The following is a 54,851-nucleotide window of genomic DNA, read 5'->3' as shown; positions in this document are numbered from 1 at the left end:
CGGCCGGCCGTTGCCGCCGCCGTGCCGGGTCACGCCGCCCGCACGCGAAAGCACGCCGCACTTCGAACCATTGCTCGACGCCTGGGGCATCGCGCGCCCACGGGCGCTGCCGCGTGGCCATGCCTCGTAACGCCAGCCGCGCCCGGCGCCCGCGCAGGACGTTCGCTGCCCGCCATCTGACACTCGCGCACCCGGCGGCACCCTTCGGCAGGATCTGCCCGCGCCCCGCGCCGGCGTGCCGTTCTTACAAAGGCCGGTAAAGCGCACACACGCGGCGCGAGCGCCGGACACTCCCACGCGCAGCGGGCAAGGGGGGTTTTCCCTCCGGCCCGGCAGCCTCTCCGCGTCTGCAAGTGCACCAGACGCCCCCGCCCCTTCCACAGCCGCTTCCGGTACGGAACTTGCGCGACGCTTCAGGCTGAACCTCCCTGAGGGTGCGACATGAGGCAACAGAACCCGCCCGGCACCACGGCGCGCGTTGCGCCGGACACACCGCATGAAGTCCAGGAACCGGCCAGCTTTACGCTGCAGCCGGGGCACAATTGCTGGCGCGTCGAGCCGTGCCAGCGCTTTGCCATGCTGGTCGATGGCGACGCGTACTTCCACGCGGTGCGCGCGGCGCTGCCACTGGCCGAGCACACCATCTTCATCCTGGGCTGGGACATCGACAGCCGCATGGAACTGGTGCCGCAGGGCGCCGACGACGGCCTGCCCGCCGGCCTGCGCGACTTCCTGTGCGCGCTGGCGGATCGCCGCCCCAGCCTGCGCATCTACATCCTGAGCTGGGACTACGCCATGGTGATGGCGCTCGAGCGCGAGTGGCTGCCCTCGGCCAGCGCCCACTGGCAGGCGCACCGGCACCTGTCGTTCCGGCTCGACGGCAACCATCCCCCGGGCGCCTCGCACCACCAGAAGGTGGTAGTGCTCGACAACAAGGTGGCCTTTGTCGGCGGCCTGGACCTGACACTGCGCCGCTGGGACGACAACCAGCACGCCCCCAAGGCGCCGCTGCGCATGGCCGAAGGCAAGCCCTATGCGCCCTTCCATGACGTGCAGTGCGTACTTGACGGCGGCGCCGCCGCAGCGCTGGGCGATCTGGCCGCGGCGCGCTGGCTGCGCGCCACCGGCAAGCGGTCGCGCCCGCCCGCGCCGACCTCGTCGGACCCGTGGCCGCCCTCGCTGGCGCCGGAGCTGACCGATGTCAGCGTCGGCATCGCGCGCACCATGCCCGCCTGCGAGGACGAGCCCGGCGTCAGCGAGATCCGCATGCTGCTGCGCGACGCCATTGCCTCGGCCCGAAACAGCATCTACATGGAGAACCAGTACTTCAGCTCCGGCGAGATCGCCAAGGCGCTGGGGGCGAAGCTCGGGCGCGAAGACGGCCCGGACATCGTGCTGGTGTCGCGCCGCAACGAGAGCGGCTGGCTCGAAGCGCACAGCATGGGCGTGCTGCGCGCGCGCCTGTACCGCCGGCTGCACGCGGCCGATACTTATGAGCGCTTCCGCCTGTTCTGTCCGTCGATCCCCGGGCTGATGCCGGATTGCGTCAACGTGCACAGCAAGGTGACGGTGATCGACGACGACTTCCTCACCATCGGCTCGTCCAACCTCAGCAACCGTTCGCTCGGACTGGACACCGAATGCAACGTCGTGGTGACTTCGGGCGGCGACGAGCGCGTGCGCACGGCCATTGCCGCCATGCGCGCGCGGCTGCTGGGCGAACACCTGGACGTGGCGCCCGAGGAATTCCAGGCTGAGGTCGCCGCCTCGCGCCGCCTGCTCGCGGCAATCCGGTCGCTGCAACGCCCCGACGGCCGCACCCTGGAAGACTACGAGCCGCCGCTGCCGGACGATCTCGATGCCGCCTCGCCCGGGGATCACCTGCTGGACCCGATCGAGCCGATCGACAGCGACCAGGTGCTGGCGGAATTCGTCAGCCACGAGGCCCGCCCGCGCGTGGCAGGCCGCGTGGGGGTGATGGTGGCGCTGGCGCTGGTACTGACCGGGCTGGCCTTTGCGTGGCGCTACACGCCGCTGCGCGAATGGGCCGACTTCCGCGCCTTGCTCGCCGTGGTCGAGCGGCTCGACGACATGCCGCTGGCGCCGCTGGCGATGATGGGCGTCTACCTGGCGGGTGCGGCAACGATGCTGCCAGTGACGGTGCTGATCCTGGTGACTGTGGTCGTGTTCGGACCCGTCTACGGCGCGGCGCTGGCGCTGTGCGGCACGGTGCTGAGCACCTGCGCCGGCTACCTGGCCGGGCGCGTGCTCGGGCGCAATACGGTGCGCCGTTTTGGCGGCAGGCGGCTGAACCGCGTCAGCCACCAGCTCGGCAAGCACGGCGTGCTGGCGATGGTGGTGCTGCGGCTGGTGCCGCTGGCGCCGTTCTCGCTGGTCAATCTGGTGGTGGGCGCCTCGCGCATCAGCCTGCGCGACTGCCTGGTCGGGACCGCGCTCGGCATGCTACCGGGCATCCTGATCTCGGCCGCGCTGGTCGATCGCGTTGCCGCCGCGGCACGCCACCCGGGGCTGCTTACCTTCAGCCTGCTGGCGCTGGTGCTGCTATTGCCGGCGTCCCTGCTGCTATTGTTGCGCCGCCGGCGGCGGCGCCATGCCGAAGCGCGCGGCGCGCCCCCGCACGTCGCTGCGCACGGGCCCGGAGGGCGGCTGGCGCGCCTCGCCCGCATGGCGGGCGGACGCACATAGCTAGCGCCTGCGGCGGTAGCTGGCCGACATGATCTGGGTCCACTCGCCGTTCTCGCCCTGCATATAGGACGTCAGCAAGCGCTGGTCGTCGCCCTTGAAGGTAATCACATCACGGTACTGCGCCATGTGCCCGTTGCCGGAGCAATCGGGGCCCTCGGCGCGCAACGTCAGCTGCTCGCCACTAGCATCGAGGTCGCCCTCATAGACCCACAGGTGGGTCATCATCGAGCCGATGAACGTGCCGACGAAATGCTTGCGCGCGGGATCGTAACCCAGCGTCATCACCGTGGTGGCCGGCCCGCAGCCTGGCATGTCGCCCTGCGCCACGCACTGCACCCACACGTCGCCGACGCTGCTGACGCGCTCGGGTATTTCCCACTTCTGCGTCGGCTGGTCCGGCCCCATCGACGCCTCGCCTTCGGCGATCCAGTCGCCCACCAGCCGTTGCAGCCAGCGGTGTTCCTTCTGCGCTTCGGTCTTCATTCGCGGTCTCCTTGGCATGGCAGCCCCAAATCGCAGCCACAAGCGGCAGCGGCACGATGCCGGCCCTTGGGACGTGCATTTGTGGATGCTGTACACATAGCCTAGCAAAGGAGATGGACAGCGTCCACATTTAATTGCAATTGACCAGGCCGGGCTGGCCGCAGCAGGATTGCCAGCTGAGGAGATAAAGCGAGGAGACAAGCCGCGCGGGTGGCAGCGGCCGGAGAGATTACTGCGGCAACCGGACCTTGGGCACCACGAACTGGTTACCGGGGGCGCGCAGCACGTCGCACTGCACCTTGGCCTTGCGCACGGCGCCATCCTGCGCCAGGTATTCGACATCGCCCACCACGCTGTAGGCGTCTTCGGCCACCTTGCGGGTCTTGCCGCTGACCCACTTGAAGCTGCCGGGATTGGGCAGCGCCGCCTTGACGGCCTTCATGCAGGCGACCGGCGCTTCCGGGGCCTCGTCCTTGCCGCGCGGCTTGGGCGCGCTGTCCTGCCCCGCGGCCAGCGCCGCCGACGCAGACGCTGCCGACAACATCAGCACGAGCGTGGCGGACAGGGAACGTGGCGAAAGCGGCAAAACCTGCATCTTGGGCTCCTGGGGGCGGCAGTGACTAGCGCGACATTCTAACGCCGCCGCCAAACCCTTCAGGCTGCGCCGCCGCAACAAAAGTTCCCTCGCCGCCACGGCGTCACACCTCAGTGTCGTGGCGGGAATCGCGCGAGGCCCGCGTGATACAGTCCTCAGCGTATGGCACACCGCAAACCCGCAAGCATGAAGACGCTGCTGATCGTTTACCACACGATGACCGGAGGCACCCGGCAGATGGCGGAGGCCGCCGCGGATGCGGCCCGCACGCAGACTGGCGTGAGTGTCGTGCTCAAGCGCGCATGCGAAGCCGGCCCCGACGATGTCCTCGCCGCCGACGGCTACCTGTTCGCCACGCCGGAAAACCTGGCCGCAATGGCCGGGATGATGAAGGACTTCTTCGACCGCTGCTACTACGCGGCGCTCGACCGCATCAACGGCCGACCGTACGCCACCATGATCTGTGCGGGCAGCGACGGGCAGAATGCGTTGCGGCAGATCGAACGCATTGCCACGGGGTGGCGGCTCAATTGCGTGGCACCTGGCCTGATCGTTTGCACGCATGCGCAGACGCCGGAGCGCATCCTGGCGCCCAAGCAGATCGGGGCGGAGGATCTTGCACGGTGCGCGGAACTCGGTGAGGGGTTGGCGGCCGGGTTGGGGCTTGGGGTGTTTTGACAAGCCGGTCGTCGGGTGGCGCGCTATTGCCTGGCAGCGGGGCTACACTGCCGGGAACAGGACTTGCACGGCAAGTAACGTCGCCCCCGACCGGCATCCACCATGGAAGACCCCGAAATCACTGCCTCAGAAGCCAGGCGCGATCCGCTTGCCGGCACCGCGCGCGGTTCTATGCGGCTTGTCGATGCCCTGACCCAGACGGCGCTGGTCGTGGCCACCGCCACGCTGGCGTGGGTGCTGTGGCGCCGCACCGACGCCTTTGCCTGGCTCGGCTCGCTCGAGCCAGCGGCCACCGCTGCCCTCGCGCTCCTGACCACGTTGGTAGCGCTGCTGGGAGTGTGGATGGGCGTGCGCACCTGGCGGCGCGTGGGCTGACGCGTCGCTAAACCTTACAACGCAGCGGTAAAAAGGGGCCTGCGCCGTCTCCGGCGCGGGCCGATGCGGCACAACGTCAGCTGCTGCCGGCCCGCTGAGAAGGGGATGCTCCCCGCGCGCTGGCAAATTGTGCCGCGGCACACGGGCGAGGCTGCGACTCAGATGCGGGTGGACCCGCCAGTACTGTCACGGCCCTTGCCGGGCCCGCCGCTGCCCGTTTCCATGCCTGCGCCATAGCTGCTGGCGGTGGATCCCGTGGCGCTGCCCGAGCTGCTGACGCCGCTGACACGGCCCGGGGTGGAGACACCGGCCTGGGTGCCGGTGGTGCCTTGCACGCCTTGTTGTGAGCCTTGCGTGCGTTGTAGCGTGCCCTGCGCGCCTTCTGTAATGCCAGACACGCCGAACGCGCCGGGCGAGCCCAGCCTGAGGCCATTGTGGATCTCGCGCACGCCAAACACGTCGTCGGCGATTTCCTCGATGCTGTACTTCTCGCGGCGGTCCTGCACGTTGCCGGTCAGGCGCACCACGCCGCTCTGCACTGCGACTTCCACGTCCCGTACATCGACATGCCGTGCATGCGCCAGCCGTTCGCAGATTTCTTCGCGGATGCGCTCGTCGCTGCGTTGATAGCCCTTCGGGCCGATCCGGTCGCGGCCGCGCCGCATGGAGCCAGCACGCAGTTCGCGCGCGCCGGGCGCCTGCTTGCCGGGTTCGCGGACGCGGCCACCGCCGCTCCATTGCCTGCCTTGCGCGCCTTGCCCGGCGGCCTGGCCGCCGCGCAAGGTGTCATCGTCTTCCCACGGCGTGCGGCGGCCGGCCTGCTGCCAGTCTTCGCGCCGTTGCTGCCCCCGGTCCTGGCCGCTTGCGCTCTCGCGGCTGCCGTAATATCCCCGTTCGCGCAAGTCGCTTTCATGCCGCTGGCGGCCTGCATAACGGCCTTCGCCATAATCGCTGGCCGGGCCACCGCGCTGGCCGTAGCGCCCTTCACCGTAGCCGCGCGGATCATCGCCGCGCCCCTGGCCTTGCAACGGTCCTTGCCGCTGGCCCTGGCCCTGACCTCGGCCCTGCCCTTGACCGCCGCGCTCGCTGCGGCGGGTATCGTCATCGTCGCGGTCCTCGCGCCACCAGGAGCCGCCGCCTTCATTACGGAATGGATGCATCGCTGTCTCCGCTGATTGGAACCACGGCGCCGCCATCGCGGCTACGCCACGCCAGTAGCCGCGGGCGCAAGTTCCGTACCACTGGAGCGGCACGGCCATTGGCAGGGCCTGTCATGCACGACAAAAACAACGGCGGGCGCCATGGGTAAAAAGCGCCCGCCGTTGTAAAGGCATCCCTTGCTGTCCGCGAAGGGGTGGGGAAATGCGGCAGCCGGCATGCCCAGGGCCGGCGTTCCCGGTGTTGTGTGTCGCGGTCTTGTGTCGCTTCAGGCAGCCAGGGACCGCGCAAAGCCCCGCGGGGTATCGCAGCCGCCATGTTCTTCCTGCACGATCAGCGCGACGCCGCGCCGCCTGGCCGCGGCCGTGCCGATATTGACGGCGACGTCCCGGTCTTCGCAATGGACCAGGCCCTTGCGTGCACTTTCGACCGTAAGTTCCCAGCCTAGGGGCGTCTGCCTGATGAGGAAGTTCGCAGCCATGGGTCACTCCGTAGTCGTTGGTGTACTTGCAGCGTAGCGCATGGGCCTACAGGTGAAATCGGGGTCTGTCCGAAACCGTGTGGTCGCTCCTCCTACACGAATCCGCGAAGGCCACACCCGCAAAAGGCAATTTGCACGGAGATTAATACTCCGGGGATGCGACTTTTGATGCATATCATGGCAATCACCTGATCGATTAATAGAATGCATCGCTCAACGAGAAACGCGGGAACAGCCCCGCGAATTCGATGAAGCGGGCCGCGCAACATGGCGCGGCGGGTCATGATTATTGGAGGCACGCCCGGGGATATCCCGGCTGCGCGATTTTCCGATAACTCGCAGCAGGAACACGATGGACGCACGCAACACCGAGCAGATGGCACGACGAACCGAGCAACGAAATGACGATAGCGCGGAAAGAAGCGAGACAAGAAGCGGAAGCGTGCTGCACGAGATGGAACAGACCCGGCTGGCGATCGAGATGATCGGCCTCGGCGCCCGCCTGCAGGTGCTGGAATCGGAGGTCGCCCTGCCGCGAGTACGGCTGATCCGGCTGTACAAGGAACTGTGCGGCGCTTCGCCGCCCAAGGGCATGCTGCCGTTCTCGACCGACTGGTTCGTGACCTGGCGCCCCAACGCCCATGCTTCGATGCTGCTCAACGCCTACCGCTTCATGGCCGGCAACGGCAGCCTGAAGGGCATCCGCGCAATGCTCGCCGGCTACCGCATGTACCGCGAATAGGTCTGCGTGACCGGCGAGGCCGCCCAGCTCAGCTTTACCCGCGCCTGGACGCTGGTCCGCTTCTACGAGCGCGGCATGCTGAAGCTGGCGCGCTGCACTTGCTGCGGAGGCAGATACGTCGTCCACGCCCACGATCTGCGGCGCCGCTTTGTCTGCGGGCTGTGCATGCCGCCTGCACGTGTCGGCAGGGGCCGCAAGGCCGCGCCTGCCGCTGCCGCCGGTTGAGGCGCCGGTGGAACTGTCTCCTGCCGCACAGTCCCGCCAGACGCGGGCTTTCATGATGAGTGCGTCAGCCACTACAGCCATCCGCCGCGCCGCCATCCGGCAAGGCGGCCGGCCCGCTCCCGGGAGCCCGCCATGTTCAGGATCAACATGCTTTCCAGAATACTGGGCGCCGCGACGCCCCTGCCGGACAACCCTGCCGACCAGGCGCCGGCCGTCCAGCCGGCGGGGCCGGCCATCGCGGCCGTGCACGCCCCGCCCGCCCCGCCCGCCGCGCCATCTTCGGCGCCCTCCACGCCTGAACAATTCGCGCGCAACCTCAAGACGCAGGGCGACGCCATGGTCCAGTACGGCGCCCGGCTGCTGGTCATGCGGGAACTGCTGTTCGCGATGTCGGCAGGCTTGCCGCCCTCGGCGCGCGCCAGTGTGGAGCGGCGCTTCCGCCAGCGCATCGACCAGCTGCTGGCGCTGACCGACGACCGCGCCCTGCCGGGCGAATTCCACGATACCCTGCTGGCGGAAATCAATTATTACCTTGGCGAGCTGAAAACCTGAGCGCATGGGCCGGGGGCATAATCAATGTGCACCATGATAATCACAGCAGCTTTCCATCGTCGCGCTCCGAATTCATCATCAGAAATCGCGCGATCAGAATGAGAAATTTCGCCACGATAATAAGGACCTGCCTCGCGCCGGCCTTTTTATAATCAACATCACGACAGACCACCACGCGCCCCCGGCCGAACATCACCCTATCGGCCGGCGCCCGTTTTTCGCGTGGCCACGCGCCGGCTAATCCGGCCGCCCACCGCGGCAGGCACATAGATTGACAAGAAGGCCGTCGGGCGCCCCCGCGCTGCCTGGCAAGCGCCGAAGCCAATGCGCCATGACCGACCAGCATTGCTCCACCTGCCCCATGGGGCGCTTCTGCCTCCCCGCTGACCTGGATCCCGCCGAACTCCCCGCACTGGACGCGGTGGTACGACGCCGGCTGCGCCTGAAAAAAGGCGACATGGCATATCGCATGGGCGATCCCGCCGCGGCGATCTATGCCGTGCGGCTGGGCACGCTCAAGTCCCACGTGGCGACCGAGGACGGCCGTTCGCAGGTCGTCGGCTTTCACCTGCAGGGCGAGATCCTGGGGATGGACAGCGTGTTCGCACCGGTCCACCTGTCCAGCGCCACCGCGCTGGAAGACACGCAGCTGTGCGTGCTGCCGGTGAGCGCATTGCAGGGGGTGCTGCCGCGCCTGCCCTCGCTGCGGCGCCAGCTGGTGCTGGCGCTGGCGCAGGAGGCGCAGCACGATCGCGCCATGATGACCACCATCGGCCTGATGACGGCGCAGGAGCGGCTGGTCGCCTTCCTGCTTGGCCTGTCCGAGCAGCTGTCGGCGCGAGGCTTTGCCGCCAACGAATTCGTGCTGCGCATGAGCCGGGAAGAGATCGGCAGCTACCTGGGGCTCAAGCTCGAGACCATCAGCCGGCTGTTCTCGCGGCTGGCCGAGGCCGGCATGATCGAGGTCCATCACCGGCGCATCCGGCTGCTGTAGTCCGACGCCCTGCGCAGCATCCACCGCCGTTCACGTTCGGTGCCAGCGCTGGTGCGCGCGGGCCACTGCGCCATTGCGGCAGCCCAGCCAGCGCCGCCCATCCTTGAAACGCTCTCCACGCTGGCTCCGCGCTAGGGAACGTGGCACGGGCAGCGCCATCGTGCCTGCGGCAGCCCGCTCAGCGCCGGTCGCCAGCCCGGCCGCCGGCACCGCGCAGGGCGCGATGATTCCCGCACGCAGGAATTCCGGGACCGCGAAACCAGCCGCTATCATTGCACGGCGTTTCCGGTCCAGAACCACATAAAAAGGAATCCATGCGCATCATCCCAGGGTCGATTCAACATCAACACCCCGATACAGGACAGCCAGGCCGCTCCGGCCTCGGCATCCGCATTGCGATCGGCATCGTGCAAGGCCTGCTGCTCTATGGCTTGTATCGCGAAGCCGCCGCCCATTCCGACTTCGCCCGCAACAGCCTGGTGTTCGTGCCTCTGGTGCTGTTGGCCCTGCTGGTGCCACCGCTGGCCATCGTCGGCATCACGCAGTTTCCGGGGCGCCGGCTGCTGCTATGGTGCGCGGCGCTGGCGGCCGTCGTGGCGGTGCTGGGCTACCACGACGCGTGGCGCCAGCTGGATCCGGCCGCGCTGGCGGCGAGGCAAGCCGGCGTCCTGACCAGCTATCCGTCCATGCGGGCGGTGCAGGCGGCATCGGCCATCCTGTTTATCGGCTTCGCGCTGATCCTTGCCGGCGAAACCGCGCATCGAACGTTTGCCCCGTACCCGGCCTACTTCCGGCTGAGCTGGAAGCTCGGCCTTCAACTGCACCTGGCGGGGCTGTTCGCCGCGGTGCTGTACCTGGTGCTATGGGCGGGCGCCGCGCTGTTCATGCTGCTGAAGCTCGATTTCCTGCAGCTGCTGCTGCGCGAGGCGTGGTTCAACATCCCCGTGGTGGCCATGGCGTTCGCGGCCGGCTTGCACCTGACCGATGTGCGCGACGACTTTATCCGCGGCGTGCGCACGCTGGTGCTGACGCTGCTGTCCTGGATCCTGCCGGTGCTGGTGCTGATCGTGGCCGGCTTCCTGCTGACGCTGGCGTTCCGCGGCCTGGCGCCGCTGTGGGCGACCCGGCACGCCGGCATGCTGCTGCTGGCGGTGATCGCGCTGCAGGTGGTCCTGGTCAATGCCGTGTTCAAGAGCGGGCAGGAAGACGAGGCCCTGCCGCGCGCGCTGCTCTGGTCGGCCCGCGCCGCCTGCCTGACATTGTTGCCGCTGGCGGCCATCGCCGCGCATGCGCTGGCGCTGCGCATCGGCCAGTACGGCCTGTCGGAGCGGCGCGTGCTGATGGCCGCGTGCCTGGCCGTGGCGCTGTGCTATGCCATCGGCTATGCCTGGGCCGCACTCGGGCGCGGCGCGCTGCAGCGGATGGCACCGGTCAATGTGCTGACCGCCTGGGTCATGCTGGTGGTGCTGGCCACCCTGTTCACACCGCTGGCCGATCCCGCGCGGCTGGCCGTCAACAGCCAGGTGGCGCGGCTGCTTGACGGGCGCGTGGCACCGCAGCGGTTTGATTTCAACTACCTGGGCCAGCGCGCCGGCAACTATGGCCGGCAGGCGCTGGCGCGGTTGCAGGCCGAGACCGCGTCACCGCAGGCCGCCGCCATCCGCGAACTGAGCGCGCAGGCCGCGCAGCAGCGCAGCCCCGACGGCGCGCGCGCCCCACATCCGGCGCCCGATGCCGCCACAATCGCCGCCAACCTGGACCTGCGCACGCCCGGCCGCGCCGTGCCGCCGTCATTCCTGGCCAACGACTGGCAGCAGGCTACGCCACGCTGGCGGCTGCCAGCCTGCCTGACCTCGCGCGCCATGCGCTGCGACGCCTACGTGCTGCCGCTGACCGCCCAGGACACGCCCAATGTCGTGCTCTTTCCCGGCACCAACGCCAACGGCTCGGTGTTCGGCCAGGACGCCGCGGGCGCATGGCGCCTGATCGCCACGGTCAATATCGGGCCGGATTGCGCCGCCGTGCGCGAGGCGCTGGCGCACGGCACCTTCCGGCTGGCGCCGCCGGTGCTGCCGGATATCGAAATCGGCGGCCGCCGGCTGCAACTGGAAGACGCCCGGCACCGCGGCGTGGGCTGCAAGCCGTAGCGCCGGCGAGTGGAAAGTGCGCACGGTCGTGGGCACCAGCGAGGAGCGCGGGCGTGCTACAGTATTCTATTCAGGTAAAACTTACGCAGCGACGTTTAGCGCACCTGCGCTGCCCCCGACAATATCCGCGCGCCACATGCCCGCGCGCCACGCCCGGGGCGGCCGGCAATCGCTCTTCACCGCTTTCGCGCGCACCCCGCCCGCCACGAGCCCGTGGCGCCCAACCATTGCCGCGCAGCCGCCTGTCCGGGCCGACGCCCCGCCGCCGCTGCCACTGTCCCCACAGGATCTTCATGACCCAACGGCTCCAGGCCGCACTGACCATCGCACTCTTCAAGCTGCTTGCCGCATTGCCCTATGGCGTGACCGCACGCCTTGGAGACGGGCTCGGCAAGCTGCTCTACCGCATTCCCAGCCGCCGCCGCCGCATCGTCCTCACCAACCTGAAGCTGTGCTTCCCGGACATGGACGAAGACACGCGCCAGAACCTGGCGCGCAATCACTTCGGCCACGTGCTGCGCAGCTACCTGGAGCGCGGCATCCAATGGTTTGGCAGCGCCGAGCGCCTGGGCAAGCTGGTCGAACTGGACACCCGCATCGACCTGGCCTCGTGCACGGAGCAGCCCACCATCTTCATGGGCTTTCACTTCGTCGGCATCGAGGCCGGCTGCATGTTCTATTCGATGCGCCACCCGGTGGCCTCGCTGTACACCAGGATGTCCAGCCCGATGCTCGACGAGATCTCGCGCACGCAGCGCGGGCGCTTCGGTGCGGAGATGATCCCGCGCAGCGGCAGCGGCAAGCAGGTGGTGCGCACGCTGCGCGCGGGCTGCCCGGTGATGCTGGCGGCGGACATGGACTTCGGCGTCACGGATTCCGTGTTCGTGCCGTTCTTCGGCGTGCCGGCCTGCACGCTGACTTCGGCCTCGCGCCTGGCCAGCATGACCGGCGCGCGCGTGGTGCCCTTCACCACCGAGGTCCTGCCCAACTATCGCGGCTACCGTCTGCGCGTGTTCGACGCGCTGGAGGGCTTTCCGTCGGGCAGCGTGGAGGAGGATTCGCGCCGCATGAATGCCTTCCTGGAAACCCAGATCGCGACCATGCCGGAGCAGTATTACTGGGTCCACCGGCGCTTCAAGAACCGGCCCGCCGGCATGGTGCCGGTGTACTGACGCCAGGGCTAGCCAGCACCGGCGCGCCGCCACGCCGCCTGGATATCGTCCACCAGGCGCTCCAGTTTGACGGCATAGCGGGCGTTGTCGCGCCTGCGCTCGCTCGCTGAATACGGGAAGCTGATGTTCAGCCCGTACAGCTGCTGGTCCGGGCCCCAGAACGCAGCGCCCACCGCCAACAGGTGCCCCGGCTGGTACGCAGCCGTGCAAAAGCCGCGCTGCTGCGACTGGGCAATCGCGCGCAGCACGCACGCACGCATGGCGGGCCACGCGTCGCCCTGCCGTGCCGCAATGCCGTCCAGCATGTCTTCCCGCACGCCCGGCGGCAACGCCCCCAGCCACGACAGCCCGATCGCCGTCAGCTCCATCGGCACGCGCGAGCCCGGCACCACGCGCCGCGTGCGCGATACGCTGTCGCGGCTATGGCGGATCGAGGCCAGGTACACCATCTCCAGCTGATCGCCCACGGCCAGCCCCACGTTGACCTTGTCGGCCTCGGCCACCTTGCGCATCAGCGGCAGCGCGATGTCCGCCGCGCGGTTGGCGTGGTGAAAGGCATCGGCCAGGCTCAGCACCACCGGCGCCAGCCGGTAGGCCCGTTCATTGACGTCGTAGCGCAGGAAGCCCGCGTCCACCAGCGAGCGCGTCAGCCGGCTGACGGTGGGGCGCGGCAGGCCGGTGCGCGCCGCCAGCTCGGCATTGGTCAGGCTGGTGGTGCCGATACGGAAGGCGCGCAGCAGCACCAGTCCCCGCTCCAGCGACTGGCTGCCCGCGGTGTCGCGGGTGAAACGCCCGGTCTGGTGGGTGAGCCGCCGCGTCGACGCCTGCTCCTGTGCTGTCTCAGCCATCGCCGCATAATTTCAGTTAGTGAAATTCGAGTATAGCGGCGAGGCGCCGCAGCGCGAATACTGTGTGCTCCACCGGCCCGCGCCGGACCCAATCACAGAGGAGCGCCCCGCATGTCATCCGATGCCGATATCCAGCTGACCCGAGACGGCCACGTCACCCGCATCGTGCTGTCCCGTCCGCCGCACAACTTTGTCGATGCCGACCTGATGCGGCGCCTGGCCGACACCCTGCTGGCGCTGGACGACGACCCCGGCTGCCGCGCCATCGTGCTGGCTTCCGGCGTCAGCGCCTTCTGCGCCGGCGCGGACTTCAGCGGCGCCGGCCAGGGCGAGGTCGCCAACGACCCCGCCGGCTTCTACGTGCATGCGATGAAGCTCTACCGCAACCGCAAGCCCATCGTCGCCGCGGTGGAAGGGGCTGCCATCGGCGCCGGACTGGGGCTGGCACTGGTGGCCGATTTCCGCGTGACCTGCGCCGAGGCGCGCTACAGCGCCAACTTCAACCGGCTGGGCTTCCACCCCGGCTTCGGCCTCAGCGTGACGCTGCCGCGGCTGGTGGGCGAGCAGCAGGCCGCGCTGCTGTTCTACACCGGCCGCCGCATCACCGGCACCGATGCGGTGGCCATCGGCCTGGCCGACGAACTGGTGGCCAAGGCCGACGTCAACGACCGCGCCATGGCGCTGGCGCAGGAGATCGCTACCTCCGCGCCGCTGGCCGTGGAGACCACGCGCGCCACGCTGCGTGAGGGGCTGGCCGACCGCATCGCCGAAGTCAACCAGCGCGAGCTGGCGATCCAGCGCGGTCAGTTCCGCAGCGAAGACTTCCGGGAAGGCGTGGCCGCGATGGCCGAACGCCGCACGCCGGTGTTCCACCGCCGCTAAGCCATGCAGCCGACAAGGAGGGAACCCGTGCCCCGACAAGACCCCCGCGCCACGCCCGCCGGCCCGCTGGACGGCATCCGCGTACTGGACCTCACCTCGGTCGTGCTCGGCCCGCTGGCCACGCAGGTGCTGGCGGACTTTGGCGCCGACGTGATCAAGATCGAAGGGCCGGAAGGCGACCTGATGCGCGCCAACGGTGTGTCGCAGCACGCCGGCATGAGCTCGATCTACCTGGCGCTGAACCGCAACAAGCGCTCGGCCGTGCTCGACCTGAAGACGCCAGAGGGCGCCGAAGCGCTGCGCGCGCTGATCGCCGGTGCCGATGTGCTGGTGCACAACATGCGCGTGGCGGCGATCGAGCGGCTGGGCTTTGGCTATGACGCGGTGGCGCGCATCAACCCGCGCATCGTCTACTGCGTGGCGACCGGCTTCGGCCAGGACGGCCCGCACCGCGACAAGCCCGCTTTCGACGACATCATCCAGGCTGGCTGCGGGCTGGTGGCGCTGGGCTCGGGCAGCGGCGAACGGCCGGAATACGTGCCCAGCCTGATCGCCGACAAGACCACCGGGCTGGCGCTTGCCAATGCCGTGCTGGCGGCGCTGCTGCACCGCGAGCGCCATGGCGTGGGCCAGTCGGTCGAAGTGCCGATGCTCGAGACCATGGCCGCCTTCGTAATGGCCGAGCACCTGGGCGGCCTGACCTTCGAGCCCGCCCCTGCCGGCGCCGGCTATGCGCGGCTCTTGCAGGGCGGGCGCCGCCCCGCGCCCACCCGCGACGGCTGGATCTGCGCGCTGCCCTACACCGAACGCCACTGGCACGCCTTCTTCCGCGCGGTCGGCCGGGACGACCTTGCCGACCGCTACGAGGTAGGCGACCGTGCACAGCGCAATGCCAATATCCGCGCACTGTACGGCCACCTGGCCGAACTGACGCCTGAGCGCAGCACCGACGAATGGATGGCGCTGTTCGAATCGCTCGACATCCCCGCCACGCCGATCTACGGCCTCGATGCGCTGGTCGAGCATCCGCACCTGCGCGCCGTGGGACTGTTCCAGGCCACCCACCACCCCACCGAAGGCCCGCTGCGCGAAGTGCGCCCGGCTGCGCGCTTCTCGGCCACACCCTTGTCATTGCGCCGCCACGCACCGGCGCTGGGAGAACACACCGCCGAGGTTCTGCAGGAAATCGGCATCACCCCGCCCGCCGCGCATGGCGGCGGCCCGGCATAGCAAGGAGAGACACGCATGAATTTCGAGCTGGATGAAGAACACCGCATGCTCAAGGACCTGGTCGCGCGCTTCGTACGCGAGCAGCTGATCCCGCTGGAGCCGGCGGTACTGGCCCGCGAGGCCGAGGGCGGGCAGCTCACGCTGCTGCCGGAAGAACACGCGCGCCTGGACGGCATGTCGCGCGAGCTTGGCCTGTGGGGGCTGGACGCCCCCACCGAGATGGGCGGCGCCGACCTGCCCGCGGTGGCGATGGTCGGCGTCAACGAAGAACTCGGCAAGACCATCACGCCGTACGAGCTGCCGCCGGACTCGCCCAACCTGCGCATGCTGATGCTGACCGCCAGCGAGGCCCAGCGCGAACGCTACCTGGCGCCATATGCACGCGGCGAAACGGTCTCGGCCATCGCCATTTCCGAGCCCGGCGCCGGCGGCGACCCCGCCATGATGACTACGCGCGCGGAACGCGACGGCGACCACTGGGTACTCAACGGCCGCAAGATCTGGATCAGCCGCGCAGCGCGGGCCGACTGGACCATCGTGATGGCCGTCACCGACAAGGCAAAGGGTGCGCGTGGCGGCATCTCGGCCTTTATCGTCGAGCGCGGCACGCCCGGCCTGCGCGTGGAACGGCGCATCCCGATGATCGGCGGTGCCTCCACTTATGAAGTCGTGCTGGAAGACTGCCGCATCCCCGCCTCGCAACTGCTGGGCACCGAAGGCCAGGGCTTTGCGCCGATGCAGGCGCGCCTGTCCACGCGCCGCGTGCAGATGGCCGCGTGGTGCATCGGCCGCGCCCAGCGCGCGCTCGACATGATCTGCGAGTACGCACCGCAGCGCCAGACCTTCGGCGCGCCGCTGGCGCAGCGCCAGGCGATCCAGTGGTGGGTGGCGGATGCCGCCACGCGCATCCACGCCTGCCGCCTGATGACGTACGAGGCCGCCAGCCGCATCGATGCCGGCGATGAGGCGCGTACGCAGGTATCGATGATCAAGGTCTTCGCCACGGAAATGGCCTGGGAGGTGATCGACCACGCGATGCAGACCTTTGGCGCGATGGGCATGACCAAGGAGCTGCCGCTGCAGCAGATGGCCAATGAAACCCGCCTGATGCGCATCTATGAAGGGCCCAGCGAAGTCCACCGCTGGGTGATTGCGCGCGACCTGCTCGGCCTGCGCCGCTGAGCCACACCGATCCCTTGCACCGGCGGGAACACGCCGGGTTTTCCGACCGAAGGAGACACCATGCAACAGCCTTTCCGTTCGCGCCGCCGCTTCCTGGGCATGGCCGCTGCAGCGCTGGCCGGCATCGCCGCACCGCTGGCCGCGCCGGCCGCGGAAGATGCCTTCCCCACACGCCCGATGCGCTTTATCGTGCCGTTCCCGGCCGGCAGCGGCACCGACACAACCGCCCGCATGTTCGCCAAGAAAATCGGCGAACTCACCGGCCAGGGCGTGGTGGTGGAGAACAAGCCCGGCGGCAACGGCTTTATCGGCGTGCAGACCGCGCTGAATGCGCCGGCAGACGGCTACACGGTGTTTATCGGCAGCAATTCCACGCTGTCGACCAACGCCGCCACCTTCCGCAAGCTGCCCTATGACCCGCTGACCGACTTCGCGCCGATCACCCTGCTGTCACGCGGGCCGTGCCTGATCATCGTGCCGGCCAGCTCGCCCTACCGCACGCTGGCAGACCTGCTGGAAGACGCCCGCAAGCGGCCCGGCGCGCTCAACTACGGCTCGGGCTCGATCTCATACACGTTGTACAGCGAATGGCTCAATGAGCTGGCGAAGATCAAGACCACCTCCGTGCCGTACAAGGGCGCGGGCGATGCCATCAATGGCGTGATGGCGGCCAACGTGGACTTTGCCGTGGTCGATGCCACTGGTGCCATCGAACTGGCGCGCGGCGGCAAGATCCGCGCGCTGGCCTTTACCGCGCCGCAACGCTCGCCGCTGCTGCCGGAAGTGCCGTCGATCGTCGAGGCCGGCCTGCCGGACTTCCTGGCCTACAACTGGGTGGCCGCGGCGATTTCCGCCAAGACCCCGCCGGCGGTGGTGAAGCGGCTGCAAGACCTGTTCACGCAGGCCGGCAACGCACCGGACGTGCGCGACTACTACACGCGCCAGTCGACAAAGCTGATCCTGTCGTCGCCGGCGGAAATGCGCCAGTACCAGAAGGACGAGATCGTGCGCTGGAAGCGGCTGGCCGCCGTGGCGAAGATCCCGCTGCAATAAGCGCCGGCGCTGCTATCGGCTGTGCTCGCGCAGCAGCGACGTCAGCCGCTGCGCCAGCGGCGACAGGTAGGCGCCGGCGCGAGTGATCACGCCGATGCGCCGGCGCAGGTCGAGCTCCTCCAGCGCCAGCGGCAGCGCGCGCAGGCCGTGCTGCATGGCATCGCCGCCTTCATTGGCGATGCTCAGCATCTGCGTGCCCTGCATCAGCGCGAACAGCGAGGTGCTGCCGAAATCGATCTCGATACGCAGCTTAGGCTCGGGCAGCCCGCGCTGGCGGAACGCGGCATCGACCTGCTGGCGCAGCGTGATATGCGCTTCCGGCAGCAGCCACTCCTGGTCGGCCAAGTCCGCCAGCCGCAGCTTGCGCCGCTGCAGCAGCGCATGTCCTTCATCCGCCACCACGACCAGGCGGTCGTCGAACAGTGGCTCCACCGCAAAGTCCCCAGCGCTGGTCGGCTTTTGCGGGGCAGGCGCTACTGCCATATCCAGTTCACCCGCGGCCAGCAGGTCCAACAAGTCGCGCGCCAGGCGCCGGCGCAGCCGCAGCCGCGCCACCGGCCGCTCGCGCACCAGTTGCCGGCAGGCACCCAGGATCACCTTGCCCGGTATCGACGGTGAATAGCCCAGCCGCAGGATGCCCTGCTCACCGGTGCGGATGCCCAGCATCTCCTTGATCCCGTCCTCGTACTCCAGCCGGATCCGCTGCGCCCGCTCCAGGAACCGCGTGCCGGCGTAGGTGGCGGTCATGCCGTTGGCGGTGCGCTCGAACAGCGGCAGCCCCGCCTGCATCTCAACGCGCTGTACCGCCTTGGTCAGCGCCGGCTGGCTGATGCCCAGCGCGTCGGCCGCGCGGCCAATGCCGCCGTGCGCCGCCACGGCGAGGATGTATTCGATATCCCGCGTCTCCATTACCTCATTCCCGATGGTTATGACTTTATAGCCATTGCTTCATTGTGGTGATGCCAGCCATCTTACAGACTACGGCGCACGGGTACACACAAAAATGCCCGCCCAGAACCATCGAGCATCACGGAGACAGCATGGGTTTCGCGTACTTCCTGCGCCGCGCCGCGCGCTACTGGGGCGACCAGCCCGCCATCCTTTATCACGACCAGGTGGTGACCTACCGCCAGCTGGACGAGCGTTCTACCCGCCTGGCCAACGCACTGCTGGCGCTGGGCCTGCAGCGCGGAGACCGCGTGGCGGTACAGGCGCGCAACCGGCCCGAGCTGGTCGAGCTGGAATGCGCGCTCTACAAGGCCGGGCTGGTCAAGGCGGCGCTTAATCCGCGCTTCACCGCATCCGAGGCCAGCGATGTGGTCGAGAACTGCACGCCGCGCGTGCTGATCGCCGGGCCCGGCTATACCGGGTATTCGGGCGCGACGCCGGGCTTTGGCAGCATCGAGACCTTTATCGCCATCGGCGAGGCGCCGGCAGGCTATGTCGAATATGAAGCGCTGCTCGCCAATGCCGGCACGGAGTCGCCTGACATCACCCCCGCTGCGGACGACCTGGCGGTGCTGCACTTCTCATCGGGCTCCACCGGCAAGATCAAGGCCGCCATGCAGAGCTACGGCAACCGCATGGCAGCGCTGCGCAAGATGGTTTCCGGCATGGACCGGCCGGCCCGGCCCGGTGACCGGCTGGCGCTGATCGGGCCGGTCACGCACGCCTCCGGCATGCTGATGCAGCCCTACCTTTACCTGGGCGCCACGCTGGTGCTGTTCGACAAGTTCGAGCCCGCGCACTTCCTGGCCGAGGTGGCGCGGCTGCGCATCACGCACGTGTTCATGGTGCCGGCGATGATCAACATGCTGCTGGCCGAGCCCACGCTGGCGCAGGCGGACCTGTCCAGCCTCAAGACCCTGGCCTACGGCGCCGCGCCGATGGCGCCGGCGCGCATACGCGAGGCGTGGGAGCGCATCGGGCCAATCCTGTCGCAGGGCTACGGCGCCAGCGAATCGACCTCCGGCGTTACGCGCCTGTCGACGGCGGACCACGCGCAAGCGATCGCACATCACCCCGAACGCCTGGCCTCGTGCGGCCGCGCCTTGAACGAAACCGAAGTGCGCGTGGTCGACGAGCAGGGTCAGGAGGTCGCGGTGGGCGAGATCGGCGAACTGGTGATCCGCGGCGAAGACGTGTTCCAGGGCTACTGGGGCGAGCCGGAGCTGACCCGCGAAACCATCGTCGACGGCTGGCTGCACACCGGCGACATGGCGCGCGTGGACGACGCCGGCTACCTATACCTGGTGGACCGCAAGAAAGACATGATCATCTCCGGCGGCTTCAACGTCTATCCGACTGAAGTGGAAGCCACGCTGTACCAGCACCCCGACGTGCTGGAAGCCTGCGTCATCAGCATCCCCGACGACACCTGGGGCGAAAGCGTCAAGGCCGTGGTGACGCTGCGTCCGGGCCGCGAGGCGACCGCGCAACAGCTCATCACCCATTGCCGCGAGCGCATCGCGGACTACAAGTCGCCGCGCTCGGTGGATTTCGTCGCCGAGCTGCCCAAGAACGCCAGCGGCAAGCTGGCCCGCAAGATCGTGCGCGAGCGCTACTGGCAGGGCGTCGAGCGCCGCGTCAACTAAGGAGCCAGACTGTTATGTTCGATCACCTGACCAATCCCGTCCTGGCCGAAACGCGCGCCGGCATCCGCCGCTTTATCGACGAAGAGCTCCTCCCGCTGGAGCGCGAACTCGGGCTGGACTCTGAAGACGTTTGGCCGCGCGAGACGCTGCGCAATGTCTGGCGCCGCTCCGGCGAGCTGGGTTTCTACGCCGCCTGCCTGCCCACGGCACTCGGCGGCAAGGGCCTGAACATCCAGGAACAATGCGCGCTCAAGGCCGACCTGGCCGCCAGCGGCTCTGCCCTGGCCCCGCACGTGCTGGGCGACCTGGGCGGCCCGCCGCGCGTGGGCAATATGCTCAGGTACGCCACGCCGGCGCAGCTGAAGCAGTACTTCGAGCCCGTCATCCGCGGCGAGAAATCGACCTGCTTCGCGCTGACGGAAACGCACTCCGGATCGGACGCGCAAAGCATCAAGACCAGCGCCATCGCCGACGGCGACGACCTCATCATCAACGGCGGCAAGCATTACATCAGCGGCGCACCGTTCGCGGACTTCGCCATCGTCATGTGCGTGACCGACGCCAGCACCACGCCGCCCGCCATCAGCGCGGTGCTGGTCGACCTGGACCTGCCCGGCGTGACCGTGACCAACGAGTACGTGCCGATGTCCGGCCAGCACATCGATGGCGATATCCACTTCGACAACGTGCGCGTCCCGCGCGCCAATATCTTCGGCGGCGAGGGCAATGGCTTCAAGCTGGGCATGTCGCGCATCAACGTCAACCGGCTGCTGCACTGCCCGACCATGCTGGGGCTGGCGACACGGGCGTACCAGTCGTCGGTGGAATACGCCGGCAAACGGCGCCAGTTCGGCGGCCCGATCGCGCGCTTCCAGGCGATCCAGCACATGCTGGCCGACATGGCCGCGGCGCTGTGGGCCTGCGAAAGCATGATCGCGCACACCGCCGCGCTGGCCGATGCCGGCGCCGACCTGCGCATGAAGGCCGCGGCCTGCAAGCTCTTTGTCTCGGAGCGCTGCTTCGAGGTGGCCGACAAGGCCGTGCAGATCCACGGCAACGTCGGCGTCACCCGCGGCCACCCGGTCGAACAGACCTTCCGCAAGCTGCGCATGTTCCGCATCTTCACCGGCACCAGCGAGATCCAGCGCAACACCATAGCGCGCGCTATTCTCGAACCGATGCAGCAGAACGCCTGACCGTGCCGGCGGCACGGTCGCCGCCGGCATGAGGACAATACGACAAGACCACGGAGACTACGCATGAACCGCCGAGACTGGCTTGCCACCGCCGGCGCCGCCGCGCTGGGCAGCCTGCTGCTGCCCGCGCGCGCCGCCACCCCGTACCCCAGCCGCCCGATCCGGCTGATCGTTCCTTTTATCGCCGGCAGCACGCCGGACAACGTTGCCCGCACGCTGTCGGCGGAGCTGGGCAACAAGCTCGGGCAGCCGCTGGTGGTCGAGAACATGCCCGGCGCCGGCGGCATCATCGGCGCCAGCGCGCTGCGCCGTGCCGCGCCGGACGGCTATACGCTGGGGATTCTCGCCAACACACATGTGATCAACGTGCACATGTACCGCAAGATGCCGTACGACCCGGCGCGTGACTTCACGCCGATCACGGCGCTCTCCGGTGGCCCGACGGCGCTGGTCGTGCCGGCATCGTCGCCCTACAAGACCGCCGGCGAACTGGTCGCAGCGATGAAGAAAGCGCCCGGCAGGTTCAACTACGGCTCCGGCGGCAAAGGCAGCATCGCCCATCTCGCGGTCGAAACCATGCTGCACCAGGCCGGCTGCGATGCCGTGCACATCCCCTACAAGGGCGCGCCGGAGATCATCACCGCGATGCTGACTGGCCAGACCCAGTTCGGCATGCCGGTGCTGGGCACTGCCACGCAATACGTGCGAAACGGGCAGATCCGCGTACTGGCGGTCACCGCCGCGGCGCGTTCGCCATTCTTTCCCGACGTGCCGACGATGGCCGAGGCACTGCCGCCGGGCTTTGTCATCGACAACTGGAGCGGGCTGTTCGCACCGGCCAATTTCCCGGCCGAACTGACGCAGAAGCTCCATGCCGCCGTCAGCGCCCTGCAGACCGCCGGCGTCTTCGACGCCCAGCTCAAGGCCAACGCGGGTGAGCTGCGCCGCAGCGCCTCACCCGCGCAGTTCGGCACCGTGGTCGCCGCCGACAATACCCGCTATGCCGAGCTGATGAAGTCGATCGGCATGCTTGGCGACCTGGGCTGAGCCCCTCCGCATTGAAAACGGGATTCCGCATGAAGCCAGAATGGTCCTGCCTGAAGGACGTCACCATCATCGATGCCAGCCAGCTGTTGCCAGGACCGCACGCGTGCAGTCTGCTGCGGCAGTTGGGGGCCGATGTGATCAAGGTCGAGCAGCCCGGTACCGGCGATACCGCACGACAGCTTGGGCCGGCGGTATTTGCGCAGTTCAATCGCGGCAAGCGCTCGGTTGCGCTGGACCTGAAGACGGACGCGGGCCGCGAAGCCTTTCTCGAGCTGGTGCGCAATGCCGATGCCGTGGTGGAAGGCTTCCGGCCGGGCGTGATGGCGCGGCTGGGGCTGGGCTATGAAGCGCTGGCGGCGGTCAATCCGGCCATCGTGCTTTGTTCCGTGTCCGGCTTCGGCCAGACGGGTCCTTATGCGAAGCACGCCGGACATGACCTGAACTACCTGGCGCTGGCGGGATACTGGGCGACGCCGGTACAGGTGCATGACGTGGTGTCGCGTCCGCGCGTGCGGGTGTCAGACTATGCCGCTTCCGGCTACGCGGCGCTGTCGCTTGCCGTTGCGATCATGAGTGCGCGACAGCATGGGCGAGGACAGCATCTCGATGTCTCGATCCATGATGCGATCCTGTCCTGGACCGCGCACGGGGCATGGGCGGCGCGGGGACATGAGGCGGCGCCGCATGAATCGCCGACAGTGATGCCGGAGAACGACCTGTTCGAGACGCGCGATGGCCGTCATCTCGCGATGGGGATTCTGGAGAACAAGTTCTGGGTCAACCTGTGCGAGGCGCTTGGCGATGAGTTTCCCGACCTGCGTGATCCGCGTTTTGCCACGCGTGCGGGGCGGCACGGGCACAAGCTGGCGGTGAATGACCTGCTGGCAGCGGTGTTCCGTACCCGTGACCTGGCGGATTGGGAGGCGCTTTTCGGACCACTGGATATTCCATTCTCCCCGGTGCTGGGGGCGACGGCGTTGTTCGAAGACCCTCACGTCCAGGCGCGGCAGGTGGTGCGGCGGGTAGCCGGCGAGGACGGGATTGCTGTGAATTTTCCGGTAAGGTTTTCGTTGGGGTTGCCGGAGGGGGAGGATTTTGTGGCGGGTGTCGGCGAGCACAGCGCCGCTGAAGGTTGAAAGGGATTCGCCCCAATAAGATATCTTTGCTGCACTTACAGAGGCAACGGTCACGCCCATAGCGCATGGTTTAGTACAAATTATGGCTAGGCTATAATTATTGGAATCCAATAATTTCCATTAAGTGCGCCATGGCCAACATCTATCGCCGCCCTGCCCTTGCCGCCCAGATGGCGCGGCAATTGCTGCACCCTGGGGTCCTGGACGAAGGCTTGCGTTCCGGCCTCTTCTTGTCCGGCCTAAGGCGCACCGGCAAGACCACGTTCCTGCTCAACGACCTCGTTCCGGCCCTGGAGGCCGACGGGGCGATCGTGATCTATGTCGATCTCTGGAGCGACACGCAGCGCAGCCCTGCCGCACTCATTCTGGCAGCAGTGAAAAGAACATTAGCCGATCTGGAGCAGCCCGGCTCTGCAGCCCTCAAGCACCTGAAGCGAGTTGCCGGTGCTGACATCGGCGCCTTTGGCTTCAAGTTCGGATTCAAGCTGGACAGCGTAGGGGAGCCCGGCGGGGCCACGCTGGCACAGGCGCTGGCGGAAGTGGTCGACAAGGCAAAGACCAACGTGGTCCTCATCGTGGACGAGGTGCAGCACGCCATTACCTCCGAGGAAGGCAACCGGATGTTGCTCGCGCTCAAGGCCGCGCGCGACGCCATCAACCCGCGCCCCGGCACGCCAGGGTACTTCCTCTTCGTAGGCACTGGATCGCACCGGGCGCTGGTGGGCGAACTGACGGCACGCCGCAACCAGGCCTTCGCCGGTGCCACCTCGATCTCTTATCCGGTACTCGGCGAAGACTATGTCGCGTACCTGCTTGAACGCCTGTCGGCCGAGGGATTCAGCGCCCTGCCGTCGCCGGAGGTAGCGGTCCAGGCGTTCCATGCGTTGGGCAGCCGCCCAGAAGAGATGATCAAGGCCTTGCGGCAATTGCACTTCCACCTGCCGCCAGGCAGCGATCCGGACGAACATCTGCCGGTGATCGCCAACACGCTCCGATCGACAGCCGCGGACCTCGAACTGATGAAGCTCGAACAGTTGGGCGGATTAGCCACAGCGATTTTCGACCGCATAGCCTGTTCTGACGGTGACGCCCGCGGGTTGTTCTCGGCGGAGTCCGCCGCCGCGTATTCCGCGGCAATCGGACGCGAAGTCCGGATTGAGGAGGCACAACCGGTGGTCAATGAACTGATGGCGACGAACCTGATCATGCGCAAGGGGCACGGGGTCTATGGCGTCACGGATCCCTTCGTGCAGGAAATCTGGCTGGAGCGCAAGTCGATTGAAGGGAAGCTGTAGGGCCTGCCGGGCCGCCCCCCCCAGAAGGGCCAGCGATACAGCACTCCGTCGGCTGCTTGCTGGCTCTCGCACTCATTTGAGAATCACTGGATAGGAAGCCAACCAACCTTCAAACCGCCAGCGTTCCAACCACCCTCTCACGCCGTACCACCCCCAGCGAGAACATCGACAACGCGGCGACCAGTGCAGGCACGCCGATCAGCGCGAACAACGCCGGCATCCCCAGCCCCATCGACAGCATCGTCGCCCCGCCAACCGATCCGACCACCGATCCGATCCGGCCAACGCCGTTGGCCCAACTCACGCCGGTAGCACGGCAATCGGTCGGATAGAAGCTGGCGGACAGCGCATTGCCACCCACTTGCGATCCCGAGATGCAGAAACCTGCAAAGAACACCGCGATGCCTGCCGCAACCGGATCGGTCGCAACGCTTCCCACCGCCGCGACGCATACCGCAGCCAACGAATAGCTCGACGCCAGCACATAGTGCGGATTGAACCGATCCATCAGCCAGCCCAGCACAATCGCCCCCACCGTCCCGCCAACCTGGAACATCGTGGTCACCAGCGCCGCGGTCCGCATCGACTGGCCGGTCCCGCGCAGCAACGTGGGCAGCCAGCTCGACAGCAGGTAGATCACCAGCAAGCTCATGAAGAACGTCAGCCAGAACAGCAGCGTGCCGCGCAGCAGTTCGGGGCGGAACAGGTGCCGCACCGGCGAACTGGCGGTGCGCTGTTCACCCACCGAGAACGTAGCATCCCGCAGATCCTCCTTCGGCGCGATCCGCTGCAGCGTGGCCACGATCCGGTCCCGCGACTTGCCCTTGAGCACCAGATAGCGCACTGACTCCGGCAGCAGCCACACCAGAAGGACAACCAGCGCCAGTGGCAGCACACCACCCACCACAAGCACCGAGCGCCAGCCGAACGCTTCGATCAGCCCGGCCGAAGCAAGGCCGCCAAAAGCCGAACCCAGCGTAAAGCCGCAGAACATGGTCGTGACGAGGAAGGAACGGCGCTTGTCCGGGCAGAACTCGGACGTCAGCGTGATCGCGTTGGGCATCGCGCCACCCAGGCCGAGCCCCGTCAGGAAGCGCAGCAGCACCAGCGTCCACAGGTCATGGGACCACGCCGAAGCCAAACTGGCCGCGCCGAAGAACAACACCGACAGCACCAGCACGCTCTTGCGACCAAAGCGGTCGGCCAGCGGGCCGAACAGGAACGCGCCGACCATCAGGCCGCCGAGCCCGGCGCCGAACAAAGGTGCGAGCTGCGCCGGCGTGAGCTGCCATTCCGCACGGATGGCAGGTGCGATAAAGCCGATCGCGGCGGTATCGAAGCCATCGACAGCCACGATCAGGAAGCACAGTACGACGATAGTCACCTGGAACGCCGACAGCGGCTGGCGGTCGATGAACGCGGTGACGTTCAGGGGTTGGCTGGCAGGCATGGTGTCTCCTCCTTGTTGCCAGGGATTAGGGGCGAGTCACGGCCGGCGGCTCCATAGGCCGCCGGTTCGCTATCGGGATTTACGGTGAGAGAAAAGAAACCCGCCGTCAGCGGACTAGAGCCACGGCGTCTGACTGAGGCACTTCTCGGCGCGCCAGCCGTGCAGCCACTGCAGCGCGTCGTAGAACTGGGCCTGCGTGCGGCCGGTCCACAGGCTGTTGCGCACCAGGCGGTCGACGCCCTTGGCGTGATAGACCCGGCCCATGTCGCGCGCGGCGTACAGCACGCGTGCGGTGCGCGGGATGCGTGCCTGCTCGTAAAGCTTGAACGCCGCTTCGAAATCACCGCCCGCCGCCTTCACCGCTTCGCCCAGCGTGACCGCATCTTCCAGTGCCTGGCAGGCGCCCTGCGCCACGTACTGCGTCATCGGGTGCGCGGCGTCGCCCAGGATGGTGGCGCGGCCGAAGCTCCAGCGCTCCACGGGGTCGCGGTCGGCGGTGGCCCAGCGCTTCCAGGAGGTCGGGCGGTCCAGCATCTGGTGCGGCAGCGGGTGGATGCCTTCGAAGTACGACAGCACTTCTGCCTTGCTGCCGTCGCGCACGCCCCAGGTTTCCTGTTCGCGGCTGTGGAAGGTCACCACCAGGTTGTACTGCTGGCCGCCGCGCAGCGGGTAGTGGACCAGGTGGCAGTGCGGGCCGGCCCATACCACCGGTGCGTTGACCTGCAGGTCCTGCGGCATGTTGGCGACGTCGACCACGGCGCGGTAAACCACATGGCCGGTGACGCGGGGCTCATCGCCGATCAGCGCCTGGCGGATGGCGGACTTGACGCCGTCGCAGCCGATCACCGCATCGCCACGGTGGTGCTCGCCGTGCTGGTCGATCACGGTCACGCCCTTGTCGTCCTGCAGCAGCTGCTCGACGCGCGTGCTGGTGCGGAAGGTGATCAGCGGGTGGTCCTGCACCGCCTCCAGGATCGACAGGTGGATATCGGCGCGATGGATCACCGCATACGGATTGCCGAAACGCTCGCGGTAGGCCTGCCCCACGTCGACGCGGGCGATCTCGCTGGTGTCGATGGCATCGCGCAGGCTGAGGTAGTCGGTAAAGACCGCGCGGCTGCGTGCGGCCTCGCCCACGCCGAGCGCATCGAGCGCGGCAAAGGCGTTGGCGGCGAGCTGGATGCCGGCGCCGATCTCGCCGATCTGTTCGGCCTGCTCCAGCAGTTCGATGCGGATGCCCTGGCGTGCGAGCGCCAGCGCCGCGGCCAGGCCGCCGATGCCGCCGCCGATGATGAGGACCTTGCCGGTCGCGTTGTTGGTACTGCTCATGTCTTGTCTCCTGGCCTGCGCGATGCGTCAGGCGGTGTAGTCAGGCTGGCGTCCAGGCGCCGCCTGGGCAAAGGCGGGATGGGCGCTGGCGTGGGCGTAGACCGCCATCGCGCGCTCGTAGCGACCGAGGTCGCAGCCCATGCGCAGCGCATTGGCTACCTGCGGCACCAGCGTGACGTCGGCCAGCGTGGGCGCATCACCGAAGCACCACCTGCCATGCCCGTGCAGCGCCAGCAGGCGCTCCACGCCGGCCATGCCTTCATCGATCCAGTGGCGGTACCAGGCGTCCTTCTGCTCGGGCGTGACCTTCAGCACATCCTGCAGGTAGCGCAGCACGCGCAGGTTGTTGACGGGGTGGATATCGCACCCGATCAGCGTGGCCAGTTCCAGCACCCGCGCACGCTGTACCGGGTCTTGCGGGAGCAGGCGCGGCTCGGGATGGCGGGCGTCCAGGTAGTCGATGATCGCGAACGACTGCCCGAGCGTAAAACTGCCATCCACCAGCGCGGGCACGGACGCGGACGGGTTAATGCCGTCGACATACTCCGGCTCGTGGTGCTGGCCGGTGCGGATATTGACCGGCAGGTAGTCGTACGGCAGGCCTTTGAGGGCCAGCGCGATGCGCACCCGGTAGGACGTCGAGCTGTTGAAGAAACTATAGAGCTGCATGATCGGTAATGCCTGTGTGCTGCAATTCACGCGGGTTCAGACTACGCGCACGGTCAACTCGCCGAGGCCATCGACGCCCGTGACCATGGTCTCGCCGGCCTTGACCGCGCCCACGCCTTCCGGCGTGCCGGTGAAGATCACATCGCCCGGCTCCAGGCGGAAGAACTGTGACAGGTAGGCCACCGTCTCCGCCACCGACCAGATCAGGTGCGACACGTCGCTGCGTTGTTTGGTCTCGCCATTGACGGTCAGCCAGATGCCGGCCTGTTGCGGGTGGCCGATCTCGCTGGCGCGGTGGATCGGGGCGACCGGCGCCGAGGCATCGAAGGCCTTGCCGATTTCCCAGGGGCGGCCCATTTCGCGCATCTTCATCTGCAGGTCGCGGCGGGTCATATCGAGGCCGACGGCATAGCCCCAGACGTGTTCGAGTGCCTGTTCGACGGGGATATCCGAACCGGCCTTGCCGATGACTGCCACCAGCTCGGCCTCGTAGTGGTAGTTCTGCGTCTGCGCCGGATACGGCAGGTCCAGCGTGGTGCCGGCCTGCACCGGGACGATCGCGTCGGCCGGCTTGCAGAAGAAGAACGGCGGCTCGCGGTCGGGATCGAAACCCATCTCGCGGGCATGGGCGGCGTAGTTGCGGCCCACGCAGTAGACGCGGCGCACGGCGAACTGGTCGTCGCTGCCGGCAACGGGAATGGAAACGATGGCGGAGGGCGTGAAGACGTAGGACATGGTTCGGAGTTTCCGGAAATCGTCAGGTATGCGGGAGGCCTCCGGCGGTGCGCGCAGGCACCGCCCGGGGCAGATCGGACCAGGGTTGCGGGATGCTCAGGTGCGCGCTTCGCGCAGCAGGTTCATCGCGGACAGCACGGGCCGGTCGGAATAGCTGAACAGCACCGCGTCTTCCAGCGCCCCCAGCTGCACCGGCGCCCACGACGGGGCGACGAAAACATCGCGCGGCTCGAACTGGAACTGCGCGTCGCCAATGCGGACCGTGCCGCGCCCTTCCACCACGCAGTACACGGTGGCATCGGTGCTGCGGTAGGTCTTGCCCTGGAAGCCCGCGGGCAGGTACTGCATGAAGGTGGCGATGGTGGGCATCGGCCAGCCACCGGTGGCCGGGTTGATATAGCGCAGCTTGACACCGTCCCACGCATCCAGCTCGCCGTTGCGGTAGAGCTGGTCCAGCGCCACGCGCGAGCGCTCGTACGGGTAGCTGAAGATCGGCGACGTGGGATCGGTCACGCGGTGCCGCACCGGCACCATGTTGTGCCCGAAGCGGGCAAAGCTGTCGCCCTCGGCGCGGGTCACGGGCTGCTGGGCTTCCGGGTAGTTCTCGGCAAACCCGGCATCGAACTGCTGCACCAGCGGGATATCCAGCCCGTCCAGCCATACCACCGGCTCGCCACCGTCCTCGACGGCCGGGTTGCCATGGTCATGCCAGGTCCACGACGGCGTGATGATGAAGTCGCCGGGATGCATGGTGGTGCGCTCACCGTTCACGGCGGTCCAGGCGCCTTTGCCTTCGACGATAAAGCGCAACGCCGACTGGGTATGGCGGTGGCTGGGCGCCACCTCGCCCGGCAGGATCAGTTGCAGGCCGGCGTAGAGCGTGGAGGTGATGCTCGACTTGCCGGGGATGCCAGGGTTCTCCAGCACCAGCACGCGGCGTACAGCTTCCTCGGCGCTGATGACGCTGCCCGCCTGCATCACCAGCGGGCGGATCTGCGCGTACTTCCAGATGGCGGGAACGATCTGCGGCCGCGGTTGCGGCGGCACCAGCGCGTGCAGCGACTCCCACAACGGGGTCATGTGGCTGCGGCCGATGTGTTCGTAATAGGCCACGCGGGCCGGATCAGGGGTGTGCTCGGACATGCTGTCTCCGTAACTTTGTGCAGGGCTTTGGGAGCGCTCTTGTGGGTGCGTCGTCATCGCTCGCACCGTGTTGTTGTCGTTATACGCCCGGCCCTATAAGATTTGAAATGAACTTTTCATCTTATCGATACGATTTTTTATATAGGTAGCCCCATGGACTGGACCCAGAGATTGCGGCTGCGCAACCTGCAGATGCTGCTGAGCCTGGCCGAGACCGGCAACATGAGCCAGTCGGCGGCCATGCTGAATACGACCCAGCCGGGCCTTTCCAAATGGCTGAAGGACCTGGAGGACGATATCGGGCTGCCGCTGTTCGAACGCCAGGCGCGCGGGCTGCGGCCCACGCCCTACGGGGAGTCGCTGATCGAGCACGCGCGCCGGATCGAGGCGCAGCTCGATTCCGCACGCGACGATCTGCAGGCCATGCGCGATGGCGGCAGCGGGCTGGTGGTGGTGGGCACATCCGGGGCCTCGGCGGCCGATACGGTGCCGTTGGCTGCCCTGCAACTGCTGCAGCAGATGCCGCGCGCCAGCATGCGGCTGGTGGAAACCACCATGGACCGGCTGATGAACCAGCTGGCGCGCAGCGAACTCGATATCGTGGTGGGTCGCTCCGCTCCAGAGTTGCAGGGCGCGCATATGCGCACGGAATCGCTCTACATGGAGCCGATCCACTTTGTCGCGCGGCCGCGCCATCCGCTGCTGCAGGGTGGGCGCATTGGCTGGGACGACCTGTACCGCTACCGCTGGGTGGTATGGCCGCGCGGTACGCCGATCCGCAATGCGCTGGAAGGTGCGCTGGTCAGCGCCGAACGCGCGCTGCCCGCCGACTGCGTGGAAAGCAATTCCACCGTCCTGAATCTCACGCTGTTCAACAACAGCGACATGATCGGCCTGGCTTCGCACCGCACCGCGCGCCGGCTGGAGGAAATGGGCGCGCTGCGCATCGTGCCGCTGCGGCTGGCGGGCTTTGGCTCGGTGTCGATGTACTGGCGCGAGGACGGGTTGTCGCGCGCGGCGGTGGTGGCGATGCTGGAGTGCTTGCGGCGGGCGGCCGGGGCGCAGCAAACCCCGGCCGAGTTTCCGGCGTAGACGCGGTGCTCAGAAGCGGTGGCGGATGCCGACGGCTACCGCCGTCATGCTGCGATGGCCGCTGCCGAGGAAATACCCGTTGGCGAGGCTGACGGCTGAAGTGTCGAAATTGATGCCGGCGTGCTGCACGTAGGCCATGGTCATGGTAGACATCGGTGCGAACCAGCGGTCATGCGGAAGCGAGAGAAATCGCGAAGGGAATGCCGGCGCTGCCGGCCGGCTCAGCGGCTGACCGCGCGGTGGATTGCCAGTGCCGCGGCCACCATGGCTTCGGCTGACTCCAGCGCGCGCGACGGATCGTCGCGCTTGCGCACGCCGGCGGCGCTGGTCGCGCGCGCGGCGCTGTCCGGGCTAGCGGAGAATTTCACTACCGTCAGCGCCTTGGCCGGATTGATGTAGATCTTTTGGCCGAAGCGCCCGCTGGCCTCGATGCTGCCGTCGCCGTCGTTGCGCTGGAACCAGTAGTTGCGATAGCCATAGCCATCGCGGCCCGGCGCGGTATTGCCTCGCGCAACGCGGGCCTGGTTGCCGGCCGGCTGCAGCGCGATGCGCACGGCGCCGGGCGAGATCCCGCCCGAGGCATCGCCCGCCGCCGCCCTGCGCACCGCCTCGGCAAAGCGCGCGGCGTCACGCAGCGTGGAATTCAGCCCGCCGCTGGCCATCTCCGTGCCCTGGCGATCCACGCTGGTATAGGCGTCATCCTCGGCAAAACGCGACCACAGCCGGTCGGTGACCAGTTGCGCCCAGCTCTTGCCGGTGATGCGGCGCATGGCCCAGGCCACCGCTTCGGGCGAGCCGTTCTGGTAGTACCAGACCCCGCCGTCGCCGGTGCCGCTGGTCGCGTGCACGACCTTGAGGAAGTCATAGATGTTGTCCGGCGCATCCGCCTTGCGCGGCACGATGCCCACTGCGCCGAACAGGCCCAGGTCCGGCGGCAGTGCTTCCGGATAGCCCACCGGCACCTCCATGTCCAGGTTCTGCTGTACCGTGGCCTCGCCGAACGGGTTGTCCGCCAGCTCCGGCACATACTGCGCCAGCCGCGCCTGCGGGTCGAGCTTGCCCTCCTCGATCAGCATCGCGGCCAGCAGCCCGGTCACCGACTTGGTCATCGAGGCCCAGATATGCGGCTGGTACGGGCCAAAGCCTGCCAGGTAGCGCTCATACACGATCCGCCCCCGGTGCAGCACGATAAAGCCGTCGGTATGGGTATCGCGCAGGTAGTCGGCCAGCCGGACCGTGTTACCCGCTACGGCGAACGTGGCGCCGTCCAGTTCGGTGCCCTGCTGTCCCGCCAGCGCCGTTGGCTGGCTGGCATGCCGGATGCCCGCCGTCGGAGACATCTCGCGCGCGTGGCTCAGCGCCCAGCGCATGAAAGGCGGGCGCAGGCCGTTGCCGCGGCTGACCTGCTTGTCGGATGGCGGCGGAAAGCCCTGCATGATGCCCTCCCCGGCCGCGGCGTCCTGCGCCAGCGACACGCCCGCCGGCACCGCCAGCAGCACCGCGGCCAGCCATGCCCGACCCAGCCCGAACCCCGTCCTGCGCGATGGCGAATGCGCTCGCATGCTGTCTCCTGTCTTGTTGCGGCGTCCGCACGCATGGTCCGGCGCCGCTGTTTGCCTGGTTGCAGGCCTGGGTGATACAGGCTGCGGGCGCCATATTGACGGAGGCAAGGCATGACCACAATGACGTATTCGGCATGGCGCCATAACCCGTTGGAATGTCCTCCGCGCCCGCGGCGCTCAAGGTTGGGCGGCCGTGGCCGTCATTGGGAACTGGCGGCGGCTCCGTCCCGACCGCCGGCCGGCGGCGCTCCCGCCGTGTCTTTCCCAACCTTCAACGAGGAACCCCCTTCATGGAAATTTCCAACGTCACCGCCGGCCTGGCGGGCGATCCGGGCGCCGATCCGGTGGCCCTGCTGATGCTGCGCAAGTCGCTGGACATGCAGGCACAGGGCGTGGCTGCACTGCTGCAGGCCATGCCCCAGCCGGTTGCGGCCAGCAACCCGCCGCACCTGGGCCAGACCATCGACATCAAGGTCTGACTTCACGCGGTGGGAACCGCCGCGGCGCGGGCGCTGCCGGCACCACAGGCCGGACACATGGGCGCCCGCCGACGCATAATGTCGGCACCTGCCCTCTCCGGTGTCCGCCATGCAGCTTCTCGACGCCCGCGTCCGCGACCTGCTCCGTCATCCGGGGCGCTTCGTGTGGCGCACGCTGGTGCAGTTCCGTGCTAACCAGGGCCTGCTGCTGGCCGGCGCAGTGGCCTACTACGCGCTGCTGTCGATCGTGCCCTTGCTGATCTTGATGGTGATCGCGCTGTCGCATGTGATCGACCCTCGACTGCTGCTGTCGACGCTGGCGCGCTACCTGGAGTGGGTAGTGCCGGGTCAGTCCAAGGCGCTGGTGCCTGAACTTGCGGCGTTCCTGCGCAACCGCGCCACGGTGGGCTGGGTGCTGCTCGGCACGATGCTGTTCTTCAGCTCCCTGGCGTTCACGGTGCTGGAGAACGCCATGTCGGTGATCTTCGTCCATCGCGTGGCGATCCGACGCCGGCATTTCCTGGTCTCGGCGGTGCTGCCCTACTGCTATATCGCGGTGCTGAGCGTGGGGCTGCTGCTGGTGACGCTGGTATCGGGTGGACTGATCGCCATTGGCGAACGGCATGTGGAAGTGATGGGCCATGACTGGTCGCTCGACCGGCTTTCGACCACCCTGCTCTACCTGCTTGGCTTCCTGGGCGAGGTCCTGATGCTGACGTCGATCTACATGGTGATGCCGGTGGGCCGGCTGTCGCTGTGGCATGCGCTGTGCGGCGCGGTGCTGGCCGCGGTGCTGTGGGAGATCTCGCGCCATGTGCTGGTGTGGTACTTCACCACGCTGTCCCAGGTGGGGCGGGTCTATGGCTCGCTGACCACCGCGATCGTGGTGCTGCTGAGCCTGGAGATCGCGGCGACGCTGCTGTTGCTGGGCGCGCAGGTGATCGCGGAGTTCGAGCGCAGCGGCTGGGAGCGGCCACCTTCCTCGGATGCCCCCACTGGCGAGTTCCATACCTGACGCCTGCCGCTTCGGGCCAGTGCAGACTGCCATGCAGGCGCGAATGGAATCGGCTCCCGCGGCATCGAAGGCGCCGATGAAGACCAGCGCGGATTCGCCAGCTTCGCCGTGCGGCAGCGGCCGCACCATCTCGCCGACAAGCGGGCGCCGGATCGAGCAGCCCGATCTGCGCCGCTGCGGCCGCTATGGCATCGCGCGCATGGCCGCGCGCTCGCTGTCGCCCGCACTGGAAACGTTCTACGCCTTTACGCGGGAGCACTGGAAAGAACTGTCGTCAGCGCCCGCCGGCAACGGCGCGCGACGCTGACCAGCGCGCAGCCGCTGTTGTATCCTCCGCCCTGACCCCTAGCTCAAACCCGGCATGCCCGACTCCAAGCCAGACCGCCCCCGCCGCCTCACCATCCATGACGTCGCCCGCGCCGCCGGCGTGTCGCTGACCACGGTCTCGCACGCGCTGAACGACCGCGGCGTGCTGGACCCGGCCACGCGCGCGCGGGTCAAGCGCATTGCAGCGGAGTTGGGCTACCGCCCCAGCGTGCGCGCACAGCGGCTGCAGTCGGGCCGCGCCAACTGCATCGCGCTGCTGTCGTCGATGCCGTTCGCGGTGGCGGGTGGCACCTCGCGGCTGGGGTTCATGATGGAAGTGGCGGCGATCGCGGCGGAAGCGGCGATGGGCCGTGGGCTGGGCGTGGTGCTTGTGCCGCCGCTGGAGGGCGCGGGCGGATTGCTGGATACGCTCGATATCGACGGCGCCATCGTGATCGAGCCAATCGCCGGCGACCCGCATATCGCACGGCTGCGCGAACGCGGTGTCAGCATCGTGTCGATCGGGCGCGAGCCGCTGACCGATGCGCCGGTGCCCTGCGTCGACCTGCAATCGGCCGAGACCGCCCGCCTGCTGCTGGAGCACCTGCATGGCCACGGCCGCCGGCATATCGGCCTGATGATAGGCGCTGCACCGCGCCAGTCGTACGTGGAAACCGAGCGCGCCTATCGCGAGTTCACGCAGGCGGCCGGGCTGCCCTGCCATATCGTCAAGGCGCCCGAGGAGCGCGGCGAGGCCGCCGGTGCCGATGCCTGCGCGCAATTGCTGGCACTAATGCCGCAGCTGGATGCACTGTGCGCGCCGGTGGATGCGTTTGCCGTGGGCGCGATGACCTACCTGCAAGGCCTGGGCAAGTGCGTGCCCGACGACGTGCTGCTGGTGACGCGCTACGACGGCATCCGCGCCCGCGGCGCACAGCCGCCGATCACCGCGGTCAACCTGCATCTGGAGCGTGTGGCGTCGCTGGCGGTCGAGTTGCTGTTCGCCCATCTTTCCGGCGACCGCAGCCGCACGGTGATCGCAGGGCCCGCCCCAGAGCTGGTGGTGCGGGCCTCGTCCACGCCCAGCGCTTAGCCGCGCAGCAGCACCACCGCACCCGACACCAGCGCGAACACCAGCACGCCGATGCGCAGCATGCGCTGGTTGATGCGCCGGTGCACCAGGTGGCTGGCCACCATGCCCACGCCCAGCACCGGCAGCAGGCCGACGGCATAGAGCACCTGCTCCATGCCGAGCTTGCCACTTAGCGCCAGCACCACCAGCGAGATGACCTCACCCACCAGGAAGCACAGCGCCACGGTCGCGCGCAGCGTGGCCACGGGCGCGTGCTGGTAGGCCAGCGCCAGCGGCGGCCCGCCCACGCCGGTGGCGGTCTCGGTGACGCCGGTGATGAGTCCGGTCGAGGCGAACGTCAGCCGCCCCGGCGTAAAGGCCGGCGCCAGCAGCGACGCCAGCGCGGCCGCAATGGTGCTGCCGCCCACCAGCGCGTTGAGCCACGCCATCGGCATCGCCACCAGCACCCACAGCCCGCCGAAGGTGCCGGCCAGCCGTCCGGCGCTGATCCAGCCCGCACCGCGCAAGTCGATGGCGTGGCGCTCGCGCCAGGCCACGTAGGCGTTCAGCGGCAGCATTGCCAGCAGCAAGGCGCCCGGCAGCATCGCCGGCGCGGCCAGCGCCAGCACCGGCACCACGATCAGCGCGAAGCCCATGCCGGTCGCGCCCTGGATCAGCGCGCCGGTGAAGACCGCCACGCCGACACTGAACCACGTCATGTCCATCGTCAGGCTTCCGTGTTGGTGGGCGCAGCGCTGGTCGCATGGCGCGCGCGGTGGATGTCGGCGGCTTCATGCAGCTTGCGGATCGGCGCGTTGGCGACGGTGTCCTCGGCCATCGCATGGATGGCCCGCATCAGCGCGCGGGCATCCCAGTCGGTGGGCCAGCCCTGCCACAGGCGCAGGCTGCCATCGACAAAGACTGCGCGGATCTGGTCGCGGTTGGCCAGCCGCACCAGTTCCCAGGTCAGGTCCCAGGATGGCGCCAGTTCCGGCACGTCCAGGTCGACCAGCAAGAAGTCAGCGCGCTTGCCTGTAGCGATCTCGCCGGTCAGCGCACCCAGGCCCGCGACATCGGCCGCGTCATGCGTGGCCATGTCGACCCAGCGCCAGCCCGCGCCGCACGACGAATCGCCCACGCCGATGCCGAAAGCGAAGCGCTGCGCGGCCTCGGCATAGTCGAGCAGGCGGAAGCCGTCGCTGCGGGTGCCGTCGGTGCCCAGGCCAAGGCGCACGCCAAAGGTGGCCATGGTTTCCGCCGGCGCCACGGCATTGCCCTTCCAGGCGCTGGCGACGGGGTTGTAGGCCACTGCCGCGCCGCTATCGGCGAGCAGCCGGATTTCATGCGGCGTCACCAGCGTGGCATGGGCCAGCAGCGCCGCGGGGCCAAGCGCGCCCACCGCCGCCAGGTGTTCGATCGGGCGCCGGCCGCAGGCGTTGAGCGAGCGCTCCACCGCCACCAGATGCTCGTTGGCGTGCGTCTGGAAGATGCGGCCGGACTCCGCGCAGAGCTGGTAGACGTGGTGCAGCATCGCGTCGGAAGCGACCTCCGGGATCGAGATCGCCAGCGACGGCGCCACCAGCGGATCGCTCGCGTACTTGTCCACGTGCGCGGCAGCGCGGCGCAGGATCGGCGCGGCGTCAAGCGTCTCGGCGCCGGGCTTGTCGTTGCAGATCAGGCCCAGCACGCAGCGCACGCCGGCATCGGTGACCGCGCGGGCCACGGCGTCCAGCCCCGCGTCGCTGCGCGTGCCGGCATCGACCACGGTGGTAAAGCCGCCGCGCAGCGCCTCCAGCGCCGCCAGCTTGGACGACAGGTACAGGTGCTCCGCCTTCAGGCTGCCCTCCAGCGGCACCCATACGCGCCGGAAGATCTCGGACGGCTCGCCGAACACCAGCGACTTGCCGAACGACTGGGTCAGGTGGTGGTGCGTGTCGATCATGCCGGGCATCAGCAGCATGCGCGGCAGCGGCAAGGTTTCCAGCTCCGGGAAGCGCGCCGTGATTTCGTCAGCCTTGCCCACGGCCGTGAAGCAGCCGCCCTCCACCACCACCGCGTGCCCGCGTACCGCGCCCTGGCGCAGCAGCGTCCATTCCGGCAGCAGGATGCGCGGTTGCGCGAACAGGTCCGGCTGCAGCGCCGGGGTGTTGTCGCCGGGCCAGGCCGGCGCGTATGCATTGCGTTCAGTCATTGCGATTCAGGAAACGGGATCAGTGCGTGGCGGCGGCATCGTCGCCGACCGCCGCGGCCGGTGCCGCGGCACGCAGTCCCGTGTGGAAGAACAGGAAGTTGAGCAGGGCCGCGGTAATGGCCCCCATCGCCACGCCGTTGCCCACCAGGATGCGCAGGTTTGCCGGCAACCCGCCGTAGATGCCCGGCACCAGGATCGGCAGCAGGCCCACGGCCAGCGCCACGGCCACGACGTACATGTTGGCGTGGTGGCGCAGGTCGACCTTGCGCAGCATGTCGATGCCCATGGTGCCGACGATGCAGAACACCACCAGCCCGGTGCCGCCGACCACCGCCTCGGGGATCGCGCTGATCAGCGACGACACCGGCACCAGCAGGCCAAAGACCACCAGGATCGCGCCCGACACCGCGGTGACAAAGCGCGAGCGCACGCCGGTGGCCCGCACGATGCCAATGTTCTCGCCGCTGGTGATGATCAGCGAGGTGCCAAACATGCCGCCCAGCAGCGAGGTCAGCGCATCGGCGCGGATGGTGCGCGGCACGTCGCGCTGCTGGTCCACCGGCCGGCCCACTGCATCGCTGATTGCCAGCGTCTGCCCGGTGGCCTCCACCATCGAGATCACGGCAAACACCATCAGCGGGATCGCAGCCACCACATCGAAGTGCGGCATGCCGAACGGGAACGGCGTGGGCAGCGCCAGCACCGGCGTCATCGACACATGGCCGACGTGGAACGCGCCGACCAACGCGGCTACCAATGCCCCGCCCAGCAAGCCGAGCAGGATCGCCAGTTGCGCCAGCATGCCGGTCAGCAGCCGCGATGCGGCCACCGTGCAGGCGATGGTGGCAAAGGCCAGCAACAGGTTGACCGGATCGACCGTGGCGCCGGCGGCAGGGTGCCCCGCAACCAGCCGGCCCGACACCTGCGCCAGGTTGATCGCCACCAGCAGCAGCATCGTCCCCACCACCACCGGCGGGAAATAGCGCAAGCAGCGCCGGAACACCGGCAACACGCAGAAGTAGAAGACGCCGGTCAGGATCACCGCGCCGGCCGCGGTCTGCACGTCGGTCTGCTGCGCGATCAGGATGAACAGCACGATCGGCGCGCCGCCGGGCAGCATCACGAACGGCAGCCTTGCGCCGATGCCGCGCTTGCCCAGCGACTGCAGCAGCGTGCCGAGGCCGCAGATCACAAAGGTGGCGCTGAGCAACTGCACCGCCAGCGCCGGCGGAAAGTTGAGCGCCTTGCTCATCAGGAACACGGACGCGATCGGCGACGCGGCCATGACCAGGACATGTTGAAGGCCGAAGACGAACAGGCGCCGCCATGGCAGCAGTTCATCCACCGGCGCGGGGGCGGCGTGGGACATGCAGTTGCTCCTCGTTTTGGTGTGTCGGGCGTTGTGCGGCTGGGTTTCAGGCCGGCCGCTGCGTCTGTGCGCAATTCGCCTCAGATATTATCGATTTCCGCTAACAAAAACGTTTTGGTAAGTGTAGGGAAACGGATTCTGCGATGCAAGCGGATTCTTCAGGGCGTTTACCGCGGACTTCCCTATATCGATTGAATCGATAAGCTCTAGCAGGAAAAGCCGTTTCACAAGTTGACGCGCCGGCAGCAAAGTTAGCGCCACAACGCATTGCGCACGCCCAACGCGCCAAGGAGACGCCCCCATGCGAGACAAGAACAACCACGCCGACCCTGACGGCGCTTCCCGGCTGCTGTCCGACCGCCGCCGCTTCGTCCGCAACGCCGGCTTGCTGGCGCTGGGCGCCACGCCGCTCGGCGCGCTCGCCGCCAAGACCGCCGACGGCGTCACACTCGCCGACGGCCCGCGCCCGCTGGTGCGCTACCCCGGCAAACGCCCGCTGGTGCGCGTCAGCACCCGCCCGCCGCATCTGGAAACGCCCTTCTCCACCTTCAATGAAGGCCCGATCACCGCCAACGATGCGTTCTTCGTGCGCTACCACCTGGCCAACATCCCGCTGTCGGTAGATCTGGCCACCTTCCGCCTGAGCGTGGGAGGGCATGTCAACAAGCCGCTGCGGCTGTCGCTGGAAGCGCTCAAGAAACTTGGCGAGCCGGTCGAAGTGGTTGCAGTGAACCAGTGCTCGGGCAACAGCCGCGGCTTCTCCGAGCCACGCGTGTTCGGCGCACAGCTGGCCAATGGCGCGATGGGCAATGCGCGCTGGACCGGCGTGCCGCTGCGCAAGGTGCTGGAGCATGCCGGCGTCAAGGCCGGCGCCAAGGTAGTCACCTTCAACGGCATGGATACGCCGGTGCTGCCGAGCACGCCGGACTTCCGCAAGTCGCTCGATATCGCCCATGCGATGAACGGCGAGCCGCTGCTGGCGTGGGGCATGAACGGCGAAGACCTGCCGCTGCTCAACGGCTATCCGCTCAAGCTGGTGGTGCCGGGATACTTCGGCACCTACTGGATCAAGCACCTGTCCGAGATCGAGGTGCTGGACCACCCCTTCGAAGGCCATGACGCCTTCTTCATGACCAAGGGCTACCGCGTGCCGGACAACGACTGCCAGTGCGTGGCGCCGGGCACCCCCGCCACCAAGACGCGGCCGATTTCGACGCTGGCGGTGCGCAGCTTTATCACCAGCGTGGGCCCGGACGGCGTGCTGCCCGCGGGGCGCACCGTAGAACTGAAGGGCATCGCCTTCGACGGCGGCTCGGGCATTCGCACCGTGGAAGTCTCGGTCGACGGCGGCCTTCACTGGCAGGCTGCCACGCTCGGCCAGGACCTGGGGCGCTTCTCGTTCCGTGCGTGGCAGCTGCCGGTGAAATTCGCCCGCAAGGGCCCGGCGGTGCTGATGGTGCGCGCAACCAGCAACAACGGCGAAACCCAGCCGGCCAAGGCCAGCTGGAACCCCGCCGGCTACCGCCGCAATGTCATCGAAGCCACACCGGTCACCATCGCCTGAGGAGCGCGCCATGAAAGCAACCATCGCCCCCGCGCTGCTGGCGCTCGCGCTGCTCGGCGCCGGCCACGCCTGCGCGGCACCGCAGGACATCAAGCTGCCAGCGGAGAACGTCAGGCTCAAACCCGCCAAGCTTCCGGGCTACGGCGTCGCCATGCAGAAATGCGCGATCTGCCATTCGGCCGACTACGTCTCCTACCAGCCGCCCGGCTTGAGCCTGGCGCAGTGGACCGCCGAGATGAAGAAGATGCAGCAGGCGTACGGCGCACCGATCGACGATGCCGAGGTCGAGCAGCTCGGCGCCTACCTGGCCGTGGCGTATGGCTCGGCCAAGGCGAAGGATCCGGAGATCGTGGCGATCGCACAGAAGGCCGCCAAGCCGGCCGCGCCGGCTTCCGCGCCGGCGGCCGCCTCGGCCGCCGCGGTCGACGTGCAAGGCCTGCTCGCCAAGAATGCCTGCCTCAGCTGCCACAGCGTGACGCAGAAGGTCGTGGGCCCGGCGTACCACGAGGTTGCCGTGCGCTACAAGCAAGACGCACAGGCCCAGGCAAAGCTGGAAGCCAGCATTCGCGGCGGCAGCAGCGGCAAATGGGGTGCGGTACCGATGCCGCCGTTTGCCAGCCTGAAACCGGACGAAGTGCGCGCGCTGGCAGCATACGTTCGCCAGCAATAGGCCCGCCCCGCCCCCTTGCTCGCCTGACAGCGCCCCGGCTTATCCCCGGGGCGCTGCGCATTTAAGTCTTGCAAGTCGCGCCGCCCTCCCTATACTTAGCCACATGGCTAACCATTACGCCGAGCTTGCCACCGTTCCCGAGCTGTCCGACGTGTTCTACGCGCTGGCGGATCCCACCCGCCGCGCCATCGTCACCGTGCTCGGGCGCGGGCCGGAAACGGTCTCGGCGCTGGCGGCCCCGTTCGCGATGGCGCTGCCCTCGTTCATGAAGCACCTGCAGGTGCTGGAGCGCAGCGGGCTGATCCGCTCGCGCAAGACGGGGCGCGTGCGCACCTGCGAGCTGGTACCGCAGCCGCTCACCGACGCGCAGCAATGGCTGGCCGATCAACGCGCGCTATGGGAAGCCAGGACGGATCGCATGGCCGCCTTTGTCGAAGCGCTCCACCAGGAGGAACTGTCTGATGCCGAACCCGGAAGCAAACCAAAACGCCGCCAGCCCTGAGAGCCAGGACCTGGTGATTTCGCGCCTGATCAAGGCCCCGCGCGCCAAGGTCTGGCGCGCCTGGAGCGATCCGCAGCTGCTCAAGGAATGGTGGTGCCCCAAACCCTGGACCACCGAGGTGCGTGCCTTCGACATGCGGCCCGGCGGCGCATTCCATACCTTCATGAAAGGCCCCGACGGCGGCACCAGCGACAACCCGGGCTGCTTCCTGGAAATCGTACCGATGGAGAAGATCGTCTCCACGTCGGCGCTGGTGGCGGGCTATCGGCCGGCTACGCCGTGGCTGTCGATGACCGCAGTCATCTCCATGGCTGACGAAGGTGACGGCACGCGCTACATCGCCCGCGTCATGCATCCGGACGAGGCCACGCGCAAGCAGCATGAGGAGCTGGGTTTCTACGAGGGCTGGAATACCTGCATTACGCAGCTGGAGGAGTTTGCGTCGCAGCTGTAGTCCGAGTTCTTATGGATCAGATGTGGGCCGCCGCCGCACCCCTCAGTGCGAGAACAGCACCGGCACCGTCATCGACTGCAATACCACCCTGGTCACGCCGCCGAGCACCAGCTCGCGCAGCCGGCCGTGCCCGTAGGCGCCCATCACGATCAGGTCGGCACCGAAGTCCGCCGCGCGCGACAGGATCAGCTCGCCGATGGCCAGATCGGCGCCGCCGGGGCCGTGCTCCACCTCCACCGCCGCGCCCTGCCGTTCCAGCACGCGCACCGCGTGGCTGACCGGCGTGGCATCGGGGCGCGGCTCCCTGGCCACGGTTTGGGCGCTCAGCACGCGCGCCCGCGCGCCGGCCAGCAGCGGCAGCGCGTCATGCAGCGCGCGCGCGGCCTCGCGGCTGCCGTTCCATGCCACCAGCACGCGCGTGCCGACGCTGGCGAACTCACCGGCGCACGGCACCACCAGCGTGGGCCGGCCGGTTTCGAGCACAAGCGCCTCCAGCAACTGCCGCGCGACCGGGCCTTCGGCGTTGTCGGCATCGTACTGGCCGGACACGATCAGGCCGGCCTCGCGCGCTTCGCGCAGCGCCAGCACGACCGGGTCGCGGTCGACCGTGCGCCACTCGCATGCGAGCGGCAGATCCGCGGTGGCGGCCTCGAACGCGCAGCGCATGTTCTCGCGCTGCAGCCGGCGGCGCTCCTGGTCTTCGGCCAGGCAGCGCTGGGCATTGTTCATGCGGTAGAACCAGGTGGGGTCGGGCACGCGCCCGGCGAGCAGGCCGATCAGCGCGCACTGGCTGGCGGCGGCGATACGCCCGGCCACGTGCAGGCGCTGCATGGCCTGCCTGTTCCCGTCGAGATGGACCAGGATGCTGTCGTACGCCATGATGTCCCCCGCTCCGGAATCGTTTGTTCCAGTCTAGGCCGCAGGGCGGCGCGGGGCTTGATGGCAGGCAAGTCCCGCGTACCCTCAGGGTGGATTGAACATCACCAGCTCCAGCCCGGCTCGGCGCTACCGCGCTGTCTCGTCGCTCCCGGCCCGCAACGCCCGCGTGATCAACCTGCTCAACGGCCCATTCGGCCACGCGGCGTTGGTCCGGCTATCGAAGCGCCGAACAATGGTGATCTAATCGCCTGAAGCCTTGCGGTCCGGGCCAGATTTGTATAGGCTTACAACTACGATATAAATAGTCTGAGTTAAAAAATGTCACACATCAGCACCGGCGTTGAGTACGGTCTGCACTGCCTGCTGTACTTGACGCGTTCGCAGGCCGCAGTGGACGAAGCCAGCGTGCGTGACCTTGCTGAGCTGCAGGGCATTCCCAACGACTTCCTCGCCAAGTTGTTCACCAAGTTGGCCAAGGCGGAACTCGTCGTGGCGACTGAAGGCATCAAGGGCGGGTTCAGGCTGGCCCGCGCCGCTGACCGCATTACTGTGCACGACGTGGTGGTAGCCATCGACGGCGACAAGCCTTTGTTTGACTGCCGCGAGATCCGCGGCCGCTGCGCGGTATTCGAGAGCGGTCCGCCGGCGTGGGCGACGCGCGGCGTATGCTCAATCCACGCTGTGATGCAGTCGGCGGAAAAGGCCATGCGTGCAGAACTCAAGCAGCACACGCTGGCTGACCTGGCCCATCGCACCATGGACAAGGCACCGGCCAGCTACGGCCCGCAGGTGGTTCAATGGTTGACCGATCGCGCAGCCAACCGACGCGGCGACAAGGCCGAACCCGCGCACGCAAAAACGCGCAAGCGTGCCTGAACTGCATCAGTTCTATCAACACAGAAGGGGCAAAGAGGGCGATCCACCAGGATCGCCCTTGCGCTCGAGCATGATCACGGCCGCGTCCGGTCAGGCCGCTGCGATACGCCACGCCTTGGGGCCGTGCTCATGGACATTGCCGCCCTTGGCATCCACGGCGACGACCACCGGAAAGTCTTCCACCTCGAACTCGTAGATGGCCTCCATGCCGAGATCGGCAAACGCCAGCACACGTGACGAACGGACGGCCTTCGAGATCAGGTAGGCAGCGCCACCGGTCGCAGCCAGATAGACGCAGCCGTTCTCGGCGATCGCTCGCACCGCGGCTGGTCCCCGCTCTGCCTTGCCGATCATGCCTAGCACACCGGTCGCCCCGAGCATGCGCCCCGTGAACTTGTCCATGCGCGTCGAGGTGGTAGGCCCGCAAGGGCCGACGACTTCATCACGCACGGGATCAACCGGGCCGACGTAATAGATCATGCGATTGCGGAAATCGACAGGCAGCGGCTCGCCACGCGCGAGCATGTCGTCGATGCGCTTGTGCGCCGCATCGCGCCCGGTCAGCATCCGGCCCGACAGCAACAGCGTTTCGCCGGCGCGCCACGTAGCCGTCTCCTCTCGCGTCAGCGTATTCAGATCGACGCGGCGGCTCGTGCTGCCGTCCGGCAGGGGCAGATCGGGCCAGAGATCGGGCGATGGCGGCGTCAACAGTGCCGGGCCGGTGCCGTCGAGCACGAAGCGCGCATGCCGCGTGGCCGCGCAATTCGGCACGATCGCCACGGGCATGCTGGCCGCATGCGTCGGATAGGTGGCGATCTTGACGTCGAGCACCGTAGTCAGTCCCCCCAGCCCCTGCGCGCCGATGCCTAGCGCATTGATGCGGTCATGGATGTCGATCCGCAGCGCCTCCACGGCGTTGGCCGGCCCGCGCGCCTTCAGCGCGAGCATGTCCAGCGGCTCGGTCAGGCTCTGCTTGGCCAGCAACATCGCCTTCTCTGCCGTACCGCCAACGCCGATGCCGAGCATCCCCGGCGGACACCAGCCGGCCCCCATCGTCGGCACGATGTCGACTACCCAGTCCGCCACCGAGTCGCTCGGCATCAGCACGGCGAACTTGCTCTTGTTCTCGCTGCCGCCGCCCTTGGCCATGACATCGACCGTCACCGTGTTGCCGGGCACGACTTCGACATGGACCACCGCGGGCGTGTTGTCACCGGTATTGCGGCGCGCGAACAGCGGGTCCTCGACGATGCTCGCGCGCAGCGTATTGTCCGGATCGAGATAGGCGCGGCGTACGCCGTCGTTGACCGCTTCGACGATCGACGCGGGAAAGCCGGCCAGCCGCACGTCGATGCCGACCTTCACGAACACGTTGACGATGCCCGTGTCCTGGCAGATCGGACGCCGGCCTTCCGCGCACATCCTGGAGTTGATCAGGATCTGCGCGATGGCCTGCTTCGCCGCGCCGCTGGCCTCGCGCGCGTAGGCTTGCGCGAGGTGCCCGATATAGTCGGCCGGATGATAGTGACTGATGAACTGAAGTGCCGCGGCAACGCTGTCGACGAGGTCATCATGCGAGATGACGGTGGGCGAGACGACGGTGGTCATGACGGTCACCCTGCCTCAAGAACGCTGCTCGCGGAACAGGCCGAGCTTCTCCTGCGCGACGCGATCCGAATAGGAGAACAGCACGAGGTCGTTGTTCGCATGGAGCGTATAGCGGCTCCAGCCCGGCACCACCACGATATCGTGCGGCGCAAGTTCGAGCCGCTTGTCACCGACCGTGATGTGGCCGCCGCCTTCCACGCAGACGAATACCGTGCTGTCGGTCGATCGGTATGGTGTGGTCGAGAAACCCGTGGGCAACAGCCGGATCATCGTGGCGAGGGTCGGCATCGCCCAGCCGCCGTCGACCGGATTCGTATAGCGCATCAGATGCCCTGCATTCGCGTCCGGATCACCCGCGCGGGTCAGGGCGAACAACGCCTCGCGGGTGCGTGCGTAGGGGTAGTTGAACACCGGAGAGTTGAGCGTCGACGCCGTATAGCCCACCGGCATCAGCCCCGTTCCGTAGCGTGCCAGCGCATCGCCGGCGGGACGCGTGATCGGCGCCTCCTCGGCGTCGAATTCCTCGCGGAAGCCACCATTGAAGAATGACACGATGGGAATGTCCAGCCCGTCGAGCCAGACCATCGGCGCGTCGCCTTCGTGGCCATGGTGGTGCCAGGTCCAGGCTGGCGTAATGACAAGATCGCCCGGCTCCATATACGACTTCTCGCCATCGACAGCCGTGAACGCGCGCGAGCCCTCGACGATGAAGCGAAACGCCGATTGCGTATGGCGGTGCGCCGGCGCGACCTCGCCCGGCAGGATCAGTTGCAGCCCCGCATACATCGTGTTGGTGATGCGCGAAGTGCCCGGCAGTCCGGGGTTCTCCATCAACAGCACGCGACGCTCGGCTTCTTCGGCCGAGATCAGCGTGGCGGATTCCATCAGATATGGCCTGGCCGTCTCGTAGGCCCAGCGATGAGCCACACCGGCCGGTGTTGGTTCGGCGGGGATCAGTTTGCGCAACCGCGTCCAGAGTGCGGCCATCGCGTGCGGTTCCAGCTCGTTGTAGAACGACTCGCGGCGCGCGAGCAGATCGGGGGTGGGAGAGTCGGTCATGACTGAGACTTCCTGAATCGATATCAATGGGCGACGTAGTCGGGTTGCGTGCTCGGCGCAGCCACCCGGAACGCTTCGTGGCGCATGCAGTGCTCGTAGACGCGGCGCACGCGCGGGTACGGATCCAGGCTGAATCCCGCACGCAACGCATTGGCGACCTGCGGCACCAGGCAGCAGTCAGCCAACGTGGGCGCATTGCCGACACACCAGCCGCCTTCCTCGGACAACCACGGCTCGAGCGCGCTGAAGCCAGCCGTGAGCCAGTGCGCGACCCACGCGGACTTGTCCGCATCGGCGATGCCAAGTGGTCCGGACAGGTACTTCTGCACGCGCATGTTGTTCAGCGGATGGATGTCGCAGGCAATCGTCAGCGCCATTTCCAGCACGCGCGTGCGCGCCAGCCCTTCCAGCGGGATCAGGCGCGGCTCGGGCCACTGGCGATCCAGGTGGTCGATGATTGCCAGGGATTGCGTGATCGCCTGCTCACCGTCGTGCAACGTCGGCACGAGCCGGTTGGGATTGAGCGCGCCGTACTCCGGGCGATGCTGCTCGCCGGCGCGCAGGTTCACGCCGACGTGGTCCCATGGAATGTTCTTCAGCGCCATGGCGATGCGCACCCGGTACGCCGCGGAGCTGTTGAAGAAGTTGTACAGTTCCATCGTTGTCGGCTCCTCAGGCCACGCGCACTTCGAGGTCGGTTAGGCCGGCGATGCCACCGCGCATCACCTCGCCGCTCCGCACCGGGCCGATGCCCTCGGGGGTGCCGGTGAAGATCAGGTCGCCGGGCTGCAGCTCGAAGAACTTCGACAGATTGGCGACGATCTCGGGCACGGACCAGATCAGCTTGTTGAGATCGCTGCGCTGGCGATCGTTGCCGTTGACCTGCAGCCAGATCGCGCCAGCGACCGGATGCCCGACCTCGGCGGCCGGATGCAGCGCCGAGATCGGCGCCGACTGGTCAAAGCTCTTGCCGAGTTCCCATGGCCGCCCCTTGTCGCGCGCGGCGATCTGCAGGTCACGGCGCGTCATGTCGATACCGACCGCGTACCCCCAGATATGGGAATTGGCCTGCTCGACCGGGATGTTGCGGCCCGCAGCACCGATCGCCACCACCAGTTCGATCTCAAAGTGAAACTGCTCGGTGGCGGGCGGATAGGCAATCTGCGCATGGCTCTCGGGACACGCGACGACGATTGCGTCGGTTGGCTTGCTGAAGAAGAACGGTGCCTCCCGGGCCGGGTCCATGCCCATCTCGCGTACATGCGCCGCGTAGTTGCGGCCCACGCAGTAGATCCGGCGCACAGGGAACTGTCCGTTGCCGCCGGCAACGGGAATCGTCACAGCGGGAACGGGAGGAATTACGAACGTCATGGGGACTCCAGTTTCGGATCTCGGCATCGAGATACCGCGTTTGAATCAGCTGCACCGATGGCGGTGCCGTATTGCAAAGGTTGGGGGCCAGCACCCCCTTCAGGCTGTCAGGCAGGTCTCGGCCTTCCAGCCGTAGAGCCACTCGAGCGCGTCATAGAAGCGGTCGGGCGAGCGCGACTTCCACAGCGAGTTGCGCACCAGGCGTTCCACGCCGGCCGCGTGACAGAGGCGGCCGAACTCACGCGTGGATAGCACGACGCGCGCGGTGCGCGTGATGCGCACATCCTGGTAGATCGAGAAGGCGCGCGGCAGATCGCCGTCACACGCGCGCACGGCGGCGCCGAGCGTTACCGCGTCCTCGACCGCCATGCAGGCGCCTTGCGCGAGGTACTGCAGCAGCGGGTGCGCGGCGTCGCCGAGGAGCGTCACGCGGCCGTAGCTCCATTGCCCGATCGGTTCGCGATCGGCGGTGGCCCAGCGGCGCCACGTGGGCGGAAGCGACAGCAACTGGTGTGGCCGGGCATCGATACCCTGGAAGTAGGACAACACCTCCTCCTGGCTGCCGTCGCTGACGCCCCAGGTTTCCTGTTGGCGGCTGTGGAACGTGACCACGAGGTTGTACTGCTCGCCGGCCCGCACCGGGTAGTGCACGACGTGGCAATTCGGCCCCACCCACAGGACCGGGGCATTCCATTTCATCTCATCCGGAAACTGCGCGGCGTCGATCACCGCGCGATAGACCACATGGCCGGACACGCGCGGCGCATCGCCGACCAGTTGCTGGCGGACCGCGGATTTCACACCGTCTGCGCCGATCAGCGCGCTGCCGTGGTAGCGATTGCCCTGCTCGTCGATCGCGGTGACGCTGTCGGCAGTCTGGCTGACCTCGACGATGCGCGTCGCGGTAACGAACTCGATCCGGTCGGTTTCACGCACGCCTTCGAGCAGGGAGTTGTGGACATCGGCCCGATGCGTGACGGCGTACGGATTGCCGAAGCGCTTGCGAAACGCCTCGCCGACCGGAATGTCGGCGATGGTCTTCCCGTCGATGGCATCGATCATCATCATGTGGTCGGTATAGACCGCATGGCTGCGCGTGCGCTCGCCGACGCCAAGCGCGTCGAATGCGGCGAACGCATTGGGGCCGAACTGCACGCCGGCACCAATCTCCCCGATCACGCTGGCCTGTTCCAGCACCTTCACATGACAGCCCTCGCGCGCCATCGCCAAGGCGGCGGCAAGTCCTCCGATTCCGCCGCCGACAACGAGTACGGGGGCAGACTGGCTGGTATTACGCATGACACTCCTTCGATTAAGACGCGCGATGGCATGCCGCGGCCCACGCGGCCACCATCGCTTGCAACCATGAACAACGGTGGTTGCGCGGCGGGACACCTGGCAGCGCCCGCCGCGCGAACGGCTCGGCTACTGCCGTTCCAGGCCGGCCGGCAGTGAGCCGGCTTGCGCGAGGGACTGGTCATGCCCCTCGCCAGTCGCGCGCACCGCGCGCAACACCAGAATCGCGGCGGCAGCGATCGCTGCCGGCACGGCACTGCACAGGAAGATGGTCTTGATGCTGAAGCCGCTCGCAAGCAGCGCGCCGACGATCAACGGCCCCGTGACCTGGCCCATCCGGCCCAGCGCCATCGCCCAGCCCACGCCAGTGGCACGCATGCCGCTCGGGTAGCTCAACACCGCGAGGCTCAACAGCCCGGAGCTACCGGCGCCCATGAAGAAGCCCGACAGCGTGGCGGCAATGGCCAGCGATATCAACGAGTGCGTGACATAGCCCAGCGGCGACACGCTGAGCGCGCCGAGCATGAACAGCAGCGGCAGCGTCACGAACGGACCGAAGCGGTCGACCAGCCGGCCGCCGGCGGCAGTGCCGGCCACGCTGCCGAGATTGATCAGCGCCACGACGAGTGCGGCGTTGTGTTCGTCGATGCCCTCGCCGCGCAGCAGCGCGGGCGTCCACAGCACCAGCACGATCAACAGCACGAAGCACATGAAGAACCCGACCCAGAGCAACAGCGTCGGCGCGAGCCGGCCGCCCGAGAGCAACTGCCGGAACGGCATGCCGCGCACGCGCTCCTCGAGATCGACATAGGTGACGGCCTGGTCGACTGGCCGGCCCGTGATGCGTGCGACGATCGTCCTGACCTGGTGCTGTCCGTCGTGTCTGCGCAGCAGGAACGGCAGCGATTCAGGCAAGCTGGCAATCACCAGCAGCGCCAGCCCGAGCGGCAACAGCCCGCCGAGATAGAACAGAGCCGGCCATCCATGGTGCGGGACGATGTACGAACTGGCGAACGCACCCACCGCACCGCCGAGCGGAAAGCCCGCATAGAGCACGCCGGTCATCATCCCCCGCATCCGGCGCGGAGTGTATTCGGCCGATAGCGCGAGCAGGTTGGGAATGGCGCCGCCGAGTCCGAGACCGGCCAGAAAACGCACCAGCAGCAGTTCAGGCAGATGCGGCGCATGCGGGGTCAATAGCGAGAACACGGCAAAGATCACGATCGCGGCCGCGAGCAGCCAGCGGCGGCCGAAGCGGTCCGCCAGCGGACCGAGCAGGAATGCGCCGAGCATTGCGCCGAGCAGGCCGGCCGAGAACACCTGGCCGAACACCGCGATCGGAATGTCGAGCGAGGTCGACATCGCCTTCGCGGCAAAGCCGATCGCCTGGGTATCGAAGCCGTCCATCAGCACGATCAGGAAGCAGACGATGAAGATGCGGAGCCGATGGGCACCGAGTGGTTCCGCGTCGATCACCGACGCAATGCTGATTGGGGGTGGATGCATGGGTCTCCTCCTGTGCACACGGCTAGTTATGTTTGGTCCGTGCCGTCGATCGATCGCACGCCCCGACGGCCGGTGACAGGAGTCTCGTTCCGTGCGTATCATTCTGCAATCAGATTACGGGAATGACGCTCATGAACGAAATGAATGACTTCGACATGAACCTGCTGCGGGTCTTTGACGCGTTGTGGCGTCATGGACACCTCGGCCGGGCGGCCGAAGAACTGGGCGTAAGCCAGCCGGCCATGTCGCACGCGCTGCAACGCATGCGCGAGCAACTCGGCGATCCGTTATTCCTCAAGGTGCGCACCGGCATGCAGCCGTCGCCCCGGGCGGTGGAGCTGGCGATCGTGGTGCAGAGTGTGCTGTCCCAGGTACGCACGCACCTGCTGACCGCGCCGCGCTTCGATCCGGCGCAGGCGCGCCGGACCTTTACGCTGGCGCTGTCTGACGTCGGCGAGGCGGCGTTCCTGCCGCGTCTGCTCGCGCGACTCATGCTGGATGCACCGAACATCGACGTCCGCACGATTTCCGCGCGGCATGCCGACCTCATGGATCGGCTAGAGCGAGGCAAGGTGGACCTGGCGATTGGCTATTTCCCGGACCTCGGCGGCTCCGACGTATTCCAGCAGCGGTTGTTCCGGCACGGTTTTGTCTGCCTCGCACGCAAGCAGCACCCGGTGGCGCGCGGACGCATCTCGGCGCGGCAATTCGTCGAACTGCCGCATGCGGTGATTCAAAGCGAAAGCCGAAGCCAGGAACTGGTCGAGGAATACCTACGCCAGCACGGCGTCAAGCGGCGCGAGTTGCTGCACTCACCGCACTTCCTGAGCATTCCGCTCGTGATTGCTTCGACCGACCTGATCGTGACCGTGCCACTGCCGGTCGGCGAACTGTTCGCGCGCATCGCCGATATCCAGGTGCTCGAACCCCCGTTCCCGATACCGGCGTTCGATCTCAAGCAGCATTGGCACCGCTGCCAGCACGACGATCCGGCCAACCGCTGGCTGCGCGCGATCACGCTGGAACTGTTCGGCGAGGGCGACAGCGGCCTGCCGCGCTGAGTGACGCCACCGCCGGGTGCTCCTGGTAATCAGGCATACCGCTTGATTACCTGATGCAGGCGCCCGCAAGCCGTCGCTTGCTGCGTTTCGATGGCGGTGGCGACGCCGAGAAGAAGACCCGACCGTTTCGTCGCGGCAGCGCCATACCATGCTGAAAGGGGGGCGGGAGCGAGACCGTAGGCAAAGGCTTCACGAGCGACAGCCTTGTCGTCAGCACCATCTGGCAGTCGAAGTACGACGGCCAGCCCGGCCGGATAGGCTTGAAGGCCTCGGGCTGCAAGGTTGTCGAGCAAAGCATTGCTCCGGCAAGCATAGATTCGCTTCATCTTGCGCAGGTGCCGCAAGAAATGGCCGTCGCGCATGAATTCCGCTGTAGCGGTCTGCACCGCGGGCCCGGGAGCGGGGGCAAGGCAGGCCACGGCCTCATCGAACTGGGGAACCAGCGCTGGCGGCGCGACCACGAAGCCGAGTCGCAGCGTCGGGCTGATCGTCTTGCTGAACGAGCCGATATGGATGACCCGTCCGAACTGATCCTGTGAGGCCAGGGCTGGGGCGGCGCGGCGCCTCAGTTGCAGTTCACCGAGGTAGTCGTCCTCGATGATCCATGCGTCCGCATGGTTCGCCCAATCGATGAGCTGGAGTCTGCGCGAGAGCGATAAAGTCGGACCCAGTGGCGCTTGCTGGCCTGGTGTCACGAGCGCCAGGGCGGCTTCCGGCGCATGCTGCTCCCCATACGAAACATCGATCCCGTCTTCATCAACGGGAATCGGGACCGTGGAAATCCGGGAGATCTCGAGTGCCCTGCGGCTCGGCAGGTACCCCGGATTTTCAACCCACGCGGTTCGCCCTTCCGCACGCAAAACCCGCAACGTAACGCCAAGTGCTCCGGAAGAACCTGCTGTAATAAATATCTGCGACGGGCGACATTCGATGCCTCGCGAGAGCGCCAGATGCGCGGCAATCTCTCGCCTGAGTTCGTGCTCGCCGCGTGGGTCCGGATAGACGGCAGGGGCTTCGACTTCATCGCGCACAGCACGCGCGCGCAGGCGCGCGAACAGGGTTGCGGGAAAGCAATCGGAAGCAGGCACCCCCATCTGGAAGACCGCCGGCCCGGGAAGAAAATGCTGGTACAGGTCCGACTGCAGAGCCGTCTCGATTGACCTTGACCGCTCCGCTGACGGAATCCTGGTGGGATGGTCGGCCACCCTGCTCCCCCCGGGCCGGGACGCGACGATCAGTTGCGCATCCGCCAGGCGCTCGTACGCCGTCTTGACGGTGCCCCTTGCCACACCCAGCTGCGCCGCGAGGTCGAGCCACGACGGCAGCCTGGCGCCCGGCGCCAGTACGCCACTCTCGATGGCGCCGGCAATCCCGATGCGAATCTGTTCAGCCAACGAAGTCTTGGCTGTGCGATCCAGTTTGAAGTCGAAGATGGTGTCCATGGCCCATGGTACATCCAAGATTTCGATTTTTGGTTCTTTCGTATGAACTAGGGCGAGCGCATGCTGCTTCCAGCTCGCGTAATTTCAAAAGGCTTACCATGCTCTACCCCGAACTGTTCAAATCGTTGGAAGCCGTCCGCTGGCACATGGACAAGGACATCCCCTGGGATACCTTTGACGCCAGCCTGTTGACGGACGACCAGGCCAGGACCATCCGGATGAACGCGATCACGGAATGGTCCGCCCTGCCCGCGACCGAAATGTTCCTGCGCGACAACCGCCACGATTCCGACTTTTCGGCGTTCATGAGCATCTGGTTCTTCGAGGAACAGAAGCACTCGCTGGTGCTGATGGAGTACCTGCGCCGCTTCCGCCCGGACCTGGTGCCGACCGAGGAAGAGCTGCACGCCGTGCGCTTCGAGTTCGACCCGGCCCCGCCGCTGGAAACGCTGATGCTGCATTTCTGCGGCGAGATCCGCCTGAACCACTGGTACCGCCGCGCCGCCGAATGGCACACGGAACCGGTGATCAAGCATATCTACCGCACCCTGTCGCAGGACGAAGCCCGCCACGGCGGCGCCTACCTGCGCTACATGAAGAAGTACCTGGCCCAGTTCGGCGACAACGCGCGCGCCGCCTTCGCCAGGATCGGCGTGCTGATGGCCTCCGCGCGCCGCACCGAGAAGCCGCTGCACCCGACCAACCTGCACGTGAACAAGGCGCTGTTCCCCAACGACACGGTGCAGTCGCGCCTGCCGGACCCGGACTGGCTCGAGCACTGGCTGGACGAGCAAATCCGCTTCGACGAAGGCTGGGAGAAGAAGGTCATCGAACGGATCCTGCACAACATGTCGCTGCTGTTCGAACGCACCTTCGAGACGGTGCAGGACCTGAACCGCTACCGCAAGGAACTCCGGAGCGAATCGCAAATGGCCGGCATGGCGGCCACCGCATAGTCCCTGCGCCATGACCCTCTCCGCGACCGCCGTCCGGCGGTCAGCGGGCGCGGGTCGCGTTGCCAGCGCGCTTCAGGATCCGATTTCGTGATTGGCCATCAGCTCCAGCGCCCGCACGATCGCCGAATGGTCCCAGCCCGCGCCGCCATGGCTGGCGCACGCGTTGAACAACTCCTGGCACGTCGCCGTATTGGGCAGCGACACACCCAGCTCGCGCGCGTTGGACAGCGCCAGGTTGAGGTCCTTCTGGTGCAGCCCGATGCGGAAGCCGGGATTGAAGGTGCGCTTGATCATGCGCTCGCCATGCACCTCCAGCACCTTGGACGAGGCGAAGCCGCCCAGCAGCGCCTCGCGCACGCGTGCCGGGTCCGCGCCCGCCTTGGAGGCGAACAACAGGGCCTCGGCAACCGCTTCGATGTTCAGC

At 67.6% G+C, this 54,851-nt stretch carries 54 protein-coding genes and 2 pseudogenes (2 of these 56 running past the window's edge); 30 read left to right on the top strand and 26 right to left on the bottom strand.

The genetic code is table 11. The annotated features are described in order from the left end of the window. Positions 1 to 130: the 3' end of a hypothetical protein gene (locus AC10V3_RS25135; protein WP_041681990.1), read on the top strand. It extends 182 nt beyond the left edge of the window; only the last 130 of its 312 coding nucleotides appear in the window; its start codon lies beyond the left edge, outside the window; its stop codon occupies positions 128 to 130. A 311-nt stretch (positions 131 to 441) separates the two neighbouring features. Further along, positions 442 to 2,706 carry a VTT domain-containing protein gene (locus AC10V3_RS25130; protein WP_022538127.1) on the top strand — a complete coding sequence of 755 codons (2,265 nt, stop codon included), beginning with the start codon at positions 442 to 444 and terminating at the stop codon, positions 2,704 to 2,706. Here the strand turns inward: AC10V3_RS25130 and AC10V3_RS25125 are convergent, their stop codons facing one another. Both AC10V3_RS25125 and AC10V3_RS25120 read right to left on the bottom strand, forming a co-directional pair. After that, positions 2,707 to 3,189: a DUF1579 domain-containing protein gene (locus AC10V3_RS25125; RefSeq protein ID WP_022538126.1), complete on the bottom strand. Its 483-nt coding sequence runs from the start codon at positions 3,187 to 3,189 to the stop codon at positions 2,707 to 2,709. A gap of 229 nt (positions 3,190 to 3,418) precedes the next feature. After that, positions 3,419 to 3,784, bottom strand: coding sequence for a DUF2880 domain-containing protein (locus AC10V3_RS25120; RefSeq protein ID WP_022538125.1), 366 nt, complete (start codon positions 3,782 to 3,784; stop codon positions 3,419 to 3,421). 186 nt (positions 3,785 to 3,970) lie between these two features. Here AC10V3_RS25120 and AC10V3_RS25115 point away from each other — a divergent pair, with 186 nt between their 5' ends. Both AC10V3_RS25115 and AC10V3_RS25110 read left to right on the top strand, forming a co-directional pair. Next, positions 3,971 to 4,462, top strand: coding sequence for a flavodoxin family protein (locus AC10V3_RS25115; RefSeq protein WP_022538124.1), 492 nt, complete (start codon positions 3,971 to 3,973; stop codon positions 4,460 to 4,462). A gap of 102 nt (positions 4,463 to 4,564) precedes the next feature. Further along, the gene (locus AC10V3_RS25110) at positions 4,565 to 4,837 is read left to right on the top strand and encodes a hypothetical protein (protein ID WP_022538123.1); all 273 of its coding nucleotides are present in this window, start codon (positions 4,565 to 4,567) and stop codon (positions 4,835 to 4,837) included. Positions 4,838 to 4,995: 158 nt separating this feature from the next. On the opposite strand, the gene AC10V3_RS25105 is transcribed toward AC10V3_RS25110, so the two are convergent. Both AC10V3_RS25105 and AC10V3_RS25100 read right to left on the bottom strand, forming a co-directional pair. Beyond that, positions 4,996 to 5,997 (bottom strand): BON domain-containing protein, encoded by a 1,002-nt coding sequence (locus tag AC10V3_RS25105; RefSeq protein WP_041681727.1) that lies wholly within the window; start codon positions 5,995 to 5,997, stop codon positions 4,996 to 4,998. A 266-nt stretch (positions 5,998 to 6,263) separates the two neighbouring features. Then, positions 6,264 to 6,476 (bottom strand): hypothetical protein, encoded by a 213-nt coding sequence (locus AC10V3_RS25100; RefSeq protein ID WP_022538121.1) that lies wholly within the window; start codon positions 6,474 to 6,476, stop codon positions 6,264 to 6,266. Between the two features lie 454 nt (positions 6,477 to 6,930). Here AC10V3_RS25100 and flhC point away from each other — a divergent pair. Together flhC and AC10V3_RS25090 are read left to right on the top strand one after the other, a co-directional pair. Next, positions 6,931 to 7,443 (top strand): annotated as a pseudogene (gene flhC / locus AC10V3_RS25095) (flagellar transcriptional regulator FlhC). A gap of 132 nt (positions 7,444 to 7,575) precedes the next feature. Then, positions 7,576 to 7,995 carry a hypothetical protein gene (locus tag AC10V3_RS25090; protein WP_022538119.1) on the top strand — a complete coding sequence of 140 codons (420 nt, stop codon included), beginning with the start codon at positions 7,576 to 7,578 and terminating at the stop codon, positions 7,993 to 7,995. Positions 7,996 to 8,035: 40 nt separating this feature from the next. On the opposite strand, the gene AC10V3_RS25085 is transcribed toward AC10V3_RS25090, so the two are convergent. Continuing rightward, positions 8,036 to 8,341 (bottom strand): hypothetical protein, encoded by a 306-nt coding sequence (locus AC10V3_RS25085; RefSeq protein ID WP_490924117.1) that lies wholly within the window; start codon positions 8,339 to 8,341, stop codon positions 8,036 to 8,038. Between AC10V3_RS25085 and AC10V3_RS25080 the strand changes: the two genes are divergently transcribed. The 3 genes from AC10V3_RS25080 (at position 8,327) to AC10V3_RS25070 (ending at position 12,308) form a co-directional block, all read left to right on the top strand. After that, positions 8,327 to 8,989, top strand: coding sequence for a cyclic nucleotide-binding domain-containing protein (locus AC10V3_RS25080; RefSeq protein ID WP_022538117.1), 663 nt, complete (start codon positions 8,327 to 8,329; stop codon positions 8,987 to 8,989). The genes AC10V3_RS25085 and AC10V3_RS25080 overlap by 15 nt on opposite strands. A gap of 314 nt (positions 8,990 to 9,303) precedes the next feature. Next, positions 9,304 to 11,136, top strand: coding sequence for a DUF4153 domain-containing protein (locus AC10V3_RS25075; RefSeq protein WP_022538116.1), 1,833 nt, complete (start codon positions 9,304 to 9,306; stop codon positions 11,134 to 11,136). A 293-nt stretch (positions 11,137 to 11,429) separates the two neighbouring features. After that, positions 11,430 to 12,308 (top strand): lipid A biosynthesis lauroyl acyltransferase, encoded by an 879-nt coding sequence (locus AC10V3_RS25070; protein WP_022538115.1) that lies wholly within the window; start codon positions 11,430 to 11,432, stop codon positions 12,306 to 12,308. A gap of 8 nt (positions 12,309 to 12,316) precedes the next feature. On the opposite strand, the gene AC10V3_RS25065 is transcribed toward AC10V3_RS25070, so the two are convergent. Beyond that, on the bottom strand, positions 12,317 to 13,156 hold the full coding sequence (locus AC10V3_RS25065) for an IclR family transcriptional regulator (RefSeq protein WP_022538114.1): 840 nt from the start codon (positions 13,154 to 13,156) through the stop codon (positions 12,317 to 12,319). A gap of 111 nt (positions 13,157 to 13,267) precedes the next feature. Between AC10V3_RS25065 and AC10V3_RS25060 the strand changes: the two genes are divergently transcribed. From AC10V3_RS25060 to AC10V3_RS25045, 4 genes are read left to right on the top strand one after another with little or no spacing between them, the layout of a single operon-like run. Beyond that, positions 13,268 to 14,038: an enoyl-CoA hydratase/isomerase family protein gene (locus AC10V3_RS25060; RefSeq protein ID WP_022538113.1), complete on the top strand. Its 771-nt coding sequence runs from the start codon at positions 13,268 to 13,270 to the stop codon at positions 14,036 to 14,038. 27 nt (positions 14,039 to 14,065) lie between these two features. Beyond that, a complete protein-coding gene (locus tag AC10V3_RS25055) occupies positions 14,066 to 15,268 on the top strand; it encodes a CaiB/BaiF CoA transferase family protein (RefSeq protein WP_022538112.1) in 1,203 nt (400 codons plus the stop codon). Positions 15,269 to 15,283: 15 nt separating this feature from the next. Continuing rightward, positions 15,284 to 16,450: an acyl-CoA dehydrogenase family protein gene (locus AC10V3_RS25050; RefSeq protein ID WP_022538111.1), complete on the top strand. Its 1,167-nt coding sequence runs from the start codon at positions 15,284 to 15,286 to the stop codon at positions 16,448 to 16,450. A 60-nt stretch (positions 16,451 to 16,510) separates the two neighbouring features. After that, positions 16,511 to 17,503, top strand: a complete 993-nt coding sequence (locus AC10V3_RS25045) for a Bug family tripartite tricarboxylate transporter substrate binding protein (RefSeq protein WP_022538110.1) — start codon at positions 16,511 to 16,513, stop codon at positions 17,501 to 17,503. A 12-nt stretch (positions 17,504 to 17,515) separates the two neighbouring features. On the opposite strand, the gene AC10V3_RS25040 is transcribed toward AC10V3_RS25045, so the two are convergent. Next, complete coding sequence (locus tag AC10V3_RS25040; RefSeq protein ID WP_022538109.1) at positions 17,516 to 18,412, bottom strand: LysR family transcriptional regulator; 897 nt, start codon at positions 18,410 to 18,412, stop codon at positions 17,516 to 17,518. 131 nt (positions 18,413 to 18,543) lie between these two features. On the opposite strand from AC10V3_RS25040, the gene AC10V3_RS25035 reads away from it, so the two are divergent. From AC10V3_RS25035 to AC10V3_RS25015, 5 genes are all read left to right on the top strand, one after another. Next, on the top strand, positions 18,544 to 20,097 hold the full coding sequence (locus AC10V3_RS25035) for an acyl-CoA synthetase (RefSeq protein WP_022538108.1): 1,554 nt from the start codon (positions 18,544 to 18,546) through the stop codon (positions 20,095 to 20,097). A 14-nt stretch (positions 20,098 to 20,111) separates the two neighbouring features. After that, positions 20,112 to 21,293, top strand: coding sequence for an acyl-CoA dehydrogenase family protein (locus AC10V3_RS25030; protein ID WP_022538107.1), 1,182 nt, complete (start codon positions 20,112 to 20,114; stop codon positions 21,291 to 21,293). 63 nt (positions 21,294 to 21,356) lie between these two features. After that, a complete protein-coding gene (locus AC10V3_RS25025; RefSeq protein ID WP_022538106.1) occupies positions 21,357 to 22,340 on the top strand; it encodes a tripartite tricarboxylate transporter substrate binding protein in 984 nt (327 codons plus the stop codon). A 29-nt stretch (positions 22,341 to 22,369) separates the two neighbouring features. Continuing rightward, entirely contained in the window at positions 22,370 to 23,476 is a 1,107-nt protein-coding gene (locus tag AC10V3_RS25020; protein WP_022538105.1) for a CaiB/BaiF CoA transferase family protein, read from the top strand. A 131-nt stretch (positions 23,477 to 23,607) separates the two neighbouring features. Beyond that, a complete protein-coding gene (locus AC10V3_RS25015; protein WP_022538104.1) occupies positions 23,608 to 24,771 on the top strand; it encodes an AAA family ATPase in 1,164 nt (387 codons plus the stop codon). A gap of 109 nt (positions 24,772 to 24,880) precedes the next feature. Here AC10V3_RS25015 and AC10V3_RS25010 read toward each other — a convergent pair whose 3' ends face one another. The 5 genes from AC10V3_RS25010 to gtdA (AC10V3_RS24990) all read right to left on the bottom strand — a co-directional run bounded on the left by AC10V3_RS25010 (position 24,881) and on the right by gtdA (AC10V3_RS24990) (position 30,097). Continuing rightward, positions 24,881 to 26,221, bottom strand: coding sequence for an MFS transporter (locus AC10V3_RS25010; protein WP_022538103.1), 1,341 nt, complete (start codon positions 26,219 to 26,221; stop codon positions 24,881 to 24,883). 114 nt (positions 26,222 to 26,335) lie between these two features. Beyond that, the gene (locus AC10V3_RS25005; protein WP_022538102.1) at positions 26,336 to 27,550 is read right to left on the bottom strand and encodes a 3-hydroxybenzoate 6-monooxygenase; all 1,215 of its coding nucleotides are present in this window, start codon (positions 27,548 to 27,550) and stop codon (positions 26,336 to 26,338) included. Between the two features lie 27 nt (positions 27,551 to 27,577). Next, on the bottom strand, positions 27,578 to 28,219 hold the full coding sequence (maiA, locus tag AC10V3_RS25000) for a maleylacetoacetate isomerase (RefSeq protein WP_022538101.1): 642 nt from the start codon (positions 28,217 to 28,219) through the stop codon (positions 27,578 to 27,580). Positions 28,220 to 28,255: 36 nt separating this feature from the next. Continuing rightward, positions 28,256 to 28,954 (bottom strand): fumarylacetoacetate hydrolase family protein, encoded by a 699-nt coding sequence (locus tag AC10V3_RS24995; RefSeq protein WP_022538100.1) that lies wholly within the window; start codon positions 28,952 to 28,954, stop codon positions 28,256 to 28,258. Positions 28,955 to 29,050: 96 nt separating this feature from the next. Then, entirely contained in the window at positions 29,051 to 30,097 is a 1,047-nt protein-coding gene (gene gtdA, locus AC10V3_RS24990; protein ID WP_022538099.1) for a gentisate 1,2-dioxygenase, read from the bottom strand. Between the two features lie 153 nt (positions 30,098 to 30,250). Here gtdA (AC10V3_RS24990) and AC10V3_RS24985 point away from each other — a divergent pair, with 153 nt between their 5' ends. Continuing rightward, positions 30,251 to 31,189, top strand: coding sequence for a LysR family transcriptional regulator (locus AC10V3_RS24985; RefSeq protein ID WP_022538098.1), 939 nt, complete (start codon positions 30,251 to 30,253; stop codon positions 31,187 to 31,189). A 9-nt stretch (positions 31,190 to 31,198) separates the two neighbouring features. On the opposite strand, the pseudogene AC10V3_RS24980 reads toward AC10V3_RS24985, so the two are convergent. Together AC10V3_RS24980 and AC10V3_RS24975 are read right to left on the bottom strand one after the other, a co-directional pair. Then, positions 31,199 to 31,349, bottom strand: a pseudogene (locus AC10V3_RS24980) (porin); the annotation flags it as partial. A 61-nt stretch (positions 31,350 to 31,410) separates the two neighbouring features. Beyond that, complete coding sequence (locus tag AC10V3_RS24975) at positions 31,411 to 32,751, bottom strand: serine hydrolase domain-containing protein (RefSeq protein WP_022538096.1); 1,341 nt, start codon at positions 32,749 to 32,751, stop codon at positions 31,411 to 31,413. Positions 32,752 to 33,041: 290 nt separating this feature from the next. Between AC10V3_RS24975 and AC10V3_RS24970 the strand changes: the two genes are divergently transcribed. The 4 genes from AC10V3_RS24970 (at position 33,042) to AC10V3_RS24955 (ending at position 35,644) form a co-directional block, all read left to right on the top strand. Further along, on the top strand, positions 33,042 to 33,230 hold the full coding sequence (locus tag AC10V3_RS24970; RefSeq protein WP_022538095.1) for a YjfB family protein: 189 nt from the start codon (positions 33,042 to 33,044) through the stop codon (positions 33,228 to 33,230). A 109-nt stretch (positions 33,231 to 33,339) separates the two neighbouring features. Further along, a complete protein-coding gene (locus tag AC10V3_RS24965; protein WP_051369951.1) occupies positions 33,340 to 34,245 on the top strand; it encodes a YihY/virulence factor BrkB family protein in 906 nt (301 codons plus the stop codon). A 43-nt stretch (positions 34,246 to 34,288) separates the two neighbouring features. Then, the gene (locus AC10V3_RS24960) at positions 34,289 to 34,552 is read left to right on the top strand and encodes a hypothetical protein (RefSeq protein ID WP_349606096.1); all 264 of its coding nucleotides are present in this window, start codon (positions 34,289 to 34,291) and stop codon (positions 34,550 to 34,552) included. Positions 34,553 to 34,606: 54 nt separating this feature from the next. Beyond that, entirely contained in the window at positions 34,607 to 35,644 is a 1,038-nt protein-coding gene (locus AC10V3_RS24955; RefSeq protein WP_022538092.1) for a LacI family DNA-binding transcriptional regulator, read from the top strand. Here AC10V3_RS24955 and AC10V3_RS24950 read toward each other — a convergent pair. The 3 genes from AC10V3_RS24950 to AC10V3_RS24940 are packed head-to-tail and all read right to left on the bottom strand — an operon-like array spanning position 35,641 to position 39,183. Then, positions 35,641 to 36,348, bottom strand: coding sequence for a sulfite exporter TauE/SafE family protein (locus AC10V3_RS24950; protein ID WP_022538091.1), 708 nt, complete (start codon positions 36,346 to 36,348; stop codon positions 35,641 to 35,643). The genes AC10V3_RS24955 and AC10V3_RS24950 overlap by 4 nt on opposite strands. Positions 36,349 to 36,350: 2 nt before the next feature. Continuing rightward, positions 36,351 to 37,814: an amidohydrolase family protein gene (locus AC10V3_RS24945; RefSeq protein ID WP_022538090.1), complete on the bottom strand. Its 1,464-nt coding sequence runs from the start codon at positions 37,812 to 37,814 to the stop codon at positions 36,351 to 36,353. Between the two features lie 19 nt (positions 37,815 to 37,833). After that, the gene (locus AC10V3_RS24940) at positions 37,834 to 39,183 is read right to left on the bottom strand and encodes a uracil-xanthine permease family protein (RefSeq protein ID WP_349606094.1); all 1,350 of its coding nucleotides are present in this window, start codon (positions 39,181 to 39,183) and stop codon (positions 37,834 to 37,836) included. Positions 39,184 to 39,484: 301 nt separating this feature from the next. Between AC10V3_RS24940 and sorA the strand changes: the two genes are divergently transcribed. The 4 genes from sorA to AC10V3_RS24920 all read left to right on the top strand — a co-directional run bounded on the left by sorA (position 39,485) and on the right by AC10V3_RS24920 (position 42,373). Further along, on the top strand, positions 39,485 to 40,747 hold the full coding sequence (gene sorA / locus AC10V3_RS24935; RefSeq protein ID WP_490924116.1) for a SorA family sulfite dehydrogenase catalytic subunit: 1,263 nt from the start codon (positions 39,485 to 39,487) through the stop codon (positions 40,745 to 40,747). A gap of 10 nt (positions 40,748 to 40,757) precedes the next feature. Further along, positions 40,758 to 41,417, top strand: a complete 660-nt coding sequence (sorB, locus tag AC10V3_RS24930) for a SorB family sulfite dehydrogenase c-type cytochrome subunit (RefSeq protein ID WP_490924115.1) — start codon at positions 40,758 to 40,760, stop codon at positions 41,415 to 41,417. Between the two features lie 103 nt (positions 41,418 to 41,520). After that, positions 41,521 to 41,919, top strand: coding sequence for an ArsR/SmtB family transcription factor (locus AC10V3_RS24925; RefSeq protein WP_022538086.1), 399 nt, complete (start codon positions 41,521 to 41,523; stop codon positions 41,917 to 41,919). Beyond that, positions 41,879 to 42,373: an SRPBCC family protein gene (locus AC10V3_RS24920; RefSeq protein ID WP_022538085.1), complete on the top strand. Its 495-nt coding sequence runs from the start codon at positions 41,879 to 41,881 to the stop codon at positions 42,371 to 42,373. The genes AC10V3_RS24925 and AC10V3_RS24920 overlap by 41 nt, the downstream gene beginning before the upstream one ends. A 42-nt stretch (positions 42,374 to 42,415) precedes the next feature. On the opposite strand, the gene AC10V3_RS24915 is transcribed toward AC10V3_RS24920, so the two are convergent. Continuing rightward, the gene (locus tag AC10V3_RS24915; RefSeq protein ID WP_022538084.1) at positions 42,416 to 43,252 is read right to left on the bottom strand and encodes a universal stress protein; all 837 of its coding nucleotides are present in this window, start codon (positions 43,250 to 43,252) and stop codon (positions 42,416 to 42,418) included. 318 nt (positions 43,253 to 43,570) lie between these two features. On the opposite strand from AC10V3_RS24915, the gene AC10V3_RS24910 reads away from it, so the two are divergent. Next, on the top strand, positions 43,571 to 44,128 hold the full coding sequence (locus AC10V3_RS24910) for an RrF2 family transcriptional regulator (protein WP_022538083.1): 558 nt from the start codon (positions 43,571 to 43,573) through the stop codon (positions 44,126 to 44,128). Between the two features lie 90 nt (positions 44,129 to 44,218). Here AC10V3_RS24910 and AC10V3_RS24905 read toward each other — a convergent pair whose 3' ends face one another. The 6 genes from AC10V3_RS24905 to AC10V3_RS24880 all read right to left on the bottom strand — a co-directional run bounded on the left by AC10V3_RS24905 (position 44,219) and on the right by AC10V3_RS24880 (position 50,968). Continuing rightward, on the bottom strand, positions 44,219 to 45,736 hold the full coding sequence (locus tag AC10V3_RS24905; protein ID WP_490924114.1) for a fumarate hydratase: 1,518 nt from the start codon (positions 45,734 to 45,736) through the stop codon (positions 44,219 to 44,221). 15 nt (positions 45,737 to 45,751) lie between these two features. Then, positions 45,752 to 46,795, bottom strand: coding sequence for a gentisate 1,2-dioxygenase (gene gtdA / locus AC10V3_RS24900; protein WP_022538081.1), 1,044 nt, complete (start codon positions 46,793 to 46,795; stop codon positions 45,752 to 45,754). Positions 46,796 to 46,818: 23 nt separating this feature from the next. Continuing rightward, a complete protein-coding gene (gene maiA, locus AC10V3_RS24895; RefSeq protein WP_022538080.1) occupies positions 46,819 to 47,454 on the bottom strand; it encodes a maleylacetoacetate isomerase in 636 nt (211 codons plus the stop codon). 13 nt (positions 47,455 to 47,467) lie between these two features. Next, positions 47,468 to 48,166 (bottom strand): fumarylacetoacetate hydrolase family protein, encoded by a 699-nt coding sequence (locus AC10V3_RS24890; RefSeq protein ID WP_022538079.1) that lies wholly within the window; start codon positions 48,164 to 48,166, stop codon positions 47,468 to 47,470. A gap of 99 nt (positions 48,167 to 48,265) precedes the next feature. Next, the gene (locus AC10V3_RS24885; RefSeq protein WP_022538078.1) at positions 48,266 to 49,465 is read right to left on the bottom strand and encodes a 3-hydroxybenzoate 6-monooxygenase; all 1,200 of its coding nucleotides are present in this window, start codon (positions 49,463 to 49,465) and stop codon (positions 48,266 to 48,268) included. Between the two features lie 126 nt (positions 49,466 to 49,591). Then, positions 49,592 to 50,968, bottom strand: a complete 1,377-nt coding sequence (locus AC10V3_RS24880) for an MFS transporter (protein WP_022538077.1) — start codon at positions 50,966 to 50,968, stop codon at positions 49,592 to 49,594. Positions 50,969 to 51,000: 32 nt separating this feature from the next. Between AC10V3_RS24880 and AC10V3_RS24875 the strand changes: the two genes are divergently transcribed. Continuing rightward, positions 51,001 to 52,029 carry a LysR family transcriptional regulator gene (locus AC10V3_RS24875; protein ID WP_349606088.1) on the top strand — a complete coding sequence of 343 codons (1,029 nt, stop codon included), beginning with the start codon at positions 51,001 to 51,003 and terminating at the stop codon, positions 52,027 to 52,029. A gap of 29 nt (positions 52,030 to 52,058) precedes the next feature. On the opposite strand, the gene pdxR is transcribed toward AC10V3_RS24875, so the two are convergent. Next, positions 52,059 to 53,471, bottom strand: coding sequence for a MocR-like pyridoxine biosynthesis transcription factor PdxR (gene pdxR, locus AC10V3_RS24870; protein ID WP_022538075.1), 1,413 nt, complete (start codon positions 53,469 to 53,471; stop codon positions 52,059 to 52,061). Positions 53,472 to 53,569: 98 nt separating this feature from the next. Between pdxR and AC10V3_RS24865 the strand changes: the two genes are divergently transcribed. Further along, a complete protein-coding gene (locus tag AC10V3_RS24865) occupies positions 53,570 to 54,427 on the top strand; it encodes a ferritin family protein (RefSeq protein ID WP_022538074.1) in 858 nt (285 codons plus the stop codon). Positions 54,428 to 54,499: 72 nt separating this feature from the next. Here AC10V3_RS24865 and glxR read toward each other — a convergent pair whose 3' ends face one another. Continuing rightward, positions 54,500 to 54,851 carry the end of a 2-hydroxy-3-oxopropionate reductase gene (gene glxR / locus AC10V3_RS24860; RefSeq protein ID WP_022538073.1) on the bottom strand. Its footprint extends 530 nt past the window's final position, so 352 of the gene's 882 nt are visible here — the last part of the coding sequence; its start codon lies beyond the right edge, outside the window; the stop codon is at positions 54,500 to 54,502.

It is taken from the genome of Cupriavidus sp. PB-02 (assembly GCF_058252315.1).
Note: the sequence above shows the minus strand (reverse complement) of the source record. Positions and strands in the feature narration are given on the sequence as shown.

Excerpts from the sequence above, each read along its gene's own strand:
- AC10V3_RS25130 (WP_022538127.1), top strand. The coding sequence starts at position 442 with ATGAGGCAACAGAACCCGCCCGGCACCACGGCGCGCGTTGCGCCGGAC.
- AC10V3_RS25125 (WP_022538126.1), bottom strand. The coding sequence starts at position 3,189 with ATGAAGACCGAAGCGCAGAAGGAACACCGCTGGCTGCAACGGCTGGTG.
- AC10V3_RS25120 (WP_022538125.1), bottom strand. The coding sequence starts at position 3,784 with ATGCAGGTTTTGCCGCTTTCGCCACGTTCCCTGTCCGCCACGCTCGTG.
- AC10V3_RS25115 (WP_022538124.1), top strand. The coding sequence starts at position 3,971 with ATGAAGACGCTGCTGATCGTTTACCACACGATGACCGGAGGCACCCGG.
- AC10V3_RS25110 (WP_022538123.1), top strand. The coding sequence starts at position 4,565 with ATGGAAGACCCCGAAATCACTGCCTCAGAAGCCAGGCGCGATCCGCTT.
- AC10V3_RS25105 (WP_041681727.1), bottom strand. The coding sequence starts at position 5,997 with ATGCATCCATTCCGTAATGAAGGCGGCGGCTCCTGGTGGCGCGAGGAC.
- AC10V3_RS25100 (WP_022538121.1), bottom strand. The coding sequence starts at position 6,476 with ATGGCTGCGAACTTCCTCATCAGGCAGACGCCCCTAGGCTGGGAACTT.
- AC10V3_RS25090 (WP_022538119.1), top strand. The coding sequence starts at position 7,576 with ATGTTCAGGATCAACATGCTTTCCAGAATACTGGGCGCCGCGACGCCC.
- AC10V3_RS25080 (WP_022538117.1), top strand. The coding sequence starts at position 8,327 with ATGACCGACCAGCATTGCTCCACCTGCCCCATGGGGCGCTTCTGCCTC.
- AC10V3_RS25085 (WP_490924117.1), bottom strand. The coding sequence starts at position 8,341 with ATGCTGGTCGGTCATGGCGCATTGGCTTCGGCGCTTGCCAGGCAGCGC.
- AC10V3_RS25075 (WP_022538116.1), top strand. The coding sequence starts at position 9,304 with ATGCGCATCATCCCAGGGTCGATTCAACATCAACACCCCGATACAGGA.
- AC10V3_RS25070 (WP_022538115.1), top strand. The coding sequence starts at position 11,430 with ATGACCCAACGGCTCCAGGCCGCACTGACCATCGCACTCTTCAAGCTG.
- AC10V3_RS25065 (WP_022538114.1), bottom strand. The coding sequence starts at position 13,156 with ATGGCTGAGACAGCACAGGAGCAGGCGTCGACGCGGCGGCTCACCCAC.
- AC10V3_RS25060 (WP_022538113.1), top strand. The coding sequence starts at position 13,268 with ATGTCATCCGATGCCGATATCCAGCTGACCCGAGACGGCCACGTCACC.
- AC10V3_RS25050 (WP_022538111.1), top strand. The coding sequence starts at position 15,284 with ATGAATTTCGAGCTGGATGAAGAACACCGCATGCTCAAGGACCTGGTC.
- AC10V3_RS25045 (WP_022538110.1), top strand. The coding sequence starts at position 16,511 with ATGCAACAGCCTTTCCGTTCGCGCCGCCGCTTCCTGGGCATGGCCGCT.
- AC10V3_RS25040 (WP_022538109.1), bottom strand. The coding sequence starts at position 18,412 with ATGGAGACGCGGGATATCGAATACATCCTCGCCGTGGCGGCGCACGGC.
- AC10V3_RS25035 (WP_022538108.1), top strand. The coding sequence starts at position 18,544 with ATGGGTTTCGCGTACTTCCTGCGCCGCGCCGCGCGCTACTGGGGCGAC.
- AC10V3_RS25030 (WP_022538107.1), top strand. The coding sequence starts at position 20,112 with ATGTTCGATCACCTGACCAATCCCGTCCTGGCCGAAACGCGCGCCGGC.
- AC10V3_RS25025 (WP_022538106.1), top strand. The coding sequence starts at position 21,357 with ATGAACCGCCGAGACTGGCTTGCCACCGCCGGCGCCGCCGCGCTGGGC.
- AC10V3_RS25020 (WP_022538105.1), top strand. The coding sequence starts at position 22,370 with ATGAAGCCAGAATGGTCCTGCCTGAAGGACGTCACCATCATCGATGCC.
- AC10V3_RS25015 (WP_022538104.1), top strand. The coding sequence starts at position 23,608 with ATGGCCAACATCTATCGCCGCCCTGCCCTTGCCGCCCAGATGGCGCGG.
- AC10V3_RS25010 (WP_022538103.1), bottom strand. The coding sequence starts at position 26,221 with ATGCCTGCCAGCCAACCCCTGAACGTCACCGCGTTCATCGACCGCCAG.
- AC10V3_RS25005 (WP_022538102.1), bottom strand. The coding sequence starts at position 27,550 with ATGAGCAGTACCAACAACGCGACCGGCAAGGTCCTCATCATCGGCGGC.
- maiA (WP_022538101.1), bottom strand. The coding sequence starts at position 28,219 with ATGCAGCTCTATAGTTTCTTCAACAGCTCGACGTCCTACCGGGTGCGC.
- AC10V3_RS24995 (WP_022538100.1), bottom strand. The coding sequence starts at position 28,954 with ATGTCCTACGTCTTCACGCCCTCCGCCATCGTTTCCATTCCCGTTGCC.
- gtdA (WP_022538099.1), bottom strand. The coding sequence starts at position 30,097 with ATGTCCGAGCACACCCCTGATCCGGCCCGCGTGGCCTATTACGAACAC.
- AC10V3_RS24985 (WP_022538098.1), top strand. The coding sequence starts at position 30,251 with ATGGACTGGACCCAGAGATTGCGGCTGCGCAACCTGCAGATGCTGCTG.
- AC10V3_RS24975 (WP_022538096.1), bottom strand. The coding sequence starts at position 32,751 with ATGCGAGCGCATTCGCCATCGCGCAGGACGGGGTTCGGGCTGGGTCGG.
- AC10V3_RS24970 (WP_022538095.1), top strand. The coding sequence starts at position 33,042 with ATGGAAATTTCCAACGTCACCGCCGGCCTGGCGGGCGATCCGGGCGCC.
- AC10V3_RS24965 (WP_051369951.1), top strand. The coding sequence starts at position 33,340 with ATGCAGCTTCTCGACGCCCGCGTCCGCGACCTGCTCCGTCATCCGGGG.
- AC10V3_RS24960 (WP_349606096.1), top strand. The coding sequence starts at position 34,289 with ATGGAATCGGCTCCCGCGGCATCGAAGGCGCCGATGAAGACCAGCGCG.
- AC10V3_RS24955 (WP_022538092.1), top strand. The coding sequence starts at position 34,607 with ATGCCCGACTCCAAGCCAGACCGCCCCCGCCGCCTCACCATCCATGAC.
- AC10V3_RS24950 (WP_022538091.1), bottom strand. The coding sequence starts at position 36,348 with ATGGACATGACGTGGTTCAGTGTCGGCGTGGCGGTCTTCACCGGCGCG.
- AC10V3_RS24945 (WP_022538090.1), bottom strand. The coding sequence starts at position 37,814 with ATGACTGAACGCAATGCATACGCGCCGGCCTGGCCCGGCGACAACACC.
- AC10V3_RS24940 (WP_349606094.1), bottom strand. The coding sequence starts at position 39,183 with ATGTCCCACGCCGCCCCCGCGCCGGTGGATGAACTGCTGCCATGGCGG.
- sorA (WP_490924116.1), top strand. The coding sequence starts at position 39,485 with ATGCGAGACAAGAACAACCACGCCGACCCTGACGGCGCTTCCCGGCTG.
- sorB (WP_490924115.1), top strand. The coding sequence starts at position 40,758 with ATGAAAGCAACCATCGCCCCCGCGCTGCTGGCGCTCGCGCTGCTCGGC.
- AC10V3_RS24925 (WP_022538086.1), top strand. The coding sequence starts at position 41,521 with ATGGCTAACCATTACGCCGAGCTTGCCACCGTTCCCGAGCTGTCCGAC.
- AC10V3_RS24920 (WP_022538085.1), top strand. The coding sequence starts at position 41,879 with ATGCCGAACCCGGAAGCAAACCAAAACGCCGCCAGCCCTGAGAGCCAG.
- AC10V3_RS24915 (WP_022538084.1), bottom strand. The coding sequence starts at position 43,252 with ATGGCGTACGACAGCATCCTGGTCCATCTCGACGGGAACAGGCAGGCC.
- AC10V3_RS24910 (WP_022538083.1), top strand. The coding sequence starts at position 43,571 with ATGTCACACATCAGCACCGGCGTTGAGTACGGTCTGCACTGCCTGCTG.
- AC10V3_RS24905 (WP_490924114.1), bottom strand. The coding sequence starts at position 45,736 with ATGACCACCGTCGTCTCGCCCACCGTCATCTCGCATGATGACCTCGTC.
- gtdA (WP_022538081.1), bottom strand. The coding sequence starts at position 46,795 with ATGACCGACTCTCCCACCCCCGATCTGCTCGCGCGCCGCGAGTCGTTC.
- maiA (WP_022538080.1), bottom strand. The coding sequence starts at position 47,454 with ATGGAACTGTACAACTTCTTCAACAGCTCCGCGGCGTACCGGGTGCGC.
- AC10V3_RS24890 (WP_022538079.1), bottom strand. The coding sequence starts at position 48,166 with ATGACGTTCGTAATTCCTCCCGTTCCCGCTGTGACGATTCCCGTTGCC.
- AC10V3_RS24885 (WP_022538078.1), bottom strand. The coding sequence starts at position 49,465 with ATGCGTAATACCAGCCAGTCTGCCCCCGTACTCGTTGTCGGCGGCGGA.
- AC10V3_RS24880 (WP_022538077.1), bottom strand. The coding sequence starts at position 50,968 with ATGCATCCACCCCCAATCAGCATTGCGTCGGTGATCGACGCGGAACCA.
- pdxR (WP_022538075.1), bottom strand. The coding sequence starts at position 53,471 with ATGGACACCATCTTCGACTTCAAACTGGATCGCACAGCCAAGACTTCG.
- AC10V3_RS24865 (WP_022538074.1), top strand. The coding sequence starts at position 53,570 with ATGCTCTACCCCGAACTGTTCAAATCGTTGGAAGCCGTCCGCTGGCAC.